Annotated in this window: 29 protein-coding genes, 1 tRNA gene and 5 pseudogenes (2 of these 35 only partly in view); 26 read left to right on the plus strand and 9 right to left on the minus strand. The window is 71.5% G+C overall.

The features are described from left to right. From M2266_RS24370 to M2266_RS24395, 6 genes and pseudogenes are all read left to right on the plus strand, one after another. A protein-coding gene (locus M2266_RS24370; protein ID WP_277440108.1) for a type I polyketide synthase crosses the window boundary here: on the plus strand, window positions 1-5,014 show its 3' portion. Its footprint begins 389 nt before the window's first position; 5,014 of the gene's 5,403 nt are visible here — the last part of the coding sequence; its start codon lies off the left edge, out of view; its stop codon occupies window positions 5,012-5,014. Window positions 5,015-5,066: 52 nt separating this feature from the next. Next, window positions 5,067-8,216 carry a type I polyketide synthase gene (locus tag M2266_RS24375; protein ID WP_277440109.1) on the plus strand — a complete coding sequence of 1,050 codons (3,150 nt, stop codon included), beginning with the start codon at window positions 5,067-5,069 and terminating at the stop codon, window positions 8,214-8,216. Between the two features lie 110 nt (window positions 8,217-8,326). Beyond that, window positions 8,327-9,190 carry a hypothetical protein gene (locus M2266_RS24380; protein ID WP_277440110.1) on the plus strand — a complete coding sequence of 288 codons (864 nt, stop codon included), beginning with the start codon at window positions 8,327-8,329 and terminating at the stop codon, window positions 9,188-9,190. A gap of 1 nt (window position 9,191) precedes the next feature. Next, on the plus strand, window positions 9,192-10,217 hold the full coding sequence (locus M2266_RS24385; protein ID WP_277440111.1) for an ABC transporter ATP-binding protein: 1,026 nt from the start codon (window positions 9,192-9,194) through the stop codon (window positions 10,215-10,217). Beyond that, window positions 10,214-10,951, plus strand: coding sequence for an ABC transporter permease (locus tag M2266_RS24390; RefSeq protein WP_138357912.1), 738 nt, complete (start codon window positions 10,214-10,216; stop codon window positions 10,949-10,951). The genes M2266_RS24385 and M2266_RS24390 overlap by 4 nt, the downstream gene beginning before the upstream one ends. A 117-nt stretch (window positions 10,952-11,068) precedes the next feature. Beyond that, window positions 11,069-11,965 (plus strand): annotated as a pseudogene (locus tag M2266_RS24395) (proline iminopeptidase-family hydrolase); the annotation flags it as partial. Between the two features lie 71 nt (window positions 11,966-12,036). Here M2266_RS24395 and M2266_RS24400 read toward each other — a convergent pair. The 7 genes and pseudogenes from M2266_RS24400 to M2266_RS24430 form a co-directional block, all read right to left on the minus strand. After that, entirely contained in the window at window positions 12,037-14,172 is a 2,136-nt protein-coding gene (locus M2266_RS24400; protein WP_277440112.1) for a condensation domain-containing protein, read from the minus strand. A gap of 70 nt (window positions 14,173-14,242) precedes the next feature. Further along, window positions 14,243-17,068 (minus strand): SDR family NAD(P)-dependent oxidoreductase, encoded by a 2,826-nt coding sequence (locus M2266_RS24405; RefSeq protein WP_346780959.1) that lies wholly within the window; start codon window positions 17,066-17,068, stop codon window positions 14,243-14,245. A gap of 82 nt (window positions 17,069-17,150) precedes the next feature. Then, window positions 17,151-25,055 (minus strand): annotated as a pseudogene (locus M2266_RS24410) (SDR family NAD(P)-dependent oxidoreductase); the annotation flags it as partial. Further along, window positions 25,055-26,326: a type III PLP-dependent enzyme gene (locus M2266_RS24415; RefSeq protein ID WP_277440113.1), complete on the minus strand. Its 1,272-nt coding sequence runs from the start codon at window positions 26,324-26,326 to the stop codon at window positions 25,055-25,057. The pseudogene M2266_RS24410 and the gene M2266_RS24415, both read right to left, overlap by 1 nt. After that, complete coding sequence (locus tag M2266_RS24420; protein ID WP_277440114.1) at window positions 26,323-27,882, minus strand: AMP-binding protein; 1,560 nt, start codon at window positions 27,880-27,882, stop codon at window positions 26,323-26,325. The genes M2266_RS24415 and M2266_RS24420 overlap by 4 nt, the downstream gene beginning before the upstream one ends. A 7-nt stretch (window positions 27,883-27,889) precedes the next feature. Then, window positions 27,890-29,545, minus strand: coding sequence for an AMP-binding protein (locus M2266_RS24425; RefSeq protein WP_277440115.1), 1,656 nt, complete (start codon window positions 29,543-29,545; stop codon window positions 27,890-27,892). A 1-nt stretch (window position 29,546) separates the two neighbouring features. Beyond that, window positions 29,547-30,440 carry an ACP S-malonyltransferase gene (locus M2266_RS24430; RefSeq protein WP_277440116.1) on the minus strand — a complete coding sequence of 298 codons (894 nt, stop codon included), beginning with the start codon at window positions 30,438-30,440 and terminating at the stop codon, window positions 29,547-29,549. Between the two features lie 303 nt (window positions 30,441-30,743). On the opposite strand from M2266_RS24430, the gene M2266_RS24435 reads away from it, so the two are divergent. Together M2266_RS24435 and M2266_RS24440 are read left to right on the plus strand one after the other, a co-directional pair. Then, window positions 30,744-32,390, plus strand: a complete 1,647-nt coding sequence (locus M2266_RS24435; protein ID WP_277440117.1) for an acyl-CoA carboxylase subunit beta — start codon at window positions 30,744-30,746, stop codon at window positions 32,388-32,390. A gap of 5 nt (window positions 32,391-32,395) precedes the next feature. After that, on the plus strand, window positions 32,396-32,707 hold the full coding sequence (locus M2266_RS24440; RefSeq protein WP_277440118.1) for an acyl-CoA carboxylase epsilon subunit: 312 nt from the start codon (window positions 32,396-32,398) through the stop codon (window positions 32,705-32,707). Between the two features lie 246 nt (window positions 32,708-32,953). Here M2266_RS24440 and M2266_RS24445 read toward each other — a convergent pair whose 3' ends face one another. Next, the gene (locus tag M2266_RS24445; protein ID WP_277440119.1) at window positions 32,954-33,520 is read right to left on the minus strand and encodes a hypothetical protein; all 567 of its coding nucleotides are present in this window, start codon (window positions 33,518-33,520) and stop codon (window positions 32,954-32,956) included. A gap of 211 nt (window positions 33,521-33,731) precedes the next feature. Here M2266_RS24445 and metK point away from each other — a divergent pair, with 211 nt between their 5' ends. From metK to M2266_RS24475, 6 genes and pseudogenes are all read left to right on the plus strand, one after another. Further along, window positions 33,732-34,931: a methionine adenosyltransferase gene (gene metK / locus M2266_RS24450; protein WP_277440120.1), complete on the plus strand. Its 1,200-nt coding sequence runs from the start codon at window positions 33,732-33,734 to the stop codon at window positions 34,929-34,931. A gap of 66 nt (window positions 34,932-34,997) precedes the next feature. Next, window positions 34,998-35,982 (plus strand): annotated as a pseudogene (locus M2266_RS24455) (carbohydrate kinase family protein). After that, window positions 35,979-39,464, plus strand: a complete 3,486-nt coding sequence (gene metH / locus M2266_RS24460) for a methionine synthase (protein WP_277440121.1) — start codon at window positions 35,979-35,981, stop codon at window positions 39,462-39,464. The pseudogene M2266_RS24455 and the gene metH overlap by 4 nt, the downstream one beginning before the upstream one ends. Before the next feature lie 17 nt (window positions 39,465-39,481). Beyond that, the gene (gene metF, locus M2266_RS24465; protein ID WP_277440122.1) at window positions 39,482-40,399 is read left to right on the plus strand and encodes a methylenetetrahydrofolate reductase [NAD(P)H]; all 918 of its coding nucleotides are present in this window, start codon (window positions 39,482-39,484) and stop codon (window positions 40,397-40,399) included. Next, window positions 40,377-41,822 carry an adenosylhomocysteinase gene (gene ahcY, locus M2266_RS24470; protein WP_277440123.1) on the plus strand — a complete coding sequence of 482 codons (1,446 nt, stop codon included), beginning with the start codon at window positions 40,377-40,379 and terminating at the stop codon, window positions 41,820-41,822. The genes metF and ahcY overlap by 23 nt, the downstream gene beginning before the upstream one ends. Window positions 41,823-41,875: 53 nt before the next feature. After that, window positions 41,876-43,576: a hypothetical protein gene (locus tag M2266_RS24475; protein WP_277440124.1), complete on the plus strand. Its 1,701-nt coding sequence runs from the start codon at window positions 41,876-41,878 to the stop codon at window positions 43,574-43,576. 314 nt (window positions 43,577-43,890) lie between these two features. Here M2266_RS24475 and M2266_RS24480 read toward each other — a convergent pair. Then, a tRNA-Arg gene (locus M2266_RS24480) sits at window positions 43,891-43,962 on the minus strand. Between the two features lie 199 nt (window positions 43,963-44,161). Here M2266_RS24480 and M2266_RS24485 point away from each other — a divergent pair. From M2266_RS24485 to M2266_RS24540, 12 genes and pseudogenes are all read left to right on the plus strand, one after another. Continuing rightward, window positions 44,162-44,605 carry a response regulator gene (locus M2266_RS24485; protein WP_277440125.1) on the plus strand — a complete coding sequence of 148 codons (444 nt, stop codon included), beginning with the start codon at window positions 44,162-44,164 and terminating at the stop codon, window positions 44,603-44,605. Between the two features lie 83 nt (window positions 44,606-44,688). After that, window positions 44,689-45,694: pseudogene (gene nrtL / locus M2266_RS24490) on the plus strand (ArgS-related anticodon-binding protein NrtL). Window positions 45,695-45,708: 14 nt separating this feature from the next. Further along, complete coding sequence (gene lysA / locus M2266_RS24495; RefSeq protein ID WP_277440126.1) at window positions 45,709-47,100, plus strand: diaminopimelate decarboxylase; 1,392 nt, start codon at window positions 45,709-45,711, stop codon at window positions 47,098-47,100. A 112-nt stretch (window positions 47,101-47,212) separates the two neighbouring features. Next, window positions 47,213-48,505 carry a homoserine dehydrogenase gene (locus M2266_RS24500; protein WP_277440127.1) on the plus strand — a complete coding sequence of 431 codons (1,293 nt, stop codon included), beginning with the start codon at window positions 47,213-47,215 and terminating at the stop codon, window positions 48,503-48,505. Between the two features lie 57 nt (window positions 48,506-48,562). Next, window positions 48,563-49,627, plus strand: a complete 1,065-nt coding sequence (thrC, locus tag M2266_RS24505) for a threonine synthase (RefSeq protein WP_277441335.1) — start codon at window positions 48,563-48,565, stop codon at window positions 49,625-49,627. 263 nt (window positions 49,628-49,890) lie between these two features. Next, the gene (thrB, locus tag M2266_RS24510) at window positions 49,891-50,814 is read left to right on the plus strand and encodes a homoserine kinase (protein ID WP_138355997.1); all 924 of its coding nucleotides are present in this window, start codon (window positions 49,891-49,893) and stop codon (window positions 50,812-50,814) included. A 373-nt stretch (window positions 50,815-51,187) separates the two neighbouring features. Further along, complete coding sequence (rho, locus tag M2266_RS24515; RefSeq protein ID WP_277440128.1) at window positions 51,188-53,299, plus strand: transcription termination factor Rho; 2,112 nt, start codon at window positions 51,188-51,190, stop codon at window positions 53,297-53,299. A 255-nt stretch (window positions 53,300-53,554) separates the two neighbouring features. After that, window positions 53,555-54,685, plus strand: coding sequence for an LCP family protein (locus tag M2266_RS24520; RefSeq protein WP_277440129.1), 1,131 nt, complete (start codon window positions 53,555-53,557; stop codon window positions 54,683-54,685). Between the two features lie 211 nt (window positions 54,686-54,896). Beyond that, entirely contained in the window at window positions 54,897-55,124 is a 228-nt protein-coding gene (rpmE, locus tag M2266_RS24525) for a 50S ribosomal protein L31 (RefSeq protein WP_138355974.1), read from the plus strand. Between the two features lie 109 nt (window positions 55,125-55,233). Next, a complete protein-coding gene (gene prfA, locus M2266_RS24530; protein WP_277440130.1) occupies window positions 55,234-56,322 on the plus strand; it encodes a peptide chain release factor 1 in 1,089 nt (362 codons plus the stop codon). Window positions 56,323-56,388: 66 nt separating this feature from the next. Further along, window positions 56,389-57,235 (plus strand): annotated as a pseudogene (prmC, locus tag M2266_RS24535) (peptide chain release factor N(5)-glutamine methyltransferase). Window positions 57,236-57,377: 142 nt separating this feature from the next. After that, a protein-coding gene (locus tag M2266_RS24540) for an L-threonylcarbamoyladenylate synthase (RefSeq protein ID WP_277440131.1) crosses the window boundary here: on the plus strand, window positions 57,378-57,671 show its 5' end (the start). It continues 354 nt past the right edge of the window; the window shows 294 of its 648 coding nt (coding positions 1-294); it begins with the start codon at window positions 57,378-57,380; the stop codon falls past the right edge of the window.

The raw sequence follows: 57,671 nt of genomic DNA on the forward strand, positions 1-57,671 counted from the left end.
GGAGACGTCGTGGGAGGCGCTGGAACGCGCCGGGATCGACCCGGTGGCGCTGTCCGGCACGCGGACGGCCGTCTTCACCGGCGTCAGCAGCTCCGACTACCTGCGCGGGCTGCAGAAGATGCCCGCCGAGGTCGCCGGCCACATGATGACCGGCGTCGCGGGCAGTGTCCTGTCCGGCCGCGTCTCGTACGCGCTGGGCCTCGAGGGCCCGGCCGTCACCATCGACACCGCCTGCTCGTCGGCCCTGGTCGCCCTGCACCTCGCGGGCCAGGCGCTGCGGGCGGGGGAGTGCACGCTGGCGCTGGCCGGCGGGGTGACGGTGATGGGCTCCGCCGGAACGTTCCTGGAGTTCAGCCGGGCGGACGGGCTGGCCGGTGACGGCCGCTGCAAGCCGTTCGCGGAGGCCGCGGACGGCACCGGTCTCTCGGAGGGCGTCGGCGTCCTGCTGCTCGAGAAACTGAGCGACGCCCGGCGCAACGGGCACCGGGTACTGGCCGTGGTCCGCGGCAGCGCCGTCAACCAGGACGGCGCGAGCAACGGCCTCACCGCGCCCAACGGCCCCTCCCAGCAGCGCGTCATCCGGCAGGCGCTGGCGAGCGCCCGGCTGTCGGCCGACCAGATCGACGCCGTCGAGGCGCACGGCACCGGCACCAGGCTCGGCGACCCCATCGAGGCGCAGGCGCTCATCGCCGCCTACGGCCAGGAGCGCCCGCAGGACCAGCCCCTGTGGTTGGGCTCCATCAAGTCCAACCTCGGGCACACCCAGGGGGCCGCGGGTGTCGCGGGCGTCATCAAGATGGTGCTCGCCCTGCACCACGAGGAGCTGCCGCGCACCCTGCACGTGGACGCCCCCAGCTCGCACGTCGACTGGTCGGCGGGCTCCGTGGAGCTGTTGACCGAACCCCGGCCGTGGCCGGCGGGGGAGCGGACCCGCCGTGCGGGCGTCTCGTCCTTCGGCATCAGCGGCACGAACGCGCATGTGATCGTGGAGGAGGCCCCGGCCGAGGACGCGGCGGACGAGGGCGCGGTCGATGGACTGCCCGCCGTGCCATGGCTGCTGTCCGCCCGCACCCCGGAGGCGCTGACCGCGCAGGCCCGGCGGCTGCACGAGCACCTGCGCGACGACTCCACCGCCGACCCCTCCGCCGTCGGCGCGGCCCTCGCCACGACGCGCTCCGCCTTCCCGTACCGGGCGGGTGTGGTGGCCGGGGACCGCGAAGGGCTGCTCACCGCGCTCGCGGCGCTGGCCGACGGCGAGACCGCCCCGGGAGTGTTGCGCGACGGCCCCGGATCGGGGCAGCTCGGCTTCCTGTTCACCGGCCAGGGCAGCCAGCGGGCCGGCATGGGACGGGAGCTGTACGCGGCCTTCCCGGTGTTCGCGGCGGCGCTCGACGAGGTCGCGGCGGCGTTCGACGCGCACCTGGACCGTCCGCTCAAGGACGTGCTGTTCTCGGACGACGGTGCACTCGACGCGACCGGCTACACCCAGCCCGCGCTGTTCGCCCTGGAGGTGGCGCTGTTCCGGCAGGTCGCCGCCTGGGGCATTCGGCCGCAGGTGCTGGCGGGGCACTCCATCGGTGAGTTGGCGGCGGCACACGTCGCGGGCGTCTGGTCGCTGTCGGACGCGGCGCTGCTGGTCGCGGCTCGCGGGCGGTTGATGCAGCAGTTGCCGTCCGGCGGTGCGATGGCGGCGATCCAGGCCACTGAGGCGGAAGTTCTGCCGCGGCTTACGGAGAGGGTGGGGATCGCAGCCGTCAACGGGCCCACATCCATCGTCGTCTCGGGCGAGGAGGACGCGGTCGGGCAGGTCGTCACGTACTTCGACGAGCTGGGCCGCAAGACCAAGCGCCTCACCGTCAGCCACGCCTTCCACTCCGTGCACATGGAGCCGATGCTCGAAGAGTTCGGCACCATCGCAGCCGGTCTGACGTACAACGCGCCCGCCATCCCCATCGTGTCGACCCTCACCGGCCGGGCCGCCGCCCCCGAGGAGCTGACCGACCCGGCGTACTGGGTCCGGCACGTCCGGGAGGCCGTGCGCTTCGCCGACGCCGTCGCGACACTGGAGCAGCGCGGCGTCACCGGGTTCCTGGAGCTGGGGCCCGACGCCGTGCTGAGCGCGATGGGTGCCGAGAGCGTGACGGACCCGGCCGCGTCGGTCCTGCTCCCCGCACTGCGCCGGGACCGCGACGAGGCCCGGACGCTGGTGGAGGCAGTCACCCGCCTGCACCTGCGCGGTGTCGGCGTCGACTGGCGGGCCTTCTTCGCGGGCCGCGCCGCCGCCGGTCTCGTGGACCTGCCGACGTACGCCTTCCAGCACCGCGGCTACTGGTTCACGTCCAACGCCCTGCCCAGCGGCGACGCCGTCGACTTCGGCCAGGACACGGCGGGCCACCCGCTGCTCGGCGCGGCCGTCGGCATCCCCGAGTCGGACGGGCTGCTGTTCACCGGGCGGCTGTCGCTCGCCACCCACCCGTGGCTGGCCGACCACGCCGTCAACGGCACGGTGATCGTCCCGGGTACCGCGCTCGTCGAGATCGCCGTGCACGCCGGAGACCTGGCGGGCTGCGGCACGCTGGAGGAGCTGACGCTGCACGCGCCGCTGGTCGTCCCCGCCACGGGCGCCGTCCAGGTGCGGGTGCGGGTGGAGGGCGGCGAGCAGCGGGCCGTGACGGTCTTCTCCCGGCCGGAAGGCGCGCCGGAGGGAACGGCCTGGACGCGGCACGCCGACGGGACGCTCACCGAGCACGCCCCCGCCGCCGGGTTCGATCTGGCGCAGTGGCCCCCGGCCGGCGCCGAGCCGGTCGCGGTGGACGACCTGTACGACGAGCTGGCCGGCCGCGGCCTGGAGTACGGCCCGGCTTTCCAGGGCCTGCGCGCCGCCTGGCTGCGCGGCGACGAGGTCTTCGCCGAGGTCGCGCTGCCGGAGAAGGAGGAGTCGCAGGCCGGGCTGTTCGGTCTGCACCCGGCCCTGCTGGACGCCGCCCTGCACGCGGTCGCGCTCGGCGGATCCCGCCTGCTGGGCGGCCCGGCCGACGCGGATCCCGACACCACATGGCTGCCCTTCGCCTGGTCCGACGTCACCCTGCACGCCACCGGCGCCAAGGCGCTGAGGGTACGGCTCGCCCCGGCGGCCACGCCCGGTGGCGTCTCGGTGCGGGTCGCGGACGCCGAGGGCGGCGCGGTCGCCTCGATCGCCGCGCTCACCCTGCGCCCGGTGTCGGGTGCCCAGCTGGGCACCCGGGACACGGCCGACGACCCGCTGTTCACCGTCGAGTGGAAGCGGATCACGCCCGGTGCCGCGGTCGAAGGACCCGCGCCGACGGTGCTGAGGGCACCGGCCGGTCGCTCAGCAGCCGACGCTGTCGCCGCCGTACTGACAGGGATGCAGGGCTGGCTGGCCGACGAGGAGAACGAGGACGGCCGGCTGCTCGTCCTGACCCGTGGCGCGGCGGCCGTGACCCCCGGCGAGGGCGTGACGGATCTGGGCCACGCGGCGGTGACCGGTCTCGTCCGGGCCGCCCAGGCCGAGAACCCGGGCCGCATCGTCCTGCTGGACAGCGACGACGACGCACTTCCGCAGGGGCTGCTCTCCGCCGGCGAGTCCGAACTCGCCCTTCGTGACGGCGTGCTGTGGTCGCCCCGCCTCGTCCGCGCGACCACCGAGGAGTCCGCCGACGCCCCCTGGCGCTCCGACGGCACCGTACTGATCACCGGCGGCACCGGCGGTCTGGGCGCGCTCGTCGCCCGGCACCTGGTCACCGCCCGGGGCGTGCGGAAGCTGCTGCTGGTCAGCCGGCGCGGCCCGGAGGCGCCCGGTGCGGACGCCCTGACCGCGGAACTGGAGGCGGCCGGGGCCGCGGTGACCGTCGTGGCCTGCGACGTCGCGAACCGCGACAGCCTGGCCGTACTGCTGACGGGTGTCCGGCTCAGCGCGGTCGTGCACACCGCCGGCATCGTGGACGACGGCGTCATCGGCAAGCTGACCCCCGCCCGCGTCGCGTCCGTCCTCGGCCCGAAGGCCGACGCCGCCGGCCATCTCCACGCGCTGACCGCGCACCTGGACCTGGACGCGTTCGTGCTGTTCTCCTCCGCGGCCGGGGTCTTCGGCGGCGCCGGGCAGGGCAACTACGCGGCCGCCAACACCTACCTCGACGGCCTGGCCGCCCAGCGCCGGGCCGCGGGACTGCCCGGCACCGCGCTCGCCTGGGGCCTGTGGGACCCGGCGACCGGCGGCATGGGCTCGGCCCTGACCTTGGCCGACGTCGAGCGGATGGCGCGCGGCGGAATCCTGGCCCTCGGCCGGGAACAGGGCCTCGCGCTCTTCGACACGGCGGTCGCCGCGGACCGGGCGCTCCTGGTGCCGGTCGGCCTGGACACCCGTGCCCTGGGCCGCGCGATGAGCGGTGAGGTGCCCGGCATGTTCCGGTCGCTGGTGCGCGGGCCGGTACGGCGCGCGGCATCCGGCGCGGGCTCGGGCGCGGCGGACGGCGGCCTCACCGCGCGGCTGGCGGCACTGCCGTCCTCCGAAAGGCCGCAGCTGGTGTTGGGGCTGGTCCGCAAGCAGGTCGCGAACGTCCTCGGCTTCGCCGCCGACCAGCCGGTCGAGGCGGAGAAGCCGTTCAAGGACTTCGGCTTCGACTCGCTGACCGCGGTGGAGTTCCGCAACCGGCTCGTCGTCGAGACCGGGGTGCGGCTGCCCGCGACGCTCGTCTTCGACTACCCGACGCCGCTGGAGCTGGCCGACCACCTGCTGCAGGCACTGGCCCCGGCGGACGACGACCCCGCGCAGGCGCTGCTCGCGAGCCTGGAGCAGCTCGAACCGCTGCTGAACACCGACGGGTTGGACAAGCTGACCCGCTCCAAGGTCACCGTGCGCCTCCAGGCGCTGATGTCCCGCTGGCACGACGCGGCAGCGCCCGCGCCCGCCGGTCGGGACGAGGCGGCGACCGTCGACGAGGCCTCGGACGACGAGTTGTTCGCCCTGCTCGACGGCGAGATCGGCTCCGACTGACCCCGTCCCCTCCGCTCGCCCGCTCGCCTTCCTCCAAGGAGCTGGAACACGCATGACCACGGACACGGAACAGAAGCTCCGCGACTACCTGAAGCGGGCGACCACCGATCTCCTCCAGGCCCGCCGCCGGATCCAGGACCTGGAGGACAGGACCCGCGAACCCGTCGCCATCGTCGGCATGAGCTGCCGCTACCCGGGCGGGGTCACCTCGCCCGAGGAGCTGTGGGAACTGCTGGCGGCCGGTGGCGACGGTGCCGGCGGCTTCCCGACCGACCGGGGCTGGGACGTCGAGAACCTCTACGACCCCGACCCGAACGCGCTGGGCAAGAGTTACGCCAAGGAGGGCGGCTTCCTGGGCGCGGCCGGGGACTTCGACGCCGCCTTCTTCGGCATCAGCCCGCGTGAGGCGCTGGCGATGGACCCGCAGCAGCGGCTGCTGCTCGAAGCGTCCTGGGAGGCGTTCGAGCACGCCGGAATCGACCCGGCGACCGTCCGCGGCACCCGGACCGGCGTCTACGCGGGCGTCATGTACCACGACTACGGCTCGGACCGGGCGTCCATCCCGGACGGCGTCGAGGGCTTCCTCGGCACCGGCACGGCCGGCAGCGTGCTGTCCGGGCGCGTCTCGTACGCGCTGGGGCTGCAGGGCCCGGCCGTCACCGTCGACACCGCCTGCTCGTCGTCGCTGGTGACCCTGCACCTGGCGATGCAGGCGCTGCGCAACGGTGAGTGCGGGCTCGCGCTGGCCGGCGGCGTCACCGTCATGGCCACCCCCGACACGTTCATCGACTTCAGCCGGCAGCGCGGGTTGGCCCCCGACGGCCGCTGCAAGCCGTTCGCGAAGGCCGCCGACGGCACCGGCTGGGGCGAGGGCGTCGGCGTGCTGCTCCTGGAGCGGCTCTCCGACGCGCGGCGCAACGGCCACCCCGTCCTCGCCCTTGTGCGCGGCAGCTCCATCAACCAGGACGGCGCCAGCAACGGCCTCACCGCCCCCAGCGGCCCGTCCCAGCAGCAGGTGATCCTGGAGGCGCTGGCCGCCGCCGGGCTGAGCACCGGCGACATCGACGCCGTCGAGGCGCACGGCACCGGCACCGTCCTGGGCGACCCGATCGAGGCACAGGCGCTCATCGCGACCTACGGCCAGGACCGGCCGGCGGACCAGCCGCTGTGGCTGGGCTCCGTGAAGTCCAACCTCGGGCACACCCAGGCCGCCGCGGGCGCCGCCGGCGTCATCAAGATGGTGATGGCGCTGCGGCACGCGGTGCTGCCCAAGTCGCTGCACATCGACGAGGCCAGCCCGCACGTCGACTGGTCGGCGGGCGCCGTCGAACTGCTCGCCGAGGCCCGCGCCTGGCCCGACAGCGGCCGGCCGCGCCGGGCCGCGGTGTCCGCGTTCGGCATCAGCGGGACCAACGCCCACGTCGTCCTGGAGCAGGCACCGCAGGACGAACCGGCTTCGAGCGTCGCGACAGGAGAAACCCGTCCGCTGCCCTGGCTGCTCTCCGCCAAGGGCGCCGCCGGACTGCGCGCCCAGGCGGCCCGGCTGCACACGTGGGCGACCGCCCGCCCGGAGCTGTCGGCCGCCGACATCGGCCTGTCCCTGGCCACCACCCGCACGCAGCTCGGCCACCGGGCGGCGGTCGTCGCCGACAGCCGGGCCGAGCTGCTGGCGGCGCTGGAAGGGCTCGCGGCGGGCGGTCAGGGCCCGGGCGTGGTCCAGGAGACCCAGGGGAACGGCCGCACCGCCTTCCTCTTCACGGGGCAGGGCAGCCAGAAGCCGCGGATGGGCCGCGAACTCCACGCCGCACAGCCGGTTTTCGCGCAGGCACTGGACGCCGCGTGCGCCGCACTCGACCCGCACCTCGAAGAATCCCTCCAGCAGGTGCTGTTCGCCGAACCGGGCAGCGACCAGGCGGCGCTGCTGGACACGACCGGCTACGCACAGCCCGCGCTCTTCGCCCTGGAGGTGGCCCTCTACCGGCTGCTGGAGTCCTGGGGGGTGCGGCCCGACCTGCTCGCCGGGCACTCGATCGGCGAACTGGCCGCCGCCCATGTCGCGGGCCTCTGGTCGCTGGACGACGCGGCGGCGCTCGTGGCCGCCCGCGGCCGGCTGATGCAGGCGCTCCCGGCGGGCGGCGCCATGGCGGCCCTCCAGGCCACCGAGGCCGAGGTGCTGCCGCAGCTTACGGAAGGGGTCGGGATCGCGGCCGTCAACGGGCCGCAGTCCGTCGTGGTCTCCGGCGACGAGGCCGCGGTCGAGGCGGTGGCCGGGCACTTCCGTGACCTGGGCCGCAAGACCAAGGGCCTCACCGTCAGCCACGCCTTCCACTCCGCGCTGATGGAGCCGATGCTCGACGGGTTCCGGCGGGTGGCCGCAGGTCTGACGTACGCGGACCCGACGATCGCGATCGTGTCGTCCCTCACCGGCAAAGCCGTCACCGCGCAGGAGCTGCGCAGCCCCGACTACTGGGTGCGGCACGTCCGCGAGGCGGTGCGCTTCGCCGACGCGGTGGGGAGCCTGGAGGCCGAGGGCGCCACCACGTTCGTCGAACTGGGCCCGGACGCGGTCCTGTCCGCGCTGGTCCGCGACTGCCTGACCGCGCCCGCGACCGCCGCGGTGCTCCCCGTGCTGCGCAGGGACCGCACCGAGCCGCACGCGGCCACCGAGGCCGCCGCACGGCTGCGGATGCGCGGTGCCCCCGTGGACTGGGCCGCGCTCTTCGACGGCACCGGCGCACGCCGTGTCCCGCTGCCCACGTATGCCTTCCAGCACCACCACTACTGGCTGGCGGCCGCGGGCCGCGCCTCGGCAGGACCGGGCGCGGCGAGCAACCCGGTGGACGTTCCCGACGTCGTCGAGCGGGAACCGGCCGACGACCCGCTGGAGTTCCAGCGGCGGCTGCGCGCCGCCGACGGGCCCACCCGTGCGGCGCTCCTGCTGGACCTGGTGCGTACGGTCACCGCCTCCGTCCTCGGCCACGCGTCCGCGGAGGAGGTCGAGGCCGACAGCGAGTTCATCGACCTCGGCTTCTCCTCACTGCTCGCCGTGGAGTTCCGCGACCGGATCGGCGCGGCGGTCGGCGCCCGGCTGTCCGCCGCCGTGATCTACGAGTACGAGACGCCCGACGAGCTGGCCGAGTACCTGCTGGAGATCGTGGATGCGGCCCCGGCGCCGGTCGCGGCGGGTGCGCCGAACGAGTAGGGGGCGCTAGGGGTTCCGCTAGGGGATCTCAGTGCAATTACCCGCTTCTAGCATCGGAAGCACTCCCCAATGCGGGTGCACGGGACAGCAGGGAACGGAAGGGGCGGTTGGTGGAGAAATCCGATGCATGGTGGGAAATCGGCGGCAAGGGCCCAGGAGACCTGGTCCTCGCCGTCGACTTCACGGCCACCGGGCGACCCGATGCGCGATTCGCCGACATCGTCGGCCTCACCGCCACCAGCCACCCGGTCTGGGAGACGATGCCGCAGGCCATCGCCACCGACATCGGCCCGTCGGGCGAGGAGTACCTCGACCGCTGGTTCGATGACGTCCGCGCGAGCGGCCGGCCGGTCGGTGCCGTACTCGGCTTCTGCGCCGGAGCGGTGTACGCCGCCGCCCTGGCCGGCCGGATAGCGCAGTGGCAGGAACGAGCCCCCCGGCTCATCCTGTTCGACCCGGAGCTGGCCAACGCGTTCGGCCTGCTCTGGCAGTTCCACAAGTCCGTCGAACTCTTCGCGGGGATCATCGGTGCCGAACCCGTCGCCGAGGCCCAGGAGACCGCCCGGCAGGCGCTGGAGGCCGACCCCGAGAACCTCGGGCACATCGGCCCGGTGCTCGTCGGGCTCTTCCGGCAGATCAGCGAAGCCGCCTTCGACGAGATCGAGCTGGAACCCGAGAGCAGGACCGAGTTCACCGAGTCCTTCACCTCCTTCGTCGCCTACGTCGTCGCGGCCGGCCAGCTCAACTCCTCGGCCGCCACCGCGTGGACCGACGCCGTCGCCTTCAGCTCCGGAAGCCCGCTCAGCGGACTCAACCGGCTGCGTTCCACCGACCCGGACGGCGCGGCCGGAACCGTGGCCCGTGAACTCCGGTTCGACTGCGATCACACCGACCTGCTGCGTGACGAAGGCGCCGCCACGGCGCTGGCCGAGCTGCTGACCGCACAGGACCTCTCCCGACAGATCCGGATGTGACATGAAGACCACAGAGAAGACCACCGCCGCCCGGGCAGAGGGGACCGTTCCGGCGGCGGAACCACCGGCGCCGGTCCTCGTAGCGGCCGACATTCCCACCGAAGTGAAGGCCGGGGTCGAGCCGGCCATCCGCGTCACCGGACTGCGCAAGGTCTACGGCGAGGTCCAGGCGGTCAAGGGCATCGACCTGACCATCGCCCCCGGCGAGGTCGTCGCGCTGCTCGGCCCCAACGGCGCGGGCAAGTCCACCACCATCGACATGGTCCTCGGCCTGTCCCACCCCACCTCGGGCGAGATCAGCATCTTCGGCCGGGCCCCCTACCTCGCGGTACGGGAAGGACTGGTCAGCGCCGTCCTCCAGGAGGGCTCGCTGATCGACGACATCTCCGTCCGCGAGACGCTGGAGATGATCTCCTCCCTCTACAAGAAGCCGCTGCCCCTCGACGAGGTGCTGCGCCGCGCCAACATCGAGGACATCGTCGACCGTCGCGGCACCAAGCTCTCCGGCGGCCAGCGCCAGCGCGCCCGCTTCGCCTGCGCGCTGATCGGCAACCCGCAGCTCCTGGTGCTCGACGAGCCGACGTCCGCGATGGACGTCGGCAGCCGGCGCAAGTTCTGGGAGTCCATGCGGAAGTTCACCGACACCGGCCGCACCGTGGTCTTCGCGACCCACTACCTGGACGAGGCCGAGGAGTTCGCCGACCGCGTCGTCCTCATGCGCGGTGGCGAGATCGCCGCCGACGGCACCGTCGCCAAGATCCGTGCCCTCACCGCGGGCCGCGTGCTGCGCGCCTCGGTCCCCGACGCGAAGGAGGCGGACCTGCGCGCACTGCCCGGCGTGACCGCCGCCGCGCTGCGCCTGGGCCGTGTCGAACTGCACTGCGAGGACTCCGACAAGAGCCTGCGCGCCCTGCTCACCACCTACCCCGACGCGTACGACATCGAGATCAGCGCCAGCGGCCTGGAAGAGGCGTTCCTCTCGCTGACCGCCGCCGACGAGACGGACGTGCAGGAGGACGCCGCATGACCGGCTACCTGTCCATCGAGATCAAGCGGATGCTCCGCGGCCCGCGCTTCATCATCTTCGCGATCGTGCTGCCCGTGGGCCTCTACCTCATGGAGTGCATGCTCTACAAGAACCAGGTGATCCCGCACTCCAACGGCATCACGTACAGCGCCTGGCTGATGTGCAGCCTCGCCGCGTACAGCGCCTTCACCTCCTCCATGCACACCAGCGCGAGGGTCGCCCACGAGCGCTCCATCGGCTGGCACCGCCAGCTGCGGCTCACCCCGCTGCTGCCGCGCAACTACCTGCTGTCGAAGATCGTCGTCAGCATGATCGTGGCACTGCCGGGCCCGCTCTTCGTGGCCCTCGCGGGCGCCACCCTCCAGGACGTGCACCTCTCCGTCGCCGGCTGGCTGCAGATCACCCTGGGCATCTGGATCGCCGCGCTGCCGTGCGCGGTGCTCGGCCTGGTCATCGGCTTGTACGTGGCCGTCGAGCAGCAGCAGATGTACCTCCAGGGGCTCGTGCTGCTCTTCGGGTTCCTCGGCGGCCTGCTCCTGCCGACCACGGGATTCCCGGGCTGGCTGACCGCGGTCGTCAAGACCCTGCCGAGCTACTGGCTCGCCGACATCGGCCACGGTGCCCTGCTGCACGGCACCCGCACCCTCGTCGCCGCGCTGGTGCTCGCCGGCTGGACGGTCGTCCTGTCCGGGGCGGTCATCCTCAACTCCCGCCGTGAGGCCGCCAGGGCCTGACCGTCGCCCGGCCGCCGGCACCGGCGCCGCCAGCGGGGAACCCTCCCGCCGGCGGCGCCGATGTCGTTCCGCTCTCCCTATCGCCGAGCCGAGACGTGAGGTACCCCACGATGTTCCCCCGCCCCCACCCAGAAGGGCACCGCCCCCTTCCGCGGCCACCGCACCTGGTTCCGGGTCACCGGCGACCTGCACACCGGGCGCACCCCGCTCGTCATCGCCCACGGCGGTCCGGGCTCCACCCACGACTACCTGCTGCGGATGACCGAACTCGCCGCCTCCACCGGCCGGCCGGTGATCCACTACGACCAGATCGGCAACGGCGGCTCCACCCGGCTGCCCGACCGCGGCGCCGACTTCTGGACCGTCGACCTCTTCCTCGCCGAGCTGGACAACCTTCTCGCCCACCTCGACATCGCCGACGACTACCTGCTGTTCGGCCAGTCCTGGGGCGGCATGCTGGGCGCGGAACACGCCGTCCGCCGCCCCGCCGGGCTGCGCGGCCTCGTCATCGCCAACTCCCCGGCCTCCATGCCGCTGTGGCGGGAGGCGTGCGAAGGGCTCAAGGACGCGATGCCGCCGCTGCACCGCGACGCCCTGCGCCGCCACGAGGCCACCGAGGCGTTCGACCACCCGGAGTACCAGCGCTCCGTGTACGCCTTCTACCAGCGGCACGTCTGCCGGGCGAACCCGCTGCCGCGCGAGGTCGCCGCCACCCTCCTGGAACTGCAGAGCGACCCCACGGTCTACGGCACCATGAACGGCCCCAACGACTTCCACGTCATCGGGACCCTGAAGGACTGGACGGTCATCGACCGGCTCCCGGCCGTCACCGTTCCGACCCTGATCATCTCGGGCGCGTACGACGAGGCCACCCCGGCGACCATCCAGCCGTTCCTCGACCACATCCCCGGCGCCCGCTGGGAGCTCTTCGAGCAGTCCAGCCACATGCCGCACGTGGAGGAGCCGGAGCGCTTCGACACCGTCATGAAGGCCTGGCTGGCGGAGGTCGGCTGACCGCTGCAACGGCTGAGGGGCTCGTACTGGTCCAACCAGTACGAGCCCCCTTTTCCTGTCCGCCGCGTCGGTTACGCCTTCTTGCTCGAGATGTAGGCGCTGAGCTTCTCGGGGGTCGGGTGCGCGAAGAGGTCGGCCAGCCGGATCTTCACCTGGATACCGGTGGTGCGCTTGACGCGCTGCAGCAGCTGGACGGCGAGCAGCGAGTGGCCGCCGCTGGTGAAGAAGCCGGAGTCCGCGTCCAGGTCCTCGCGCTGCAGGAACTGCTTCCACAGCGCGATCAGCGCGCGCGTCAGCTCGGTGGTGTCCACCGGCTCAGGGGTGGGCCCGGTACGCAGCAGCTCCTCGGCGCGCAGCCGCAGGCCCTGCAGGTCAGGGGCACCGTTCACGGTCGGAAGCCCCTCGGTGACGATGATCCGGGCCGGCTCCGCCGGGCCGGGAAGGTCGGTGCGCACCTGCTTCCGGAGCTGATCCAGCAGGTCCGGACCGGCCCCGGCGTCGCCCGCGGTGGCGACGAACGCCACGAGGACACCGCCCACGGCGACCGTGACGGCTGCGTCGACGGCGGGGTGCGCGAGCAGCGCGGCGTCGACCTCCTCCAGGCCGAAGGCCAGTCCCTGCACGGTCACCCGGCGGTCGAGCCGCCCGAGGATCTCGATCCGGCCGTCGGGGAGCCAGCGGGCCACGTCTCCCGTGCGCGTGATGACGTCGTCGGCGAGGCAGAGCTCCCCGCGGACGCCCACCGGCAGTTCCGTACCGTCGGGGGCGGCCACGAAGGCCCGGGTCAGAGACGAGGGGTCGGCCTTGGCGGCGAGCTTCGGGTAGCCGGAGAAGGGCGCGACGGACGGGCCGAGGAGAGCCTCGGGCAGGCCGTCGCGGTGGCCGGCCAGGACGGCAGCGTGGTCGGCCGGGCTCCAGCCCGAGACCTCGCCGATCGGCCGGTCCAGCTGGTCGCCGAGGGCGCACAGCAGGGCGTCGTAGCGGGCGAGCAGCAAGGTCACCTCGGCCGGGGAGAAGACCTGGGTACGGAACACGGCGCGGATCGTGGTCTTCGCCGCCGCCGGCTCCGGCATGAAGAAGAACTCGAGGTCGAACTTGCTGAATCCGTTCTCGACCCCGCGGATTTTCGCCGGGTGCCCCGCCACCTCGAACGTCCCGGAGGTGCCGCCCGGAACGTAGTTGAAGAGGTGGTTGAAGAGCGAGTTCCGCCAGGAGGAGGAGTCGCCGTCCCGCACCTCGTCCAGTACGGACTCGGCGGTCACCCCCGGCTCGCCGAGGCTCTCCAGGAAGACGGCGCGGGCCCGGTTCACCAGCCGCTTGAACGGCTTGGCCGGGTCCATCCGCACCCGCAGCGGCAGCACGTTCACGTGGTACCCGATGGCACCCTCGTGGCCGGGCGGCCGCACGCTGACGGGCGAGCCGACGACGATGTCCGAACCGGCACCGTGTTGGGCGAGCAGCAGGTAGTAGGCGGCCAGCAGGATCACGGCCTCCGGCGCGCGCAGCTCGCGCTGCAGGCGGGCCACGACGGCGAGGGCGTCGTCGGAGAGCAGGTACTGCAGGGTGTCGCCCGCCAGGTTCGGGGTGGCCGAGGCCGGATTCCCGTACCAGAGGCCGTCGTCCGCGCCCCGGAACCCGCGCAGCTGGTCGCGCCAGAAGTCGACGCTCTCCTCGGACGGCTCCGTCTCGACGACCGCGGCGACGGGCGTGGTGGAGTACGCGTCGGGCGCCTGGTAGGCGCTGATGAGTTCACCGAGCAGGGTGACGGTCGACATCGCGTCGAAGACGAGGTGGTGGAGGGCGACGCTCACCACGTCACCGGCGCCACCCGACCGCCGGAAGCGCGCCGCCCGGACGAGCGGACTCCCGTCCAGGGCGAACGGCTCCGCCACAAACGCCTCGACGGCGGCCTGGACACCGTCCTCGGTGACGTCGATCGGGGTGACGTCGATCGAGGTGATCGCGTCGGCCGCCAGCACCTCCTTCGCGAGATCGGTCTCGGAGGTGCGGAAGACGGTGCGCAGGATGTCGTACTTGCGCACCACCAGGGTCAGCGCGCGGGACAGCGCCGCCGCGTCGGTCTCACCGGCCACGTCGAAGGTCAGGGACAGGTTGTTGACGCCCGATCCCGGTACCAGCCGCTCCAGCAGCCAAAGGTCCGTCTCCTTACGGGTGGCCGCTGTCCTCGCGGGGTCCTGAACAACCATGTCGGATCTCTCCTCAAACGGGTCATGCGGGGATACGTCGGCGACGGCGTCGGCCGGGTCGGTGAGCTGTTCAGTCAAGGTGCTCGAACTCGTTGTCGAGGATGTCGAAGAGCTGGTCCGCGTCGGCCGAGGCCAGTTCCGCCTCGTCCTCCGCGGCGGACGCCGCAGCCTCCGCGGCTCCGGCCCGCAGCGCGGTCCAGCGGGCCACCAGGGCCCGCAGACTGTCGGTGACGCGGGTGTGGTCCGTGGCGTCGACGTCGCCGTTGTCGGTCGTGGTGACCAGCCGGTCCTCCAGGTCCGCGAGTTCGGCCTCCAGGGCCCGCAGCGCCGCCGGGCCCGACGGCGTGGGCGCCAGCTGCTCGCGGATGTACTCGGCGAGGGCCTCGGAGGTCGGGTAGTCGAAGATCAGCGTCGCGGGCAGGCGCAGCCCGGTCGCCGGCGTGAGCCGGTTGCGGAACTCGACGGCGGCGAGCGAGTCGAAGCCCAGCGCACCGAAGCCACGCGCCGGATCGACGGCGTCCACGCCCGAGTGCCCGAGCACGGCCGCCACTTCGGTTCGCACGAGATCCAGCACGGCCGGGGTGCGCTCGGCCGGCGGCAACTTGAGCAGCCGGTCCTTCAGGCTCTCCGGGGCCGCGGCCCCGGCAGCGGAGAGTACGGTGCCGCGCCGCGCCACGGGCGCCCTGACGAGCCCCCGCAGGATGGCCGGCAGACCCTGGCTGCCCGCCCGCGCCTCCAGCGCCGCCGTGGAGAAGGGCACCGGCAGCAGATGCGCCCTCCCGGTGAGCAGCGCCGCGTCGAACAGCCCGAGACCCGCTTCGCGTCCCAGCGCCGGCGCGCCGCCGCGCGCCACCCTGTCGACGTCCGCCTGCGTCAGATCCGCTCCCATGCCACCCGACTCGGGGGCCCACAGGCCCCAGGCGAGCGAGGTCGCGGCGAGGTTGTGGGTACGGCGGTGGGCGGCGAGCGCGTCGAGGTAGGCGTTGGCGGCCGCGTAGTTGGCCTGCCCGGTGCCGTCGAAGGTGGCGGCCGTCGACGAGAAGAGCACGAACGCGTCGAGGGCGAGGTGCGCCGTCAGCTCGTGCAGATGACGCGCGGCCTCGGCCTTGGGACCGAAGACCGCGCCCACCTGGTCGGGCGTGAGGGACTCGACGGTCCCGTCGTCCACGATGCCGGCCGCGTGGATCACGGCGCTGAGCGGCACGTCGTTCAGGAGTGCCGCGAGGGCGTCCCGGTTGGAGACGTCGCAGGCGGCGATGGTGACGGTGGCGCCCGCCGCGGTGAGTTCCGCGGTGAGTTCGGCGGCTCCGGGGGCGTTGTGGCCGCGCCTGCTGGTGAGCAGGAGGTCGCGGACGCCGTGTTCGGTGACCAGGTGGCGGGCGGTGAGCGCGCCCAGGCCGCTCGTGCCGCCGGTGATCAGCACGGTGCCGTTGGTGCGCCAGGGGGTCGCCTCGGCGGGCGGCGTCGCGCGGGTCAGGCGCGGTGCGTACAACTGGGAGTTGCGGACGGCGAGTTCCGGCTCGTCGGCGGCGAGGACGGCCGCAGGTATCTGACCGGTGCCGGCGTCCGCGTCGGTGTCGACCAGGACGATCCGATCCGGATGCTCCGCCTGCGCGGCCCTGACGAGCCCGTGCACGGCGGCCTGCGCGAGGTCGGTGACGTCCTCCCCGGGCAGCGCGGCGACGGCGCCCCGGGTGACGACGACCAGCCGGCCGTCGGCGGAGTTGGCGGAACCTTCGTCGGCCAGCCATCCCTGCAGCTGGGCGAGGACATCGACGACCGTGGAGCGGGCATCGGCCCCCGACACGACGCGCAGCAGCACGCTCTCGTCGACGGCTTCCGAGCCCTCGGCGGCCCGATCCGCGGCCACCGCCGACCACTGGATCTCGTACAGATCCCGGGCCAGGGCGGCCTGCGCCGACGCCGTGGTGTCCACCGGACGCAGGGCGAGCATGCCGACGGAGGCGACCGGAGCACCCTGCTGATCGGCCAGGTGCAGCGCGTAGCCGGAGCCCGCCGGAGTGATCCTTACGCGGAGCGCGGTGGCGCCGGTGGCGTAGAGGGTGACGTCGGACCAGGCGAACGGCAGCTCGGCGACTCCGCTGTCGGCCCCGGAGAACCCGATGCCGTGCAACGCGGCGTCGAGCAGCGCCGGATGCAGCCCGAACCCGTCCGTGTCGGTCCCCTCCGGCAGCGCGACCTCGGCGAAGACCTCGTCCCCGAGCTTCCACGCGGCCCGCAGCCCCTGGAAGACCGGTCCGTACTCCAGGCCGCTCGCGGCCATCGTCGCGTAGAGGCTGTCGACCGCCACGGCATCGGCTCCGGCCGGCGGCCACTGGACCAGATCGAAGCCGGGCTCGACGACGTCGGAGGTGAGCAGCCCGTCCGCGTGCCGCGCCCAGGGCTCGTCCTCGGCCGCCCCTTCGGGGCGCGAGAACACCGACAGCGTCCGCTCCTCTCCTGCCCCGCCGATGCTGACCCGCAGATGGAGGGCACCGGTCCGCGGCACGACGACCGGGGCGGAGAGGGTGAGCTCCTGGAGGTTGCCGGAGCGGGTGTGGTCGCCGGTGTGGATGGCGAGGTCGGCGAGCGCGGCGCCGGGGACGATGACGGTGCCGTTGACGGCGTGGTCCGCGAGCCACGGGTGGGTGGCGAGGCTGAGGCGGCCGGTGAAGAGCAGTCCGTCGGTGTCGGGGAGAGCGATGGCGGCGGTGAGCAGTGGGTGAGTGGTGCTGCCCTGGCCGAGGCCGGAGGGGTCGCCGGTGGAGAGGGTGCTGTCGGCGAGCCAGTAGTGCTGGTGCTGGAAGGCGTAGGTGGGGAGGTCGACGGGGGTGTGGGTGGTGCCGAAGAGGGCGGGCCAGTTGACGGGGGTGCCTCGGGTGTGCAGCCGGACCAGGGGCTTCGGTGAGGAGTTGGGGTTCGTTGTGGTCGCGGCGGAGGGTGGGGATGAGGGTGGTGGTGTCGGTGGTGGAGTCGGCGGCCATGGCGGTGAGGACCGCGTCCGGGCCGAGTTCCAGCAGGGTGTTGATGCCTTGGTCTTGGAGGGTGGTGATGGCGTCGGCGAAGCGGACGGCTTCGCGGACGTGGCGGACCCAGTAGGCGGGGTCGGTGAGTTCTTCGGCGGTGGCGGTCTGGCCGGTGAGGGTGGAGACGATCGGGATGGTGGGCGGGTTGTAGGTGAGGCCGGCCGCTACCTCGCCGAACTCTTCGAGCATCGGCTCCATGTGTGGGGAGTGGAAGGCGTGGCTGACGGTCAGGCGCTTGGTCTTCCGTCCGAGGGTGTCGAAGTGCGCGATGACGTCCGCGACCGCGCCGGCATCTCCGGAGACGACGATGGACGTCGGTCCGTTGACGGCGGCGATTCCGACCTGCTGCGTGAGTTGTGGCAGGACCTCGGCTTCGGTGGCCTGGATCGCCGCCATGGCACCGCCGGAGGGCAGCTGCTGCATCAGCCGTCCGCGTGCCGCGACGAGGAGCGCCGCGTCCTCCAAGGACCAGACGCCCGCCACGTGCGCCGCGGCCAGTTCCCCGATGGAGTGGCCGGCGAGCACCTGCGGTCGGACGCCGAAGGACTCCAGCAACCGGAACAACGCCACTTCCAACGCGAACAGCGCGGGCTGCGTGAAGCGCGTCTCGTTCAACCGCTCGCCGTCCTTCGCGAACAGCACTTCCAGCAGCGGCACTTCCAGCCGGTTGCCGAACGCGGCCACCACGTCGTCCAGTGCCGAGGCGAAGGCGGGGTAGGCGGCATACAGCTCACGCCCCATCCCCGCCCGCTGGCTCCCCTGCCCGGTGAACAGGAATCCCAACGGCCCGGAGCCGGCCGCCCCGCGCACCGCGCCGGCCGCCGTGCCGCCTTCGGCGAGCGCTGTCAGTCCTGCGATCAGGCCGTCGCGGTCGGCGGCGACGACGCCCGCGCGGTGGGTGAAGGCCGCACGGGTGGTGGCCAGTGCGGATCCGACGGCCGCCGGGTCCAGTTCCGGGTCGGCCAGCACGAAGTCGCGGAGCCGGGCGGCTTGCGCCCGGACGGCGTCCGGGGTCTTGCCGGACAGCACCCACGGCACCACCGGCAGGTCGGCAACCTCAACGACTTCCGCCCGAGCATCCGCCGGCGCTTCTTCCACGATGACGTGCGCGTTCGTCCCACTGATCCCGAACGACGAGACACCCGCCCGACGCGGACGCTCCCGCACCGGCCACGGCTGCGCCTGCGTCAACAGCTCCACCGAACCCGCCGACCAGTCCACGTGCGAGCTGGGCGCGTCCACACCCAGCGTGCGCGGCAGCTCCTCGTGCCGCATCGCCAGCACCATCTTGATGATTCCCGCGACACCAGCCGCGGCCTGCGTGTGCCCCAGGTTCGACTTCACCGAACCGAGCCACAACGGACGGCCCGCCGCCCGCTCCTGCCCATACGTCGCCAACAGCGCCTGCGCCTCGATCGGGTCACCCAGGCGGGTGCCCGTGCCGTGCGCCTCGACCACGTCGACGTCACCGGTGCTGAGCGAACCGGCCGCCAGGGCCTGCCGGATCACGCGCTGCTGGGCGGGTCCGTTGGGGGCCGTCAGCTGGCTGCTGGCGCCGTCCTGGTTGATCGCACTGCTCCTGACCACGGCCAGGACGCGATGACCGTTGCGCCGGGCGTCGCTCAGCTTCTCCAGGACGAGGACGCCGACGCCCTCACCCCAGCCGGTGCCGTCCGCGGCCTCCGCGAACGGCTTGCAGCGGCCGTCGGCGGCGAGGCCGCGCTGGCGGCTGAAGTCGACGAAGGTGTCCGGGGTGGTCATCACGGTGACGCCACCGGCCAGCGCCAGAGAGCACTCGCCGGCGCGCAGCGCCTGGCCGGCCAGGTGGACGGCGACGAGCGAGGACGAGCAGGCGGTGTCGACCGTCAGCGCGGGTCCCTCCAGGCCCAGGGCGTACGAGACGCGGCCGGAGACGACGCTGCCGAGCCCGCCGTTGCCGAGGTAGCCCGCGAGCTCCTCCGGCACGTCACGGAGCCGCGGCGCGAAGTCGTGGTACATCACTCCCGCGAACACACCGGTCGACGTCCCCTGCAGGCTCTCCGGATCGATCCCCGCACGCTCGAACGCCTCCCACGAGGCCTCCAGCAGCAATCGTTGCTGCGGGTCGGTGGCCAGGGCCTCGCGCGGGCTGATGCCGAAGAAGTCGGCGTCGAACCGGCCCGCCTCGTCGAGGAACGCGCCTTCCTTGGAGTACGTCTTGCCGACGGCGTCCGGGTCGGGGTCGTAGGCGTCGTACCAGCTGGGGCCGCGGTCCTCGGGGAAGTCCGTGATGGCGTCCCGCCCTGCGGCGAGCAGGTCCCACAGTTCCTCGGGCGTGCGCACACCGCCAGGGAAGCGGCAGGACATGCCGACGATCGCGATCGGGTCGTCGTCATCGGACTGCCGAGCCGCGACGACGGCCGCGGCAGCGGAGGAGGTGGCGCCACCCGTCCCGTCGCCGACGAGCTTCTCCCGCAGGTAGCGGGCGAGCGTGGTGGCGTTCGGGTAGTCGAAGGTGAGGGTGGCGGGCAGCCGCAGGCCGGTCGCGGTGCCGAGCCGGTTGCGCAGTTCGACGGCCGCTAGGGAGTCGAAGCCCAGCGTGCCGAAGCCTCGTGCGGGATCGACCGCGTCCGGGCCGGAGTGGCCGAGGGCGGCCGCGACCTGCGTGCGGACCAGGGCGAGCAGGAATCGCTCCTGTTCGCCCGCCGGCAGCCGGCCGAGCTGCTCCTGCAACGAGTCGTCGCCCGCCGAGCCCGCGGCGGCGGCGAGCCGGGCCGGTGTACGGACCAGGCCGCGCAACAGGGCGGGCACGCCCTCGGCGGCCGCCCGGCGCCCGAGCGCCCCGGACTCCAGCCGCAGCGCCAGGACGTGGGCGTACTCCCCGCCCACGGCGGCGTCGAACATCGCCAGACCGGCCGCGGCGCCGTGCGCAGGGGTCCCGGCCCGCGCCGCCCGTTCCACGTCCTTTGTCGACAACCCTGCGCCCATGCCGCCGGTTTCCGGTGCCCACAGGCCCCAGCCGAGGGAGGTGGCGGGCAGCCCCTGGGCGCGGCGGTGGGTGGCCAGGGCGTCGAGGTAGGCGTTGGCGGCGGCGTAGTTGCCCTGCCCGGTCCCGTCGAACGTGGCGGCGGCGGAGGAGAACAGGACGAACGCGTCGAGGTTCCGGTGCGCGGTCAGTTCGTGCAGGTGACGTGCGGCATCCGCCTTCGGTGCCAGCACCTGGGCCAAGTGCTGCGGAGTCAGGGCCGCGAACGTGGCATCGCGCAGCACACCGGCGGTGTGCACGACCGCGGTCAACTCCACCCCGTCGAGCAACGCGGCCAGCGCGTCCCGATCCGACACATCACACGCGGCAATCCGCACCGTCGCACCCAGAGCCTCCAGCTCGGCGACGAGTTCGCCGGCGCCAGGGGCGTCAGGGCCGCGGCGACTGGTCAGCAGCAGGTCGCTGATGCCATACGCGGTGACCAGGTGCCGGGCCAGCAACGCGCCCAGGCCACCGGTACCACCGGTGATCAGCACCGTGCCACCGCTCCGCCACACCACCGGCTCACCGACACCACGCGTACGAGCCAAGCGCGGCACCAGCAGCGACCCGCCCCGCACCGCCAACTCCGGCTCACCAACAGCCGGCACACCATCCGGGATGTCCTCACTGTCGCAGTCCAACAGCACGATCCGACCCGGGTGCTCAGACTGCGCGGAACGAACCAAGCCCCACACCGCCGCCTGACCCAGATCCGCCACCCCCTCACCCGACACCGCCGCCACCGCACCCCGCGTCACCACCACCAACCGACGCTCGTCATCAAGCGCCAACAGTGCTTGCAGTTCGGCGAGTACGGCCGTCAGCGCCTCGATCGGCTTGGCGCGGGCGGGCACCCGCACCAGCACCGTCTCAGCACCGGGCGCGACGTCACCGGACCGGAGCGCCGACCATTCCACGTGGTACAGATCCCGCGCCGCGGACTGGGAGCTCTTCAACTCGTCGGCCACGACCGGCCGCAGCACCAACGTCCCGACGTCGGCGACCGGGCCGCCCTGGACGTCGGACAGGCGCAGTGCGTAGCCGGAGTTGACCGGGGTGACGCGGACCCGGAGGGCTGTCGCGCCGGAGGCGTGCAGGACGATGTCGGTCCAGGCGAAGGGGAGCTCGGCGTTCTCGTTCGGCCGGTCGATGCCGATGGCGTGCAGAGCCGCGTCGAGGAGAGCGGGGTGCAGGGCGTAGCCCGTGGCGTCGACGCCTTCCGGCAGCGCGACCTCGGCGAAGACCTCCTCGCCCAGCCGCCAGGCGGCGCGCAGGCCCTGGAAACTCGGGCCGTAGCCGTATCCCTGCTCGCGCATCCGGTCGTAGGCGCCCTCGATCTCGATGGGTCGGCCGCCGGTGGGCGGCCACGCGGTGTCGGCCGGACGGGCGATGGCAGTCGCGTCCTCGGCGCGCAGCAGGCCTTCGGCGTGCCGCGTCCAGGGGGCGTCGTCGGCCTGGGAGGGGCGGGAGAAGATCCCAAGCGGCCGCTTGCCGTCCTGGCCGGCTTCCTCCACGACCAGCTGGAACTCGACCGCGCCGGAACCGTCGAGCAGCAACGGCGCCTGGAGCGTCAGTTCCTCCAGTACGGGGCAGCCGACGCGATCGCCCGCCTGGACGGCCAGCTCGACGAAGCCGGTGCCGGGGAGCAGCGCCGTGTCTCCCACGGCGTGGTCCGCGAGCCAGGGGTGCGTCTGCAGGGAGAGCCGGCCGGTGAGCACCAGCCGGTCGGAGCCCGCCACCGCGACGACGGCGCCGAGCAGCGGGTGCGGGGCGGCCTCGATCCCGAGGGCGGAGGGGTCGGCGGAGCCCGTCACGTCGTCCAGCCAGTAGCGTTCCCGCTGGAAGGCGTAGGTGGGCAGATCCAGCAGCGGGGTGGCGACACCCGAACCGAAGAAGGCCCGCCAGTCGACCTCGACGCCCCGCGTGTGCAGTTCGGCCACGGACGACACGAGCGCCAGCGACTCGTCCTGGCTGCGGCGCTGTGTGGCGACGAGTACGGCGTCGGTGACGCTCTCGGCCCCCATGGCGGTGAGCACCGCGTCCGGGCCGAGCTCCAGGAACGTTGTGACGCCCTGGTCCTGGAGGGTGGTGACGGCGTCGGCGAAGCGCACGGCCTCGCGAACGTGCCGCACCCAGTACTCGGGGTCGGTCAGCTCGTCGGTGGTGGCGGCCCGCCCGGTCAGTGTCGACACGATCGGGATGGACGGCGCCGAGTACTCCAGGATGTACGCGAAGCGTCGGAATTCGTCGAGCATCGGCTCCATGTGCACGGAGTGGAAAGCGTGGCTGACGGTGAGGCGCTTGGTCTTCCGCCCGAGGCCATCGAAGTGCGCGATGACCTGGGCCACTGCGGCTTCATCACCGGAGACGACGATGGAGTTCGGGCCGTTGACGGCGGCGATTCCGACCTGCTGCGTGAGCTGTGGCAGGACCTCGGCTTCGGTGGCCTGGATCGCCGCCATCGCACCACCGGAGGGCAGCTGCTGCATCAACCGGCCCCGTGCCGCCACCAGCAGCACCGCATCCTCCAACGACCACACGCCCGCCACATGCGCCGCCGCCAGCTCACCAATGGAATGACCAGCCAGCACATGCGGCCGGACGCCCCACGAGGTGAGCAACCGGAAGAGCGCCACTTCCAGGGCGAACAGCGCGGGCTGGGTGAAACCCGTCTCCTGCAAACGGTCATCGTCGGCGAACAGCACGTCCAGCAACGGACGGTCCAGGTGCTCGTCGAACGCGGCCACCACCTCGTCCAGCGCCTGCGCGAACACCGGGAACGCCGCGTACAACTCACGCCCCATCCCCGCCCGCTGACTGCCCTGCCCGGTGAACAGAAACGCCAGGTCCCCGACACCCGCCACACCCGTCCTGGCCTCACCGTCCACGACGGCGTCCAAACCAGCCAACAGACCCGCACGATCGGCCGCCACCACACCCGCACGATGCACGAAGCCCGCCCGCGTCGTCGCCAGCGCCGAACCCACCGACACCGCATCCAGACCCACGTCGGCCAACACGAACTCCCGCAACCGAACCGCCTGCGCCCGCAACGCCTCCGCCGACTTACCCGACACCACCCACGGCACCACCGGCAAAGCCGCCACACCCTCAGCGGAAGCTTCCACCGGAGCCTCCTCCACGATGACGTGCGCGTTCGTCCCACTGATCCCGAACGACGACACCCCCGCCCGACGCGGACGCTCCCGCACCGGCCACGGCTGCGCCTGCGTCAACAGCTCCACCGAACCCGCCGACCAGTCCACATGCGGTGTCGGTGTGTCGACATTCAGGGTGGGCGGCAGCGTCTCGTGCCGCATCGCCTGCACCATCTTGATGATTCCCGCGACGCCCGCCGCGGCGGCCGTGTGGCCGATGTTGGACTTCACCGAGCCCAGCCACAGCGGGTTCGCAGCGTCGTGCCCCTGCCCGTACGTGGCGATCAGGGCCTGGGCCTCGATCGGGTCGCCGAGCTTCGTTCCGGTGCCGTGTGCCTCGACGGCGTCCACGTCGGCGGCGGTGAGGCCGCCGCTCGCCAGGGCCTGCTGGATCAGGCGCTGCTGGGAGGGCCCGTTGGGAGCCGTGAGGCCGTTGCTCGCGCCGTCCTGGTTGATCGCACTGCTGCGGACGAGCGCCAGCACCCGGTGGCCGTTGCGGGTTGCGTCGGAGAGGCGTTCGACGACGAGGACGCCGACCCCCTCGCCCCAGCACGTTCCGTCGGCAGCCTCGGCGAACGGCTTGCAGTGTCCGTCCGGCGCGAGTCCGCGCTGCCGGCTGAACGCCGTGAAGGCGCCGGGGCTGGACATCACGGCGACGCCGCTCGCGAGCGCGAGCGAGCACTCGCCGGCGCGCAGCGACTGGACCGCGAGGTGCAGGGCGACCAGCGACGCGGAGCAGGCGGTGTCGACCGTCAGCGTCGGGCCTTCCAGGCCCAGCGTGTACGCGACGCGCCCCGAGATGACGCTGGTGGCGCTGCCCGTGAGCAGATATCCCTCGTACCCTTCGGGCGCCTGGTGCAGTCGGGGCCCGTACTCCTGCGGTTCGGCCCCGACGAAGACGCCGGTCGCCGATCCGCGCAGCCCGGCCGGGTCGATGCCGGCCCGCTCGAACGCCTCCCAGGAGGTCTCCAGGGTCAGTCGCTGCTGCGGATCCATGGAGGCGGCCTCGCGCGGGCTGATGCCGAAGAAGTCCGCGTCGAACTCGGCGGCCCCGTAGAGGAAGCCGCCCTCGCGTGTGTACGTCTTGCCGGGCGCGTCCGGGTCCGGGTCGTAGAGGCCCTCGACGTCCCAGCCGCGGTCGGTGGGCAGCGTGCCGATGGCGTCCCGGCCGGAAGCCACCAGGTCCCACAGCTGCTCGGGCGAGCTGATGCCGCCCGGGTAGCGGCACGCCATGCCGACGATCGCGATCGGCTCGTCGGAGCCGGCGGCCGGGGCCGTGGCGTCCTGCGAGAGCGGTTCTGACCCGCCGACCGTACGGCCGTCGAACCGGACGCCGAAGGCCTCCCACATCAGCTGCCTGGCCAGCGCGGTGGGTGTCGGGTGGTCGAAGGCGATGGTGATCGGCAGGTCGAGACCCGTCGCGTCGCTGAGCCTGCGGTGCAGGTCGACTACGGCCAGGGAGTCGAAACCGAGCTGCAGGAACGGCTGCGCCAGGTCGAGAGGGATCCGCCCCTCCCGACCGGCTTTGCGCAGCGCCGCTTCCGCCTCCCTTCGGACCACCGCGAGAAGGCGTCGGTACTGCTCCGCCTCGGTCAGGCCGGCCAGTTCGGCCGGCTCGACCAGCTCGGCCCGGTCGGCCGGATCGACGGCGGAGCCGTCTGCGGTGGACTTGTGGGATGCGGACTCGCTCATCACTGAACTCCAGTGTCGATTTCTGCGCGGGAAGAGATCAGGCGCGAGGCCGACGTCACTTCACCGGCTCTGAGCAGGATTTCGGCCGGTGCCGGACGGCCGAGGAACAGCAGCAGGCTCGCGGTGGGCCCGTACGCGCCCACGTTGGGTACGGCGATCACGTCGCCGGGCTGCGGGAGGGGCATACGGGCGGACCGGGAGAGCAGGTCGCCGGGGGTGCACAGCGGCCCGGCGAGGGTGACGACGACCTCCTCACCCGCACCCTCACTCGGGGCCTTCGGCTCGACCGAGAGCGGCAGCAGCCGCCCCAGACCGGCCATCCCGCCGAGGGTGTTGATGCCCGCGTCCAGTACCGCGAAGGTTCGGCCCCGGCTCTGCTTGACGTTGGTGACCGTGGTCAGCAGCCGTCCGCTGTCGCCGACCAGGTAGCGCCCCGACTCGCAGGCGATCTCCGGGACGCCCTGCCGCCACCGCGGAAAGTGCTCGTCCAGGGTTCGTTCCAGCTCGGCGCGCAGATTGCCGTACACCGGCCGATCGCCGGGCACCGAGTACGGGGCGGCGAAGCCCCCGCCGATGTCCAGCAGGCGTAGCGGCGTACCGAGTTCGGCCTCGAGACGTGCCGCTCCGCGGATGGTCTCCTGGAACTCGGCGATCAGGCTCGCCTCGTCCTTGGAGTTACTCAGCGGGAAGAAGTGCGCGCCCGCGACCCGGATCCCCTGCACCGCGCGGATCTCCGGCAGCTGATCGGAGAGACCCTCCGCGTCGAAGCCGAACTGGGAGGGGGTTCCGGTCATCCGGATGCTGGTGGTGGCTGCTGCCGCCGCGCTGTTGACGCGGATCAGGGCCTCGGCGGTGGTGCCGTGCAGGACGGCCCGCGCTCCCAGCCGCCGCAGGTCGCCGAGCGACTCGACGGAGAAGGTGCGGACGCCCGCGGTCAGGGCGGCGGAGATCTCCTCGGCGGTCTTGCCGGGACCGGAGTAGAGGATCCGGTCGGCGCTGTGGCCGGCTTCGAGGGCGGACGCCAGCTCGCCGGTCGAGCACACCTCGGCGCGGCACGGCCGGTCGCCCTCGCCGAGAGCGCGGACCAGGCCGGGGTGCGGATTGGCCTTGAGGGAGTAGAAGAGGGTGAACTGCTCCGGCAGGGCGTCCCGCAGGTTGTCCCGGGCGGCGATGACGCGGTCCAGGTCGTAGACGTAGAGCGGCGATCCGTACCGCGCGACCAGCTCCGCGTCGGTCAGCGCGGTAGTGGCTTCGGCTTCGGTGACGGTCATCCGGCGGCCGCCTCTTCCGCCGCGAGCAGCGCCTCGAGCTGCTGCTTGGCGTTCTTGCCGTTGGCGGTCAGCGGGAAGTCGTCGATGACCTTGCACAGCGAGGGGACCTTGACGGCCTCCAGCCGCCGCGCCAGCTCGCGCAGCACGGTCTGCGGCGGCAGATCGGCGGCGACGAACAGCAGCAGGTCGCGGTCGGCGGTCGGCTTGAGGGCGGCCGCGTTCCGCACCCCGGGGATGTCCATGGCGGCGGCTTCGATCTCGATGGTGCTGACCCGCATGCCCTTGCGCTTGAACATGTCGTCGCGGCGGCCCTCGAAGTACAGGTAGCCGTCCGCGTCGAGCGAGCCGTAGTCACCGGTGTGCAGGCGGGTGACGCCGGTCTCCGGGTCGGTGCGGAAGGTGCGTGCGGTGATCTCCGGCAGCCGCCAGTAGCCGGCCATGACGTTCGGTCCCGTGACGGTGATCTCGCCGCTGCCGCCTGCCGGCACCGGGTTGCCCTCGTCGTCGAGGATGGTCACCCGGGTGCCGGGGAGGGGGCGGCCGGACGAGCCGGGCCGCGTACGGTCCTCCTCGGGCGGCATGACGGTGATCCGCTTGCACTCCGAGATGCCGTACATCCGCACGACGCGCGCGTCGGGGAAGCAGCGCCACAGCCCGTCGATGATGCGCTGCTCCAGCGCTGCGCCGGTGCTGGTGAACATCCGCAGCTTGGTCGGCCGCGGGTCGCGCTCGGCGAGCCGGATCAGCGGTCCGCCGAGGGAGGGGACGAGCGGCAGGATCGTCGCGCCGGTCTCGCGGATCAGGATGTGCAGTTTCGGGTCGGCCTCCCCGTCGGCGAGGACGAGTTCGGCACCCGACAGGCACGTCAGCAGCACCTGGAACAGGCCGTAGTCGAAGGAGAGCGGGACGCGGCAGAAGACGACGTCGTCCGCGCGGTAGCCGAGCACCTGGTTGATCGCGTCGGCCGCGAACGACATCTGCGCGTGCGGGCAGATGATGCCCTTGGGGGTGGCGGTGCTGCCCGAGGTGTAGATGAGGACGGCGGGGGAGTCGGTCGGGGTCCCCTCCGCATCGATGCGCACCTCGGTGTCGGTGGCGGCGGCCCAGACGGCGCCGACCTCGTGCACGGGCACCTCCGTCAGCGCCTGGACGCCCTCCGCCAGACCGTCCACGACCACGACCGCCTTGGGCTCGCAGTTGGCGATGACGGCCTTGAGGTGGAACTCCTTCATCTCCGCGCTGATCGGCACGAGGGCCGCCCCGATCCGGGAGGCGGCGTAGAGCAGCGCCACCATCTCGCGGACGTTGGGCAGCCGCACGACGATACGGTCTCCGGCGCCCACCCCCTGCTCCCGCAGCCAGGCCGCGACGGTGTGACTCTGCTGGACCAGGTTCTCCCAGGTCCAGGCGTCACGGGAGTCGCGTACGGCGATGTTCTGCGGGCGCAGGGCCGCCGTCGTGTCGAGCAGCTCGTGCAGCAGCCGCGCGGTGCCGGCGGTCCCGTCGGTGCGGTTGCTCACGGTGTCCTCGGTGGTCACGGTCATCTCCTCGTCCATCTCCTTGTCAGCTGCGGATCCGGCCGCGGTCCAGCAGCGCCTCGGCGCGGGACCTGAGAGTGGACCGGTCGATCTTCCGGTTGGGGTTCATCGGGAACTCCTCCAGGTGCTGGAAGAGCCGGGGGACCATCGCCTTGGGCAGGTCCGCGGTCAACCGGCGGGCCAGGTCCGCCGATGCGGCGGGCTCCCCGGTGTAGAAGGTCACGAGCTCGTGGCTGCCTCCGACGGCCGCGGCCACCGTGACGGCGTCCTCGACCCCCGGCAGCCCGCGCACGCTGTGGCTGACCTCGGACAGCTCCACCCGCCAGCCCTGCACCTGTACCTGGTCGTCCGCCCGTCCCACGTAGGCGATCTCGCCGTCCGGGTACCGGCGCACGCGGTCGCCGGTGCGGTACCAGCGCCTTTCGTCGTGGATGAGGAACCGGCCCGCGTCCTCGGCCGGGTCGAGGTAGCCGGAGAACATCTGCGGCCCGGTGATGCACAGTTCGCCCTCGCCGGCCCCGGCGCCGGCGTCCACCGACCCGTCCGGTGCGAGCAGCAGCGCGTCGAGCGCGTCGTGCACCGGGCCGATCGGGACGACGCCGTTGACGTAGCGCTCGTCCGGGGTCGCGGGGGACAGGCGGTGCCCGGTGACGGTGATCGTCAGCTCCGTCGGCCCGTACAGGTTCTCCACCACAGAATCCGGCGCGGCCCGCAGCCAGTCCTCGGCGTCCTGCCGGTGCAGGGGCTCGCCCGCGAACAGGCTCCAGCGCAGACCCGGCAGCGCGCCGGGCGACAGCGCTCCGGTGCGGCGGGCCAGCGCGATGCCGCCGGGGGTCGAGAACCACACCGTCATGCGCTGTTCGGCCAGGAACCCCGGCAGGTCGCGGTACGCCTGCATCGGGATCGGGACGACACAGCCGCCCGCGCCCCAGGCGCAGAACAGGTCGAACATGGCGCAGTCGAAGGTCAGGTCGAACGTCTGCGAGAACACATCGTCGGGGCCGAAGCCGTACCGCGCGTCCAGCGTGCGGAAGTAGCTGTCGGCCGCGCGGTGGCTGGTGGGCACGCCCTTCGGGCGGCCGGTCGAGCCGGACGTGAACAGGATGTACGCGGTGTCCTCGGCGTCGGCCGGCAGCGGTGCTTCGAGAGCGGTTTCCGGCGGGGCGACCGTGATGAGGTCCGGGCGGTCGGGGTCCGGTTCCGCGCCCGGGACGAGGACGGGCAGCGGGCCGTCCGCGGCGCTCTGGTCGTCCCGGCCCGCCGTCACGGCGTCGAGGCCGGCCAGTCCGCGCCGGTCGGTGATCACCGCGTCCACACCGGCCGCCGCCAGGATCGACCGGTTGCGGGCGGCGGGGAAGTCCGGGTTCACCGGGACGGCCACGGCGCCCAGGTAGAGGGCGGCCAGCAGCCCGATGTAGGCCTCGGCGGTCTTGGTGGCCAGGATGGCGACGACGCGCGGTCCCGCGCCGGCTCCGGGCGCCGCGTGCCGCAGGGCGCCCGCCCAGGCCAGGGCGGTCTGGTGGGCCTCGGTGTAGCTGACGTCGCGGCCGGCCGTGCGGAAGGCGGGGCGGTCGGGGGAGATCGCGAGGCCGCGCAGGAAGCGGCCGTGCAGGGTGTGGTCGAGGGAGGCCGCCGTCCCGACGGGACGTGCCGCCGTCACTGTCTCCGTGATGACGCTCATGTCAGACACCCGCCTTGGGACGCATCGCGTGCTTCGGATCGGCCAGAACGACGTCGAAGGTGCGGACCGCGCACTCCACCCTGCTGAACAGGGCATCGGGCCCTGCCACCACCAGCCGCGTCACGCCGCGCCCGTCCAGCTCGGCGAGGACCGCCGGCCAGTCCACCGGCTTCACGAAGTGGTCCAGCAGCATCGTCCTGAGCCCCTCGGCGGTGTCGATGAGCCGGCCGTCCTGGTCGGCGAGCACCGGCAGGTCGGGGTCGCGGAGCGGCAGGGCGTCGATGACCTCGACGGCGGCGCGGTCGCGCAGCCCGGTGAAGAGCGACGAGTGCATCGGCGGGCGCATCGCGTACAGCGGCAGCGAACCGATCTTCCGCAGCCGGGCGGTGAACGCCTCCAGATGCTCCTCGCGCAGCGAGATCATCTCGAAGCCCTGGTCCAGGCGGCAGGACAGGTCGTACCACTCGCCCCGCTCGTCCATCCCGTCGAGCAGCTCACGCAGCCCGTCGACGGGGGCCCGGACGAAGGACTGGGTGACGATGTCCCGGTGCTCGGTGGCGAAGTAGTCGGCGGTGCAACGGGCCAGCCGGGCCGTCATCACCACCGCGTCGGGGAAGTCCAGGGCACCGCAGAACGCCATCAGCGGCTTCTCGCCGAAGCTGGGGCCCGCGCAGATCTCGGCCTCGGCGCCCAGTTCGGCGCGGGCCCACTGCGCGAGCGCCGTCGAGGCGACCATGAAGGCGACCTGTGCCGCCTCCGAATAGTCCTCGCCGGACTCGCGGAACCGGTCGAACACCGAGTAGCCGAGGGCTTCGTCGGCGATCGGCAGCAGATCGCGGGCAAAGGTATTCAGAAGCAGGAACCTGCCCAGGTCGGAGAAACGGGTGGGACCCATTCCTGGAAACACCATTGCCGTAGTCATCGCTGAAACCCGCCTTGTCGCGAACTGGCCTCGTCCGCTCTTTTCTACGGGCTGCCGCAAGGGGGAGTAACCCCTATGTCTCCTCGTCCGCTCCCCTTACGGCCACCCATACCGGATGGGGAATAGGGGTGGGCATGCGGAGGGTAGGGGGTCGACGCTGTGGCACCTGCTTCGAAGCCGCGGCTTCAATGAGGTTCAGGCTGTTTACCAAATCGCTGCTATCGCTGCAATCGCCTGACCGAGTGGACCTGACCAAGTGGATGGGTGAACCGAACCATGACCATTGCCGAGGACATCGCCTCGACCCCGCCGCAGACGGAGACCCAGACCCAGACGCTGGCCCCGGTGGCGGGACAGCTCCCGCCGCCCCGCCAGGACCCGCGGTCCCGGGTGGCGCTGCTCAACCTGGTCAAACAGACGGTCAGGGACGGGCCGGGGCCGCGTGCGACGGAACAGCAGTGGGCCAAGGGCAAACTGACCGTCCACGAACGGCTGGAACTGCTTTTCGACGCGGGCACGTTCACCGAGATCGAACCGCTGCGCCGGCACCGTGCCAGCGGCTTCGGCCTGGAGAACAAGCGCCCCTACACCGACGGCGTGGTGACCGGCTGGGGCGAGGTCATGGGCCGCACGGTCTTCGTCTACGCCCATGACTTCCGGATCTTCGGCGGCTCGCTGGGTGAGGCCCACGCCGAGAAGATCCACAAGGTGATGGACCTGGCCGAGTCGGCCGGCGCGCCCCTGGTCAGCCTCAGCGACGGCGCCGGTGCCCGCATCCAGGAGGGCGTCACCGCGCTCGCCGGATACGGCGGCATCTTCCGGCGCAACGTCCGCTCGTCAGGCGTCATCCCGCAGATCAGCGTGATGCTCGGCCCGTGCGCGGGCGGCGCCACGTACTCCCCGGCGCTCACCGACTTCGTGTTCATGGTGCGCGGCACCTCGCAGATGTACATCACCGGGCCCGACGTGGTGCAGGCCGTCACCGGCGAGAAGATCTCCCACGACCAACTCGGCGGCGCCGACGTGCACGCGTCGGTCTCCGGGGCCGCCCAGTTCGTCTACGAGGACGAGGCCGAGTGCCTCGCCGAGGTCCGCTACCTGCTCTCGCTCCTGCCGTCGAACAACCGTGAGGTGCCGCCCGCCGTCACCACGGCCGACCCGGCCGACCGCCGCAACGAGTCGCTGCTGGAACTGGTCCCGGCCGACGCCAACCGCGCCTACGACATCCGGCCGGTGATCGAGGAGATCGTCGACGACGGCGACTTCTTCGAGGTGCATGCCGCCTGGGCCACCAACATCGTCTGCGCGCTGGCGCGCCTGGACGGTCAGGTCGTCGGCATCGTGGCCAACCAGCCGGCGTCGCTGGCGGGTGTCCTGGACATCAACGCGTCGGAAAAGGCCGCGCGGTTCGTCCAGATGTGCGACTCGTTCAGCATTCCGCTGGTCACGCTGGTCGACGTGCCGGGCTTCCTGCCCGGCAGCGAGCAGGAGCACGGCGGCATCATCCGGCACGGGGCGAAGCTGCTGTACGCGTACTGCAACGCCACCGTGCCGCGCATCCAGGTCATCCTCCGCAAGGCCTACGGCGGTTCGTACATCGTCATGGACTCGCGTTCCATCGGCACCGACCTGTCGTTCGCGTGGCCGACCAACGAGATCGCGGTCATGGGCGCGGAGGGCGCCGCCAACGTCGTCTTCCGGCGGGAGATCGCGGCGGCCGACGACCCGGACGCGGTCCGCGCCGAGCGCATCCAGCAGTACCAGGAGGAACTGATGCACCCCTACTACGCGGCGGAGCGCGGCCTCGTCGATGACGTCATCGACCCCGCCGAGACCCGCGCGGTGCTGATCCGCTCGCTGGCGATGCTCCGCACGAAGCACGCCACGCTCCCGTCCCGCAAGCACGGAAACCCGCCGGTGTGACGGCCGTGACGACACCGGGCGCACCAACAGAAGCAGCGCTGCCCGCCGAGGAGTCGGCAGCGGACGTGGCGGCAGCGGACGTGCCGGCAGCGGACGTGCCGGCAGCGCACGTGGCGGCGGACGAACTGCTCATCCAGTTCGTCCGCGGCGAGCCGGACGACGAACAGGTGGCCGCCGCGACGGTCGCCCTGCTCGCCGTGCTCCGCCAGAAGGCCGCAGCCGACGACGACCAGGGCCCGCGGAACGGCCGGAGCAGCCGGCCCCTGCGCTGGACCCCTGACGGCTACAACCCGCCGGGCGCCTGGGCCTACGGCTGACCCGCCGCGCCCCGCGACCGGCCGCTCGTGCCCCGGATCCGCTGACGGATCCGGGGCACGGGCATGTCCGAGCCTCGAAGCTCGAACCCCGAACGACCGGCCCCGGGCAACACTGAACCCACCGCCTCACTCACTGAGGCGGTGGGACGGTGGGGGGGGGAGCGGGCGGAACAGTACAAATGCCGGTACGGGTACAGGTACAGGTACAGGTACAGGTACAGGTCCAGGTCCAGATGCAGGTGCAGGTCAGACCGTCTGGTGCGCGCGGCGCGCGGCGACGGCCTTCGGGTAGCGGATCGTGAAGAGCACGGGGATCACGAAGCTGGCGACCTTGACGACGATCATGGGTGTCGTCGCGTGCGCGTCGGCGCGGATGATGAAGGCCAGCACGACGGCGGCGGCTGCGAAGGAGAGCCCCCACACCTGGGTGATGACGGCGTTGGTCCGGTAGAACGCCTCCGTGCGGGCGACCTTCTCCGGTACGAGTTTGCGTGCGATGCCGAGGGTGAACGGCCGACGGATGAGCAGCGAGCCCCAGGCGGTGAGGGCCAGCCATGCGTCGACGAGAGCCGGCCCGTAACGGACCAGATCCGAGTCCGGTCGCGCGTAGGACAGCCAGGCGATCCCCGCGAAGAACACGAACGCGCTGGTCTCGATCACCATCTCGTCCCAGTTCTTGCCGGACTTGCGGTCGCGCCAGATCACCACTGCGGCGATCCCGAGCCCGACCAGTGCACCCTTGCGCCAGTCATCGCTCGTGGCGACGAAGGCATAGGCGATCCACGGGAGGAAGCTGATGAGGTAGCGGGTCATGGATAGCTCCTTTCTCGCATCCATTGCGACAGGTGGGACTAAAGCGCCCCTAAAGCGATCCACGGCCCGCAAGAGCATCAAAAAAGGCTACCCCCGCCCGACGGTGCGTGCGCAGGTTTCGCTTTAGCCGTCCGCAAGGAGCCGATCGCACGCTCTCGTGGATATCGCTCCCATGCCCACCGGAGCGTTGGATACGCATCTGGAGGAATCCATGGCCCGTCGCCTTTTCACGTCGGAATCGGTTACCGAGGGACACCCCGACAAAATCGCCGACCAGATCAGTGACTCGGTCCTCGACGCACTCCTCGGGCAGGATCGCGCCGCCCGGGTCGCTGTCGAAACCCTGATCACGACCGGTCAGGTGCACATCGCCGGTGAGGTCACCACGTCCGCGTACGCCGATATCCCGGCGATCGTGCGGCAGACGGTACTGGATATCGGTTACGACTCGTCCGCGAAGGGCTTCGACGGTGCCTCGTGCGGGGTGTCGGTGTCGATCGGCGCCCAGTCGCCGGACATCGCGCAGGGCGTGGACACGGCGTATGAGTCGCGGGTGGAGGGCGGCGAGGACGACCTCGACCGCCAGGGCGCCGGCGACCAGGGCCTGATGTTCGGCTACGCGTGCGACGACACGCCCGAGTTGATGCCACTGCCCATCGCCCTGGCCCACCGCCTCTCCCGCCGCCTCTCCGCGGTGCGCAAGAGCGGCCGGCTGGCGTACCTGCGCCCGGACGGCAAGACCCAGGTCACCATCGAGTACGACGGCAGCAAGGCCGTACGCCTCGACACCGTCGTGATCTCCAGCCAACACGCGCCCGACATCAGCCTGGACTCGCTGCTCGCCCCGGACATCCGCGAGTTCGTCGTGGAGCCGGAGCTCGAAGCCCTCGGTGCCACGCTGTCCACGGAGGGGTACCGGCTGCTCGTCAACCCGACCGGCCGCTTCGAGGTGGGCGGTCCGATGGGTGACGCGGGACTGACCGGCCGGAAGATCATTGTCGACACGTACGGCGGCATGGCCCGGCACGGCGGCGGCGCGTTCTCCGGCAAGGACCCGTCCAAGGTGGACCGTTCCGCCGCGTACGCGATGCGCTGGGTGGCGAAGAACGTCGTCGCCGCCGAGCTGGCCACGCGCTGCGAAGTCCAGGTCGCGTACGCCATCGGCAAGGCGGCCCCCGTCGGGCTGTTCGTCGAGACCTTCGGCACCGAGACCATCCCCGTGGCCCGCATCCAGGACGCCGTCAGCCAGGTCTTCGACCTGCGCCCGGCCGCCATCGTGCGAGACCTCGACCTGCTGCGTCCCATCTACGCGCAGACCGCCGCCTACGGCCACTTCGGCCGGACGGACACCGACTTCACCTGGGAGTCCACCGACCGGGCGGCCAAACTCCGCCAGGCCGCCGGCCTCTGACAGCCGGCCGAGGAAGAGCAGCCGACGAAGAGCAGAGGAAGAGCACCGGAGGAGTGAGTGACTGAGATGCGCACCGCCATCACAGGATCCATCGCAACCGACCATCTGATGGTCTTCCCCGGTCGGTTCACCGACCACCTGGTCGCCGACCAGCTCAAGAACGTGTCCCTGTCCTTCCTCGCCGACACCCTGGAGGTCCGGCGAGGAGGGGTGGCGGCGAACATCGCCTTCGGCATGGGGCAGCTCGGCCTCGCCCCCGTCCTGGTCGGCGCGGTCGGCCCGGACTTCGCCGACTACCAGATCTGGCTCAAGCAGCACGGCGTCGACACCGACTCCGTACAGGTCTCCCACGAGCACCAGACGGCCCGCTTCGTCTGCACCACCGACTCGGTGCAGAACCAGATCGCCACGTTCTACGCGGGCGCCATGTCCGAGGCCCGCCGGATCGCCCTCGCCCCCGTCACGGAACGCGCCGGCGCCCTCGACCTGGTCGTCATCGCGCCCAATGACCCCGAGGCGATGCTCCGGCACACCGCCGAATGCCGCGAGCTGGGCATCCCCTTCGCGGCTGACCCCTCGCAGCAACTCGCGCGCCTGGACGGGGAGTCGGTACGCCTGCTCCTCGACGGCCCCCGGTACCCTCTTCGGCAACGAGTACGAGGCGGCGCTCCTCCAGGAGCGCAGCGGCTGGAACGCGGAACAGGTGCTCGAGCGCGTCGGCACGTGGATCACCACACTCGGCGCTCAAGGCGTCCGGATCGAGCGCGCGGGCGAGGCCCCGATCCTCGTACCGGCCGCTCCGACCAACGGGGCCACCGAGCCCACCGGCGTCGGTGACGCCTTCCGCGCCGGATTCCTCGCCGGCGTCTCCTGGGACCTCTCCCTGCGACGCTCGGCCGAACTGGGCTGCGCCGTCGCCACCGTCGTCCTCGAGTCCGTCGGCACCCAGGAGTACGCCCTCTCAGCGGCTGACCTGCTCGGACGGCTACGGGCCGGCTACGGCACCGAGTCCGCCGCCGAGCTCGAACCGCACCTGGCGGTCCTGTCATGAGCGGGACGTCGCGGGCCGACGCGCTGCGTCGGGCGTTCGCCACCCGGGTGGTCGTGGCGGACGGTGCGATGGGCACGATGCTGCAGGCGCAGGATCCGTCGTTGGACGACTTCGAGAACCTGGAGGGCTGTAACGAGGTGCTGAACGTGACCCGCCCGGACATCGTCCGGTCGGTGCACGAGGAGTATTTCGCGGCGGGTGTGGACTGCGTCGAGACGAACACCTTCGGTGCGAACCTGGCGGCGCTGGGGGAGTACGACATCCCCGGGCGGATCCACGAACTGTCGCTGACGGGTGCCCGGTTGGCCCGTGAGGTGGCGGACGCTTTCGCGACGCCCGACCGGCCGCGCTGGGTGCTCGGCTCCGTCGGCCCGGGCACGAAGCTGCCAACGCTCGGCCATGCGCCCTATGCGCTGCTTCGCGACGGATACGAGGCGAACGTGGCCGGCCTCATCGAGGGCGGCGCGGACGCGATCCTGGTGGAGACGACACAGGACCTGCTGCAGACCAAAGCCGCCATCGTGGGTGCCCGGCGGGCGATGAGCGCCGCGGGAAGGCCTCTGCCACTGATCTGCCAGGTCACGGTGGAGACGACGGGCACGATGCTGCTCGGTTCCGAGATCGGCGCGGCGCTGACGGCGCTGGAGCCGCTGGGCATCGACATGATCGGCCTGAACTGCGCCACCGGTCCGGCCGAGATGAGCGAGCACCTGCGCTACCTCGCCCGGCACGCCCGCACCCAGGTCTCCTGCATGCCGAACGCGGGGCTGCCGGTGCTGGGTAAGGACGGGGCGCACTACCCGTTGTCGCCGCAGGAGTTGGCGGACGCGCATGAGACGTTCGTGCGGGAGTATGGGTTGTCGCTGGTGGGTGGGTGCTGCGGGACGACGCCGGAGCATCTGCGGCAGGTGGTGGAGCGCGTGCGGGGCCTGGACCTGGCACCGCGCAGCCCGCGCCCCGAACCGGGCGCCGCCTCGCTCTACCAGACCGTCCCGTTCCGGCAGGACACCTCCTACCTGGCGATCGGTGAGCGGACCAACGCCAACGGGTCGAAGAAGTTCCGTGAGGCGATGTTGGAGGGCCGCTGGGACGACTGCGTGGAGATGGCCCGCGACCAGATCCGCGAGGGCGCCCACCTGCTCGACCTGTGTGTGGACTACGTCGGCCGTGACGGGGCCGCGGACATGGCGGAGATCGCCGGCCGCTTCGCGACCGCCTCCACCCTTCCCATCGTGCTGGACTCCACCGAGGTCCCGGTGCTGCGGGCGGGGCTGGAGAAGCTCGGTGGCCGGGCGGTCATCAACTCCGTCAACTACGAGGACGGCGACGGACCCGACTCCCGGTTCGCGCAGGTGACCGCTCTGGCGTCGGAGCATGGTGCGGCGTTGATCGCGCTGACGATCGATGAGGAGGGGCAAGCCCGTACCGCTGAGCACAAGGTGGCGATCGCGGAGCGGTTGATCGAGGATCTGACCGGTAACTGGGGCATTCACGAGTCCGACATCCTGGTGGACTGCCTGACGTTCACGATCGCGACCGGTCAGGAGGAGTCCCGCAAGGACGGGATCGCCACGATCGAGGCGATCCGGGAGTTGAAGCGCCGCCATCCTGCGGTGCAGACGACGTTGGGCTTGTCGAACATCTCCTTCGGTCTGAACCCGGCCGCGCGCGTGGTGCTGAACTCCGTGTTCCTCAACGAGTGTGTGGCGGCGGGGTTGGATTCCGCGATCGTGCACGCGGCGAAGATCGTGCCGGTGGCGCGGATTCCGGAGGAGCAGCGGGAGATCGCGTTGGATCTGGTCTATGACCGGCGGCGTGAGGGCTATGACCCGTTGCAGGCCTTCTTGGAGGCTTTCGAGGGTGTCGACATGAAGTCGGTCAAGGCGGGCCGTGCGGAGGAGTTGGCCGCGCTGCCGCTGGACGAGCGGTTGCAGCGGCGGATCATCGACGGCGAGAAGAACGGCCTGGACAAGGATCTGGACGAGGCCCTGGCGACCCGTCCTGCGCTGGCGATCGTCAACGACACGCTGCTGGAGGGCATGAAGGTCGTCGGGGAGCTGTTCGGGTCGGGTCAGATGCAGTTGCCGTTCGTGCTGCAGTCCGCCGAGGTCATGAAGACCGCGGTGGCGTACCTCGAACCGCACATGGAGAAGTCCGACGCGGAGGGCAAGGGCACGATCGTGCTGGCCACCGTGCGCGGGGACGTGCATGACATCGGCAAGAACCTCGTCGACATCATCCTGTCGAACAACGGCTACAACGTCGTGAACCTGGGCATCAAGCAGCCCGTCGCGGCGATCCTGGACGCGGCCACCGAGCACAAGGCCGACGTGATCGGCATGTCCGGGCTCCTCGTGAAGTCGACCGTGATCATGAAGGAGAACCTGCAGGAGCTCAACCAGCGCAAGATGGCCGCCGACTACCCCGTCATCCTGGGTGGCGCCGCCCTGACCCGCGCCTACGTCGAGCAGGACCTGCACGAGATCTACGAAGGCGAGGTCCGCTACGCCCGCGACGCCTTCGAGGGCCTGCGGCTGATGGACGCCCTGATCGCCGTCAAACGCGGCGTCCCCGGAGCGGTCCTCCCCAAACTCAAGCAGCGCCGCGTCGCCGCCGTCGACCGTCCCGTACGTACCCCCGTCGCACCGGAACTCCTACCCGCCCGTTCTGACGTGGCCGCTGACAACCCCGTCCCGAAGGCGCCCTTCCTGGGGACGCGGATCGTGAAGGGCATCCCGCTCGCCGAGTACTCCTCCTGGCTGGACGAGCGGGCCACGTTCATGGGCCAGTGGGGGCTGAAGGCGGCCCGTGGAGGCGGGCCCTCGTACGAGGAGCTGGTGGAGACCGAGGGCCGGCCCCGGCTGCGGATGTGGCTGGACCGGCTGCACACCGAGAACATGCTGGAGGCGGCCGTCGTCTACGGCTACTTCCCCTGCGTCTCCAAGGGCGACGACCTGATCATTCTGGACGAGAAGACCGGCGGCGAGAGCCACCGCTTCACGTTCCCCCGCCAACACCGCGACCGGCACCTCTGCCTGTCGGACTTCTTCCGCCCCGAGGGCACCGGTGAGCCCGACGTCATCGCGCTCACCGTCGTGACCATGGGGAACAAGGTCTCCGAGGTGGCGAACGAACTGTTCGCCGCCAACGCCTATCGCGACTATCTCGAACTGCACGGTCTGTCCGTGCAGTTGACCGAGGCGTTGGCGGAGTACTGGCACTCCCGGATCCGTACGGAGCTGGGGATCGCGGGCGCCGACCCGGACAACCTGGACGCGATGTTCCGTACCGAGTACCAGGGCTGCCGCTATTCGCTCGGGTATCCGGCCTGCCCGGACCTGGAGGACCGCGCCAAGATCATGGACCTGCTCAAGCCGGAACGTATCGGCGTCGTCCTGTCCGAGGAGTTCCAGCTGCACCCCGAGCAGTCCACCGACGCGATCGTCATCCACCACCCGGAAGCCAGCTACTACAAGGCGTGAGGAGGACTGTTCCCACGATGCCGACCACACTGACCAGTACCGACCTGCGCGATGTCCTCGCCGCCGGCCAGCGCACGTTCTCCTTCGAGTTCTTCCCCCCGAAGACGGACGCGGGCGAACGCGTCCTGTGGGATGCGATCCGCCGCATCGAGGCCGTCGGGCCCACGTTCGTCTCGGTCACCTACGGCGCGGGCGGCTCGTCCCGCGACCGGACCGTGGACGTCACCCGCCGCATCGCCACCGAGACGACGCTGCGGCCCGTCGCCCACCTGACCGCCGTCGGCCACACCGTGGCCGAGCTGCGGCAGATCGTCGGCCGGTACGCGGACGCCGGGATCCGCGACGTCCTCGTCCTGCGCGGCGACCCGCCGGGCGACCCGCGCGGCCCGTGGGTGCGGCACCCCGGCGGCCTGGACCACGCGGCCGACCTCGTCGAGCTGGTCCGTTCCATCGGCGACTTCAGCATCGGCGTGGCGGCCTTCCCCGAGCGCCACCCCCGCTCGCCGAGCTGGGACGACGACATCCGGCACTTCGTCGACAAGTGCCGGGCAGGTGCCGACTACGCCATCACCCAGATGTTCTTCGACGCGGACGACTACCTGCGGCTGCGGGACCGGGTGGCCGCCGCCGGGTGCGACACGCCGATCATCCCGGAGATCATGCCCGCCACCGACGTGCGGCAGATCCGGCGCTTCGCCGAGCTGAGCGACGCGACTTTCCCGCCCGAGCTGGCCGAGCGGTTGGCGGCGGCGCAGCACGACCCGGGGACCGCTCACCGGATCGGGGTCGACCACGCGACGCGCCTGGCCGACCGCCTGCTCGACGCCGGTGCCCCGGGCCTGCACTACATCACCCTCAACCGGTCCACCGCGACGCTTGAGATCCACCAGAACCTGAACACAAGGAGCGCAGATGCCGTCCCTCACCGCCGCTGATTTCAAGGTCGCGGACCTCTCCCTTGCCGCGTTCGGCCGCAAGGAGATCATCATGGCCGAGCACGAGATGCCCGGCCTGATGTCGATCCGCGCCGAGTACGCGGCGTCCCAGCCGCTGGCCGGCGCGCGGATCACCGGCTCGCTGCACATGACGATCCAGACCGCCGTCCTCATCGAGACCCTGGTCGCGCTGGGTGCCGAGGTCCGCTGGGCGTCCTGCAACATCTTCTCCACCCAGGACCACGCGGCCGCCGCCGTCGCCGTGGGCCCGAACGGCACCCCCGAGGACCCGCAGGGCACCCCCGTCTTCGCCTGGAAGGGCGAAACCATGGCCGAGTACTGGTGGTGTGCCGAGCAGGCCGTCACCTGGCCCGGCGGCGGTCTGAACATGATCCTGGACGATGGCGGTGACGTCACGCTCCTCATCCACAAGGGCGTCGAGTTCGAGAAGGCGGGCGCGGTCCCGGACCTCGCCGAGGGCGACTCCGAGGAGTACGGCCACATCCTCGACCTGCTGCGCCGCACACTCATCGACAGCCCCGGCAAGTGGACCGCCGCGGCCGCCGCCATCAAGGGCGTCACCGAGGAGACCACGACCGGCGTCCACCGGCTCTACGAGATGCAGCGGGACGGCGGCCTGCTCTTCCCGGCGATCAACGTCAACGACTCCGTCACCAAGTCGAAGTTCGACAACAAGTACGGCTGCCGCCACTCGCTCATCGACGGCCTCAACCGTGCCACCGACGTGCTGATCGGCGGCAAGGTCGCCGTCGTGCTGGGCTACGGCGATGTCGGCAAGGGCTGCGCGGAGTCGCTGCGCGGGCAGGGCGCCCGGGTCGTCGTCACCGAGATCGACCCGATCTGCGCTCTGCAGGCGGCGATGGACGGGTACCAGGTCACGACCCTGGACGAGGTCGTCTCCGAGGGCGACATCTTCGTGACGACGACGGGCAACAAGGACATCATCATGGCCGCCGACATGGCCAAGATGAAGCACCAGGCGATCGTCAGCAACATCGGCCACTTCGACAACGAGATCGACATGGCGGGCCTCGCCAAGGTCCCGGGCATCGTCAAGGACGAGGTGAAGCCGCAGGTTCACACCTGGAAGTTCCCCGACGGGCACACGATCATCGTGCTGTCCGAGGGCCGCCTGATGAACCTCGGCAACGCGACCGGCCACCCGTCCTTCGTGATGTCCAACAGCTTCGCCAACCAGACGATCGCCCAGATCGAACTCTTCACCAAGACCGCCGACTACCCCACCGGCGTCTACGTGCTCCCCAAGCACCTGGACGAGAAGGTCGCCCGCCTCCACCTCGACGCCCTGGGCGTCAAGCTCACCACGCTCCGCCCGGAGCAGGCCTCCTACATCGGCGTTCCGGTCGAGGGCCCGTACAAGGCGGACCACTACCGCTACTGACACAGGCGCCCGCGAGGGCGTGACGGTCACGGGCGCTGCGGGGTTCTCTCCCTATGAACGGAACCTCGCGGGCCCACGACCCCCGCTCCCCCTGGCGGAAGCTCCCCGACCCGGCCGCGGTCCTGGCGGGGACCCTCCTCGTCGGGGTGCAGGCGCTGCGGCTCGGGCAGTGGATCGTCGACGACGCGGCCATCACCTTCGCCTACGCGCGCAGCATCGACGAGGGGTACGGCCCCGCCCAGCAGGCCGGAGCCCCGCCAGTGGAGGGGTACTCCAACCCGGCGTGGCTGGCGCTACTGGTGGCCGGTCGGCGGCTGCGGCTGTTCGACCACGGGGCGCTGTTCGGGGTCTCGGACCTCGTGTGGTTCCCCAAGGCGCTGGCTCTGCTCTGCGTGATCGGGATGCTGGCCTCGGTGTCGATTGCGGCGCGGACGGTGCTGCCGGGGAGGGCGTGGGCGGTGACGCTGCTCGCCGGTGCGGCGATGGCCGGGAACTTCTCGCTGGTGGTCTGGCTGTTCTCCGGCCTGGAGAACCCGCTGTACGGGCTCGCGGTCACGGCCCTCGCGGCCCTGTTCACCCGGTCCGTCGCCCGCGACGAACTGCTGCGGCCCCGGGTCGCCGTCGCGGCCGGCCTCCTGGCGCTGCTCGCCGCGCTCACCCGCCCGGACGGCATCGTCTACGCCGCCGCGTACCCGCTGACGGCGCTGCTGCTCCGCCGCCGTGCGGGCTCGGTACGGGCGGTCGCTCTGTCGACCGCGACGTTCGTCGTCCCCTACGCGGCTCATCTCCTGTGGCGGCACGCCGAGTTCGGCCGCTGGGTCCCCAACACGGCGGTGGCGAAAGCCCAGCGGACGCCGGACCTGGCCGACCTCGCCCACACCACCGACCTGATCTCCTTCGCCGGCTGGGCCCTCGTCCTCGCCGCCGTGGCCTGCATCGCCGCCGCCCTCGCGTGCCCGGGTCCGGGAGCGTCCCGCCGGTCGCTGCTCGCCGTACTCGTTCCGCTGTGCCTCGCCCTGACCGCGTACGGGCTGCTACAGCGCGACTGGATGGCCCTCTACCGTTTCGCGACTCCGGTCTGGACCCTCGCGGCCTTCGCCGGCTCGCTGGCCGCGGTCACCGTCTGGGACCGCGAACGGCCGCGCGCCCGCGCGGTCCTGGCGGCGGCCCTCCTCGTCGGATCCGTCCTGTCAGTGGCGGGCCAGCGGCCCCGGGCGGCGCAGTTCCAGGCGGACCCGACGCTGTCGATGTGTTTCGTCGCCGACCGCTATGGCCGGCCGTTCAACACTTACGCCGACCAACTGGGCCTGCCCGACGCCGGCCTCCTGCTCCCCGACCTCGGCGGCACCCTCCTGACCACCCGCCTCCGCGTCACCGACCTCGCGGGCCTCACCGACCCGGCCATCGCGGACGCGTACGCGGCACACGACACGACCCGCCTGCGCACGTACGTCTTCGACCACGTGCGCCCCACCTTCATCCACGTGCACATCCCCTGGTCGACCCGCTCGGGCCTCACCCCCGAGGCCCTCACCGCCCACGGGTACGTCCCGCTCTCCACCCGAACGAACACCGGCGACTGGATCCGCAGCGCCGCCGTCCCCGACCCCGCCCGTCTGAGAGCCCTCCAGAAAACGACTCTCCCGGCCATCCCCGCATCAACCAACCGCCGCACCAATTCCCCCACAACCCCCTGCGGCCCCCGCCTCACCCCAGCCGCCCAGCCCCCGACCACCCCCGCCGTTCCGCGCTGACCCGCCCGAACCCCGAGGTTCCGACCGTCCCTCGGGGGCCTCATCTCCTGCTCACCGGAGGCCGGCGGGCGGCGTCCACATCAACGACGGTGGGCACTCATGCCGAAACCCCGGCAACGCCTTTGCGCTGCCCGAACGACACCTTCTGGAGAGATCAGTAACGCCCTGAACGGCGGCCAAGCGCCCGCCCACTGGACCGTCGCTGACACGGGTGTGCCCCCAGGGGCGTCCCGCCGCATACGGCCGTAGATACGCGAAGACCCCGTCCCCAGCGTTTCCGCTGGGGACGGGGTCCTCAGACACCTTTTACAAGGTGCCCCCGGCAGGATTCGAACCTGCGCACCCGGCTCCGGAGGCCGATGCTCTATCCCCTGAGCTACGGGGGCGTGTCGTCCGCAGAAGCGGTGACGGGTGAAACCCTACCAGCTTGTGCATGGTGCCTGGGTACAGGGTTTTGGGGTGTTGCCCGGAGGGCGGTAGCGCACGCGGTGGGTGAGTGGGGGTGGGTTGGGAAAGGTCCCTCTCACGGGGAAGAAGTGGGCAAAACGCGGACGGATCGCGATGGCCACGCCTAGTCTTCGAGATGTGCCGGGCATCTCCGGCCGGGTGCTTGTCGTCGACGACAACAAGGTCATCCGGCAGCTGATCAGGGTCAATCTCGAGCTGGAGGGCTTCGAGGTCGTGACCGCGGCTGATGGTGCCGAGTGCCTGGACATCGTGCACCGCGTGCAGCCCGATGTGATCACGCTCGATGTGGTGATGCCCCGGCTGGACGGACTGCGGACGGCGGCCCGGCTGCGGTCCGACGCGCGGACGCGTGGCATCCGGATAGCCATCGTCAGCGCGTGCACCCAGCTCGAGGTCGAGCGTGGCGTGGCCGCCGGGGTGGACGCGTTCCTGGGGAAGCCGTTCGAGCCCTCCGATCTGGTGAACATGGTGCGGTTGCTGGCCCTCGGGGGACCGGGGGCTTCCGGCGGTGAGGGCGCGCCCACCGAGGGGCAGGCCGCCGCGGCTCCCGGGAGCGGGTGAGCCAGGGCCGCCGGCCCTGAAAAGGGTGGAGCGCGCGGAAACCCGGTCGCATGGGTGCCCCCCTCCTCGCCTACCCTTTCCGTGTGACCCCCGCCGAGCTCTCCCGTGCTGTGCTGAGCACGGTTCGCCGCGCCGTCGCGGCCGATGAGCTGCGGGTGGCGGTGCCGGAGCGGATCAGTGTGCAGCGGCCGCCCCGGCCCGGGTGCGGCGACTACGCGACGAATGTCGCGCTGCAGCTCGCGGGTGCCGCCGGCCAGGCGCCGCGGGAGGTCGCGGAAGTGCTGCGCAAGCGGCTGGCGGCGGAACCCGGCATCGCGCAGGTGGTGATCGCGGGCCCCGGTTTCCTGAACATCACGCTCGACGCGGCGGCCTACGGGGATGTCGTGCGCAAGGTGCTGGAGCAGGGAAGCGCGTACGGCAGCGGCGATTCCCTCGCCTGCACGTACGTGAACCTCGTTCATGACGGTGAGCCCCGTGCCGTCCTTGTCGTCGAGGTCCTGACGCGGCTGCTGCGCGCTTGCGGCGCGGGCATCAGCCAGGCCGAGCCCCCCGAACCCCTCAGCCCCCGCCCCGCCGGCGCCACCGCCGCCGAGCTGCGCGAGCGACTCGGCGAGGACGCCGCCCGCTGGGCGCTGCTGCGCCCCCCGGCCGACGACCGCCCGTCCCTGGACGCGGCGGCGCTGCTGTCGCAGCGCGCCGGCAATCCGCTCTTCCGGGTCAGGTACGCGTACGCCAGGACCCGGGCGCTGCTGCGCAACGCCCACGATCTGGGCATCGAATCCTCCTCCGACGCTTCGGACGGTACGTTTCACCATCCCGCGGAGACGGACCTCCTCGGCCTGATCGCCGACTACCCCCGTGTCATAGAGACCGCCGCCCGGCACCGCGCCCCCGATCGGGTCGCCCGCCACCTGGAGCGGCTCGCCGACGCCTTCCTCCGCTTCCACGACGAGTGCCCGCCGCTGGCCGCGCGGTGACGAGAAACCCTCGGCCGCCCACCGGGTCCGGCTGTCGCTCGCCGAAGCGACCGGCACGGTGCTGGCAGGCGGCCTGACCCTGCTCGGCATCAGCGCGCCAGAACACCTCTGAGGAGACAGAGTCCCGTGAGTAGATCCGCCCACCCCGCCGGGCCCCGCTACGCCGACGTGATGCCCGAAGGGCATTACAGCGCGCCCCCCTCCGACCTGAACGTCCTCGATCCGCGCGTGTGGGCCTGTACGGTCACCCGCAACGCCGACGGCGCCGCCGAGGTCGGCGGCTTGGACGTGCGCGCGCTGGCCGAGGAATTCGGGACACCCGCCTACTTCCTCGACGAGGCCGACTTCCGGGCCCGCTGCCACGCCTGGCGCGACGCGTTCGGCGAGGGCGCCGACGTGTTCTACGCGGGGAAGGCGTTCCTGTCGCGGGCGGTCGTGAAGTGGCTGTTCGAGGAGGGGCTCAACCTCGACGTGTGTTCCGGCGGGGAGCTGGCGGTGGCGCTGTCGGCGGGGATGCCGGCCGACCGGATCGCGCTGCACGGCAACAACAAGTCGTTGGAGGAGATCGAGCGCGCCATCGAGGTGGGTGTGGGCCGGATCGTCCTGGACTCGTTCCAGGAGATCGTCCGGGTCGCGCACGTCGCCGAGCGGCTCGGCAAGCGCCAGCGGGTGCAGATCCGGGTGACCGTCGGCGTCGAGGCGCATACGCACGAGTTCATCGCGACGGCGCACGAGGACCAGAAGTTCGGGTTGGCGCTCGCCGGTGGCCAGGCGGCCGAGGCGGTGCGCCGTGTCCTGAAGCTCGACGCGCTGGACCTGGTGGGCATCCACTCGCACATCGGTTCGCAGATCTTCGACATGGCCGGCTTCGAGGTCGCCGCGCGCCGGGTGGTGTCGCTGCTCGCGGAGGTCCGTGACGAGCACGGCGTGGAGCTGCCCGAGATCGACCTGGGCGGCGGCCTGGGCATCGCGTACACGTCGGAGGACGACCCGGCCGAGCCGCACGACATCGCCAGGTCCCTACGGGAGATCGTCACCCGCGAGTGCGACGCGAACCGGCTGTCCGTCCCGCGGCTGTCCGTGGAGCCGGGCCGGGCGATCGTGGGACCGACGGCGTTCACGCTGTACGAGGTGGGCACCGTGAAGCCGCTGGAAGGGCTGCGGACGTACGTGAGCGTGGACGGCGGTATGTCCGACAACATCCGCACCGCGCTGTACGACGCCGAGTACAGCGTCTCCCTGGTGTCCAGGACGTCCACGGCCGAGCCGATGCTCGCGCGGGTCGTCGGCAAGCACTGCGAGTCCGGCGACATCGTCGTCAAGGACGCGTTCCTGCCCGCCGACCTCGCGCCCGGTGACCTGCTCGCCGTTCCGGCGACCGGGGCGTACTGCCGTTCCATGGCGAGCAATTACAACCATGCTCTGCGGCCGCCGGTGGTGGCCGTGAATGATGGCGGGGCGCGGGTGATCGTGCGACGTGAGACGGAGGACGATCTCCTGCGTCTCGACGTCGGCTGAAGTGAAATCTCAAAAACAGCGGGGCTGGTCTCACACACCGGACAGGAGATGGATTCTCGCGTCCGGTGCGTGAGACTGGTCCTACCCCGAGAGATGTGAGAAACGAGGTCGGATGATGCGTACGCGTCCGCTGAAGGTGGCGCTGCTGGGCTGTGGTGTGGTCGGCTCAGAGGTGACGCGCATCATGACGACGCAGGGCGCCGATCTCGCCGCGCGGATCGGAGCCCCGGTCGAGCTGGCCGGAATCGCGGTGCGGCGCCCCAACCGGGTGCGCGCCGGCGTGCCCGCCGAGCTGCTCACCACCGACGCCACCGCCCTGGTCAAACGGGGCGACATCGACGTCGTCATCGAGGTGATCGGCGGCATCGAGCCGGTCCGCACCCTCATCACCACCGCCTTCGAGCACGGCGCGTCCGTGGTCAGCGCCAACAAGGCGCTGCTCGCCGCGGACGGCGCGACGCTGCACGCGGCGGCCGCCGCGCACAAGGTCGACCTCTACTACGAGGCCGCGGTGGCCGGCGCCATCCCGCTGATCCGCCCGCTGCGCGAGTCGCTGGCCGGCGACAAGATCAACCGGGTGATGGGCATCGTCAACGGCACGACGAACTTCATCCTCGACAAGATGGACTCCAGCGGCGCCGGCTACTCCGAGGCGCTCGACGAGGCCACCGCGCTCGGCTACGCCGAGGCGGATCCGACCGCCGACGTGGAGGGCTTCGACGCCGCCGCGAAGGCCGCGATCCTGGCCGGGATCGCCTTCCACACCCGTGTGACCATGGACGACGTGTACCGCGAGGGCCTCACCGAGGTCACCGCGGCCGACATCGCGTCCGCCAAGCGGATGGGCTGCACGGTCAAGCTGCTGGCCATCTGCGAGCGCACCGCGGACGGCAGGTCCGTCACCGCCCGGGTCCACCCGGCGATGATCCCGCTCAGCCACCCGCTGGCGAGCGTCCGTGAGGCGTACAACGCGGTCTTCGTCGAGGCGGAGGCCGCGGGTCAGCTGATGTTCTACGGTCCCGGCGCGGGCGGCGCACCCACCGCCTCCGCCGTACTCGGCGACCTCGTGGCCGCCTGCCGCAACAAACTGGCAGGCACCACAGGCGCCGGCGAGTCCGCGTACACGCAACTGCCGGTGAGCCCGATGGGCGATGTGGTCACCCGCTACCACATCAGCCTTGACGTGGCGGACAAACCGGGCGTCCTCGCCCAGGTCGCCACCGTTTTCGCGGAACACGACGTGTCGATCGACACGGTCCGCCAGCAGGGCAAGGACGGCGAAGCGTCGCTCGTCGTCGTCACTCACCGTGCGCCCGACGCCGCCTTGTCGGCGACCGTCGGGGCACTGCGGAAGCTCGACACCGTACGCGGCGTCGCCAGCATCATGCGCGTGGAAGGGGAGTAACCCACTATGAACGCTGTCACCACCGAATCTCCGAGCGGCTCCACCGCGGGTCCCCGAATGTCCGGCACCCACCAGTGGCGCGGCATCATCGAGGAGTACCGCGACCGGCTGCCGGTCGCGGCGGACTCCCCGGTCGTCACGCTCCTGGAGGGTGGCACTCCGCTCGTTCCCGCGCAGCTGCTCTCCGAGCTGACCGGGTGCGACGTGTTCCTCAAGGTCGAGGGCGCCAACCCCACCGGCTCCTTCAAGGACCGCGGGATGACCATGGCCATCACCCGGGCCAAGGAGGAGGGCGCCAAGGCCGTCATCTGCGCCTCCACCGGCAACACCTCCGCCTCGGCGGCCGCCTACGCGGTGCGCGCCGGAATGGTCTGCGCCGTCCTGGTGCCGCAGGGCAAGATCGCGCTGGGCAAGATGGGCCAGGCGCTGATCCACGGCGCCAAGATCCTGCAGGTCGACGGCAACTTCGACGACTGCCTGGACCTGGCACGCGGCCTGTCGGAGAAGTACCCGGTGGCGCTGGTCAATTCGGTCAACCCGGTACGTATCGAGGGCCAGAAGACCGCCGCGTTCGAAATCGTCGACGCGCTCGGCGACGCGCCCGACCTCCATCTGCTTCCGGTGGGCAACGCGGGCAACATCACCGCCTACTGGCGCGGCTACCGCGAGTACGCGGCCGACGGGGTCTCGACCCGCAAGCCGCGCATGTGGGGCTTCCAGGCGGCCGGTTCCGCGCCGATCGTCAACGGTGCTCCGGTGCGCAGCCCGCAGACCATCGCGACCGCGATCCGGATCGGCAACCCGGCCTCCTGGCAGTTCGCCGAGGAGGCGCGGGACGAATCCGGCGGTCTGATCGAAGCGGTGACCGACCGTCAGATTCTCTCCGCTTACCGGCTGTTGGCCGCGAAGGAGGGCGTCTTCGTGGAGCCCGCCTCGGCCGCTTCCGTGGCCGGTCTGCTCAAGGCGCTCGAAGAGGGCAAGGTCGACCCGGGGCAGCGGATCGTCTGCACCGTGACCGGGAACGGCCTCAAGGACCCGGACTGGGCGGTCGCCGGAGCGCCCCAGCCGGTCACCGTGGCGGTCGACGCGGACGCCGCCGCGGAGAAGCTGGGACTGGTCTGACACGGCACCTCAGGGCAGGGGCGCACGAAGAAGCTCGCGACACGCATCGCGCGCTGTTCGTGCGCCCTATGTCGCAGCAGAACCTTCCTTCGATAGGCTGACCCCTACCGGCGCCGCAGTGCGCCGATCCGGTTCATGCCACAGGCATTACCGCTCCCGCCGCACACCGCGCCCCGCCGTACATCGCCAATGGCTCGGCATTCCGGGGCAGAACAGCACTTCTGCACAAGAACAAGCACCAGCACAAGGAGAATCGTCGAACGATGGCCGGTCCCGCGTTCCGCGCCGCCGCGGTCCGAGTGCGCGTCCCCGCGACCAGCGCCAACCTCGGCCCCGGCTTTGACGCCTTCGGCCTGGCGCTGGGCCTTTACGACGATGTCGTGGTCCGGGTCGCCGACTCGGGGCTGCACGTGGACATCGCGGGCGAGGGCGCCGAGAACCTGGCCCGCGACGAGAAGCACCTGGTGGTGCGCTCCATGCGGACCGCCTTCGACCTGCTCGGCGGGCAGCCGCGCGGCCTGGAGGTGGTCTGCGCCAACCGCATCCCGCACGGCCGCGGCCTGGGCTCCTCGTCCGCCGCGATCTGCGCCGGGATCATGGCGGCCCGCGCGGTGACGATAGGCGGTCCCGAGCGTCTCGACGACGCCGCGCTGCTGGAACTGGCCACCGAGATCGAGGGCCACCCCGACAACGTCGCCGCCTGTCTCCTCGGCGGCTTCACCCTCGCCTGGACCGAGTCCGGCGCCGCCCGCGCGATCCGGATGGATCCGGCGGCCTCCGTCGTCCCGGTGGTCTTCGTCCCGTCCAAGCCCGTACTGACCGAGGTCGCCCGCGGGCTCCTGCCGCGCACCGTCCCGCATGTGGACGCGGCGGTCAACGCGGGCCGCGCCGCGCTGCTGGTGGAGGCGCTCACCCGCCGTCCCGAGCTGCTGCTGCCCGCCACCGAGGACCGGCTGCACCAGGACTACCGCGCTCCCGCCATGCCGGAGAGCGTGGCCCTGGTGAACCGACTGCGTGCCGACGGCGTCCCTTCGGTCATCTCGGGAGCGGGACCCACGGTCCTCGCGCTCACCGAGGAAGGCGCCGCGGACAAGGTCTCCCGGCTCGCGGGCGAGGGGTGGGCGGCGAACCGTCTGGCCCTCGACGCGGCGGGGGCGTGTGTCCTGCCCCTCGCAGTGGGGCAGTGACACGATTGCCGGGTGAAGAGAGGGGGAATGTTTGTTGGATCCGGTAGTGTTAATGTCAAGCCTGCACTCGACGGACCATGCATATGAATGGTGCCGAAGTGCACGCAGAAGTGATCTGTGTCCCTTCTGGGGACCGCCACTCTTCCGGGAGCCTCCCACACCGCCTGAGCATCCCGCCTAAGCAGTGTCGAGCACGCTCCGGAGTCGGCGCGAATAATCTCCTTCACCTTTCGCGCCGGAACCATGTTTGTCTATCTGCCGCCATCAGGCGGACCATCGCCCCGGCTCTGAGCAGCGGAAACGCCCAGATCCGGACAGCACAACCGGTCGCCGAGCCAGACAGGCCGACGTCCGCTCCAGGGAAGGACCCTTCGTGAGCGACACCACCGATCTGATGGGCGTGCGTGCAGACGCCGCGCCCGCTCCGGACGCCGCTGCCGCGCCTGCCACCGGTGCTGCCCCCAAGCGCCGCCGGTCGGGGACCGGCCTCGACGGCATGGTCCTGGCAGAGCTGCAGCAGCTCGCCTCCGGTCTCGGTATCAAGGGCACCGCGCGGATGCGCAAGAGCCAGCTGATCGAGACGATCAAGGAGACCCAGGCCGGCAAGGGCGGGGCCACCAGCGCCCCCACCAAGGCCGCCGCGGTCGCCGGGACGGCCACCGCCGAGGCCGTCGCCGAGAAGCCGAAGCGCCGGGTGACCTCCCGGGCGCGCACGGTGGAGAGCTCCGAGCCCGCTGCCGCGGCTCCGGCCGCCGCCGCGCCGTCCGAGGCGAAGCAGATCGAAATCCCCGGCCAGCCCGCCGGAGAGCAGCCCAAGACCGCCAGGAGCGAGCGCGGCACCGAGCGTGCCGGCGAGCGGGCCGAGGCCGCCGCGGACACCGCCGAGGGCAAGGCCGCCACCGACGGCAAGGCCGCGGCCGGCGAGGACCGCCAGGACCGGCAGCGCGGTCAGCGCGGCGACCGGCAGAACGACCGCCGCGAGCGCCAGGAGCGGCAGCGCGAGCGCCGCAACAACCGGGGCGACGAGAGCGGCGCGGCCGCTGCCGGCGGCGCCGAGGGCGGCAACCGCCAGAACCGCGGTGGCAACCAGGGCGGCCAGAACCAGGGCGGCGGCCAGGGCCAGAGCCCGCAGGGCCAGACCCAGGGCCGTGACCAGAGCCAGGGTGGTCAGAGCCAGGGCCGTGACCAGGGCCGCGACCAGAGCCAGGGTCAGAACGCGCAGGACGACGACGAGTTCGGTGACGGCCGCGGCCGTCGTCGTGGCCGCTACCGCGACCGCCGTGGGCGGGGCAGCAACCGCCGCGACGAGCAGCAGCAGTTCGGCAACGAGCCGACCGTGAACGACGACGATGTCCTGATTCCCGTCGCGGGCATCCTGGACATCCTCGACAACTACGCGTTCATCAGGACGTCCGGCTACCTGCCGGGTCCGAACGACGTGTACGTCTCGCTCGCCCAGGTCCGCAAGAACGGCCTGCGCAAGGGTGACCACGTCACCGGCGCCGTCCGCCAGCCCAAGGACGGCGAGCGCCGCGAGAAGTTCAACGCGCTGGTCCGGCTGGACTCGGCGAACGGCATGGCGGCGGACTCCGGCCGCGGCCGGCCCGAGTTCCAGAAGCTGACCCCGCTGTACCCGCAGGACCGGCTGCGCCTGGAGACCGACCCGGGTGTGCTGACGACCCGGATCATCGACCTGGTCGCGCCGATCGGCAAGGGCCAGCGCGGTCTGATCGTGGCCCCGCCGAAGACCGGTAAGACCATGATCATGCAGGCGATCGCCAACGCGATCACCGTCAACAACCCCGAGTGCCACCTGATGGTCGTCCTGGTCGACGAGCGTCCGGAAGAGGTCACGGACATGCAGCGGTCGGTGAAGGGCGAGGTCATCTCCTCGACCTTCGACCGCCCGGCCGAGGACCACACCACCGTCGCCGAGCTGGCCATCGAGCGCGCGAAGCGTCTCGTCGAGCTGGGTCACGACGTGGTCGTCCTGCTGGACTCGATCACCCGTCTGGGCCGCGCGTACAACCTCGCGGCGCCGGCCTCCGGCCGCATCCTGTCCGGTGGTGTCGACTCGACCGCGCTCTACCCGCCGAAGCGCTTCTTCGGTGCGGCGCGCAACATCGAGGACGGCGGCTCGCTGACCATCCTGGCCACCGCGCTGGTCGAGACCGGCTCGCGCATGGACGAGGTGATCTTCGAGGAGTTCAAGGGCACCGGCAACATGGAGCTCAAGCTCGACCGCAAGCTCGCCGACAAGCGCATCTTCCCCGCGGTGGACGTCGACCCGTCCGGTACCCGTAAGGAAGAGATCCTGCTCGACCGCGATGAGCTCGCGATCGTCTGGAAGCTCCGCCGGGTGCTGCACGCGCTCGACTCCCAGCAGGCGATCGAGCTGCTGCTGGACAAGATGAAGCAGACGAAGTCGAACGCCGAGTTCCTGATGCAGATCGCCAAGACGACCCCGGGCAACAACAACGACTGACGGGTTCGCCCCTTTTGCGACGTATTTCACAGCACATACGGCGCATCAGGTCTGTAGCAAGGGTTCAGAAGGCACGAGAACGGGCTCTCAGGCTCCCCTCACGGGGCACCTGAGAGCCCGTTCTTATGTTCGGCGTGCACACTCGGCAGGAACCACGTCGGGCGATCCACCGTCTGACAGGTCAGTACAAGCCACGCCTGAGCGACACCGCTGGGGGTAGCCGCACACCGACGACGGACGAGGGACTGAGGGGCCATGGCGGACGACACGAGCGATACGCGGGGCACGAACGGCACGTCCGGTTCCGCGCGCGCACCCGGCCGTCGAAGGCTCCCGGCCCGGCGCCGCCGCCTGGCGCGAATAGCCGCCTGGAGCGTCGCGGGAATCGTCCTGGTGGGCGGCACCGGCGCCGGCTACCTGTACTTCAAGCTCAACGGCAACATCCACGGCGTCGACATCAACCAGGCGCTCAAGGACGACGACCGGCCCGCGCAGGTCGACAACGGCTCCGAGGACATACTCGTGCTCGGCTCCGACTCCCGCGCCGGAGCGAACGACAAGTACGGCACGGACGAGGGCAGCGCCCGCTCCGACACCGCGATGATCGTCCACCTCTACGAGGGCCACAAGACGGCCAGCGTGGTCAGCATCCCGCGCGACACCCTGATCACCCGCCCCGAGTGCTCCAAGACCGGCGGCGGCACCTCGCCCGAGGCCCACAAGGTGATGTTCAACGAGTCGTACGAGCTCGGCGGCCCGGCGTGCGCGGTCAAGACCGTCGAGTCCCTGACCGGCATCCGCATGGACCACTACATCGAGGTCGACTTCACCGGCTTCAAGGGCCTGATCGACGCCCTGGGCGGGGTTCCCGTCACCACCACCAAGGCGATCCACGACAAGTCCAGCCACCTGGACCTGGCGGCCGGCGCCCACACGCTCAACGGCGAGCAGTCGCTCGGCCTGGTCCGCACCCGGCACGGCGTGGCCGACGGAAGCGACCTGGGCCGCATACAGCTGCAGCAGGCGTTCATGAAGGCGCTCATGGACCGGATGAACGGCCTGGGCGTGCTGTCGAACCCCACGCAGCTCGTCAAGGTCGCCGACAGGGCCACCAAGGCCATCACCACCGACTCCGAGCTGGCCTCCCTCAGCGGGCTCAAGGGCCTGGCGTCGAGCCTCTCCAGCCTGAAGTCCGAGAACATCAACATGGTGACGCTGCCGGTCCAGTACGCGAAGAGCGACGCGAACCGCGTCGAGCCCCTGGACGCGCAGGCTGCGCTGGTCTGGCAGGCGCTCAAGGCGGACCAGCAGATACCGGCGGCCGCCCTCAAGGGCTCCGCCGCCGCCGAGACCGATGCGAAGGGCGTCGTCGGAAGCGGCTCCTGAAACGTTCCCGCACCCCTCGGGCGGGCTCCCGCGCAGCTCACGCACGGGTTCCGGGACTTTTTCCGGCCTCCCGGAGGCGCCGGGAATGAAATCCGGCCGCCTCTCGTTTTGGGAGATGCGGCCAGTCCTGGCAGACTGGACTGCTGGCCCCGGTTCACGTGACGCAAACCCGCTCCACGACCCGGCGCCCTCCCGAACCTAGGAGCATCCCTTGAAGCGCGAAATCCACCCCGAGTACGTCGAGACCCAGGTCACCTGCACCTGTGGCGCGTCGTTCACGACCCGCAGCACCGAGAAGAGCGGCGTGATTCGCGCCGACGTCTGCTCCGCGTGCCACCCGTTCTACACGGGCAAGCAGAAGATCCTCGACACCGGTGGCCGCGTGGCCCGCTTCGAGGCCCGCTTCGGCAAGAAGGCCGCCGGGTCCGCCCAGAAGTAGCGACCCGAAAGCGCCGGTTCTCGGTCCCCCGACACGTCGGAGGACCGGACCGGCGCTTTGTCGTCCGGTACCGATAGCAGTCCAGGGTTGTTCAGGAGAGGCACAGCAGATGTTCGAGGCAGTCGAGGAACTGATCGGCGAGCACGCCGACCTCGAGAAGCGGCTCGCCGATCCCGCGGTGCACGCGGATCAGGCCAATGCCCGCAAGCTCAACAAGCGCTACGCCGAGCTGACGCCCATCATCGGCACCTACCGCTCCTGGAAGCTGACCGGCGAGGACATCGAGACCGCCCGTGAGTACGCCCAGGACGACCCGGACTTCGCGGCCGAGCTCAAGGTGCTGGACAAGCAGCGCGTCGAGCTGACCGAGAAGCTGCGGCTGCTGCTCGTACCGCGCGACCCGCACGACGAGAAGGACGTCATCCTCGAGGTCAAGGCCGGGGAGGGCGGCGAGGAGTCCGCGCTGTTCGCCGGCGACCTGCTGCGGATGTACTTGCGGTACGCCGAGCGCGTCGGCTGGAAGACCGAGATCATCGAGGCGAACGAGTCCGATCTCGGCGGCTACAAGGACGTCCAGGTCGCCGTGAAGACCAAGGGCGGCAACGGGGCCACCGAGCCCGGCCAGGGCGTCTGGGCGCGGCTCAAGTACGAGGGCGGGGTGCACCGCGTGCAGCGGGTGCCCGCCACCGAGTCGCAGGGCCGGATCCACACCTCCGCGGCCGGCGTGCTCGTCACGCCCGAGGCCGAGGAGGTCGAGGTCGAGATCGGCCCGAACGACCTGCGCATCGACGTGTACCGCTCGTCGGGCCCCGGCGGCCAGTCCGTCAACACCACCGACTCCGCGGTGCGCATCACGCACCTGCCGTCCGGTCTGGTCGTCTCCTGCCAGAACGAGAAGAGCCAGCTCCAGAACAAGGAGTCGGCCATGCGTATCCTGCGTTCCAGGCTGCTCGCCGCCGCGCAGGAGGAAGCCGATCAGGAGGCCTCCGACGCGCGCCGCAGCCAGGTCCGCACGGTGGACCGCTCCGAGCGGATCCGGACGTACAACTACCCCGAGAACCGCATCTCGGACCACCGTGTCGGCTTCAAGGCGTACAACTTGGACCAGGTCCTCGACGGGGACCTCGACGCGATGATCCAGGCGTGTGTCGATGCCGACTCCGCCGCCAAGCTGGCCGCGGCCGGCGACGCCGGCTGACACCGGCCGCGACACCGGCGGAAGCGCCGGCCGACCGGCCACAGCGAGCTAACAGGAGGGCAATCAGTGAACGTGCTGCTCGCCGAGGTGGCGCAGGCCGCCCAGCGGCTGGCCGACGCCGGCGTGCCGTCCCCGCGCTTCGACGCGGAGGAACTGGCCGCGTACGTGCACGGCGTCAAGCGCGGCGAGCTGCACTCGGTCGCCGACTCCGAGTTCGACGCCCGCTACTGGGAGGCGGTCGCCCGCCGCGAGGCCCGCGAACCGCTCCAGCACATCACCGGGCGCGCCTTCTTCCGGTACCTGGAGCTGCAGGTCGGCCCCGGCGTCTTCGTCCCGCGCCCCGAGACGGAGTCGGTCGTCGGCTGGGCGATAGACGCCGTACGGGCCATGGACGTGGCCGAGCCGTTGATCGTCGACCTGTGCACCGGTTCCGGCGCGATCGCGCTGGCGCTGGCCCAGGAGGTGCCGCGCTCGCGCGTGCACGCCGTGGAGCTGTCGGAGAAGGCCCTGGAATGGGCCCGCAAGAACATCGAGGGAAGCAAGGTCCAGCTGGAGCACGGCGACGCGCTCGCCGCGTTCCCCGAGCTCAACGGCCAGGTGGACCTCGTCATCAGCAATCCGCCGTACATCCCGCTCACCGAGTGGGAGTACGTGCAGCCCGAAGCGCGTGACCACGACCCCGAACTGGCCCTCTTCTCCGGTGAGGACGGCCTCGACACCATCCGCGGTATCGAGCGCACGGCGCACCGGGCTGCTGCGGCCGGGCGGCGTCGTCGTGATCGAGCACGCGGACTCGCAGGGGGGCCAGGTTCCGTGGATCTTCAAGGAGGACGCCGGCTGGGCCGACGCCGCCGACCACCCCGACCTGAACAACCGGCCCCGCTTCACGACTGCCCGCAAGGCGACGCCATGATGTCGGTGGCCGGCGCCGGACCGGGGGTACGGGGGTCGTCCCCCGGGAGAAGGCAGCACGACTGCCCGCAAGGCGACGCCATGATGGCGCGGGTCAACTGCACGCACGGCGCCGCAGCGGCGCACAGCCTGGAGGTCAGCTAATGGCACGGCGATACGACTGCTCGGACGCGACCGACCGCGCCGCCGGACTGCGCGAAGCGACGTCCGCCATCAAGCGTGGCGAGCTCGTCGTGCTGCCCACCGACACCCTGTACGGCATCGGCGCGGACGCGTTCGACGCGCAGGCCGTCGGTGATCTGCTGGAGGCCAAGGGGCGGGGCCGCAACATGCCCTCCCCGGTGCTGGTCGGCTCCCCGAACACGCTGCACGGCCTGGTCACGGACTTCTCCGAGCAGGCGTGGGAGCTCGTCGACGCCTTCTGGCCCGGCGCGCTC

The sequence above is a fragment of the Streptomyces sp. SPB162 genome (assembly GCF_029504575.1).
Lineage (GTDB): Bacteria > Actinomycetota > Actinomycetes > Streptomycetales > Streptomycetaceae > Actinacidiphila.

Bases quoted from the DNA above. Each gene is read 5' to 3' on its own strand.
- M2266_RS24375 (WP_277440109.1), top strand. From the start codon at position 5,067: ATGACCACGGACACGGAACAGAAGCTCCGCGACTACCTGAAGCGGGCG.
- M2266_RS24385 (WP_277440111.1), top strand. From the start codon at position 9,192: ATGAAGACCACAGAGAAGACCACCGCCGCCCGGGCAGAGGGGACCGTT.
- M2266_RS24390 (WP_138357912.1), top strand. From the start codon at position 10,214: ATGACCGGCTACCTGTCCATCGAGATCAAGCGGATGCTCCGCGGCCCG.
- M2266_RS24400 (WP_277440112.1), bottom strand. From the start codon at position 14,172: ATGGTTGTTCAGGACCCCGCGAGGACAGCGGCCACCCGTAAGGAGACG.
- M2266_RS24415 (WP_277440113.1), bottom strand. From the start codon at position 26,326: ATGACCGTCACCGAAGCCGAAGCCACTACCGCGCTGACCGACGCGGAG.
- M2266_RS24420 (WP_277440114.1), bottom strand. From the start codon at position 27,882: ATGGACGAGGAGATGACCGTGACCACCGAGGACACCGTGAGCAACCGC.
- M2266_RS24425 (WP_277440115.1), bottom strand. From the start codon at position 29,545: ATGAGCGTCATCACGGAGACAGTGACGGCGGCACGTCCCGTCGGGACG.
- M2266_RS24430 (WP_277440116.1), bottom strand. From the start codon at position 30,440: ATGGGTCCCACCCGTTTCTCCGACCTGGGCAGGTTCCTGCTTCTGAAT.
- M2266_RS24435 (WP_277440117.1), top strand. From the start codon at position 30,744: ATGACCATTGCCGAGGACATCGCCTCGACCCCGCCGCAGACGGAGACC.
- M2266_RS24445 (WP_277440119.1), bottom strand. From the start codon at position 33,520: ATGACCCGCTACCTCATCAGCTTCCTCCCGTGGATCGCCTATGCCTTC.
- metK (WP_277440120.1), top strand. From the start codon at position 33,732: ATGGCCCGTCGCCTTTTCACGTCGGAATCGGTTACCGAGGGACACCCC.
- metH (WP_277440121.1), top strand. From the start codon at position 35,979: ATGAGCGGGACGTCGCGGGCCGACGCGCTGCGTCGGGCGTTCGCCACC.
- metF (WP_277440122.1), top strand. From the start codon at position 39,482: ATGCCGACCACACTGACCAGTACCGACCTGCGCGATGTCCTCGCCGCC.
- ahcY (WP_277440123.1), top strand. From the start codon at position 40,377: ATGCCGTCCCTCACCGCCGCTGATTTCAAGGTCGCGGACCTCTCCCTT.
- M2266_RS24475 (WP_277440124.1), top strand. From the start codon at position 41,876: ATGAACGGAACCTCGCGGGCCCACGACCCCCGCTCCCCCTGGCGGAAG.
- M2266_RS24500 (WP_277440127.1), top strand. From the start codon at position 47,213: ATGATGCGTACGCGTCCGCTGAAGGTGGCGCTGCTGGGCTGTGGTGTG.
- thrC (WP_277441335.1), top strand. From the start codon at position 48,563: ATGTCCGGCACCCACCAGTGGCGCGGCATCATCGAGGAGTACCGCGAC.
- thrB (WP_138355997.1), top strand. From the start codon at position 49,891: ATGGCCGGTCCCGCGTTCCGCGCCGCCGCGGTCCGAGTGCGCGTCCCC.
- M2266_RS24520 (WP_277440129.1), top strand. From the start codon at position 53,555: ATGGCGGACGACACGAGCGATACGCGGGGCACGAACGGCACGTCCGGT.
- prfA (WP_277440130.1), top strand. From the start codon at position 55,234: ATGTTCGAGGCAGTCGAGGAACTGATCGGCGAGCACGCCGACCTCGAG.